Origin of the sequence: Bizionia gelidisalsuginis (genome assembly GCF_008086185.1) — a bacterium.
Classification (GTDB): Bacteria; Bacteroidota; Bacteroidia; order Flavobacteriales; family Flavobacteriaceae; genus Bizionia; species Bizionia saleffrena.
The window spans coordinates 1-57,671 of the sequence record NZ_VSKN01000004.1; the positions used below are offsets into that span (position 1 = coordinate 1).

At 35.9% G+C, this 57,671-nt stretch carries 52 protein-coding genes (1 of these 52 running past the window's edge); 36 read left to right on the plus strand and 16 right to left on the minus strand.

Annotated features, from left to right (window positions below):
• Nucleotides 1-239: 239 nt before the first annotated feature.
• Nucleotides 240-707, minus strand: coding sequence for a CYTH domain-containing protein (locus tag ES677_RS04060; RefSeq protein WP_148380499.1), 468 nt, complete (start codon nt 705-707; stop codon nt 240-242).
• 106 nt (nt 708-813) lie between these two features.
• Between ES677_RS04060 and dinB the strand changes: the two genes are divergently transcribed.
• On the plus strand, nt 814-1,914 hold the full coding sequence (gene dinB / locus ES677_RS04065; RefSeq protein ID WP_148380500.1) for a DNA polymerase IV: 1,101 nt from the start codon (nt 814-816) through the stop codon (nt 1,912-1,914).
• 107 nt (nt 1,915-2,021) lie between these two features.
• Here dinB and pyk read toward each other — a convergent pair whose 3' ends face one another.
• The 5 genes from pyk to ES677_RS04090 form a co-directional block, all read right to left on the minus strand.
• Nucleotides 2,022-3,449 (minus strand): pyruvate kinase, encoded by a 1,428-nt coding sequence (gene pyk / locus ES677_RS04070; RefSeq protein WP_148369762.1) that lies wholly within the window; start codon nt 3,447-3,449, stop codon nt 2,022-2,024.
• On the minus strand, nt 3,449-3,934 hold the full coding sequence (locus ES677_RS04075; protein WP_148380501.1) for an IPExxxVDY family protein: 486 nt from the start codon (nt 3,932-3,934) through the stop codon (nt 3,449-3,451). Before ES677_RS04075 ends, pyk begins: the two co-directional genes overlap by 1 nt.
• A gap of 138 nt (nt 3,935-4,072) precedes the next feature.
• Nucleotides 4,073-4,819, minus strand: a complete 747-nt coding sequence (rnc, locus tag ES677_RS04080) for a ribonuclease III (RefSeq protein ID WP_148369764.1) — start codon at nt 4,817-4,819, stop codon at nt 4,073-4,075.
• Nucleotides 4,820-4,826: 7 nt separating this feature from the next.
• Nucleotides 4,827-6,077, minus strand: a complete 1,251-nt coding sequence (fabF, locus tag ES677_RS04085; protein WP_148369765.1) for a beta-ketoacyl-ACP synthase II — start codon at nt 6,075-6,077, stop codon at nt 4,827-4,829.
• Nucleotides 6,078-6,090: 13 nt separating this feature from the next.
• Nucleotides 6,091-6,324 carry an acyl carrier protein gene (locus tag ES677_RS04090; protein WP_013869581.1) on the minus strand — a complete coding sequence of 78 codons (234 nt, stop codon included), beginning with the start codon at nt 6,322-6,324 and terminating at the stop codon, nt 6,091-6,093.
• A gap of 182 nt (nt 6,325-6,506) precedes the next feature.
• Between ES677_RS04090 and purN the strand changes: the two genes are divergently transcribed.
• The 4 genes from purN (at nt 6,507) to ES677_RS04110 (ending at nt 10,839) form a co-directional block, all read left to right on the plus strand.
• The gene (gene purN / locus ES677_RS04095; protein WP_148369766.1) at nt 6,507-7,079 is read left to right on the plus strand and encodes a phosphoribosylglycinamide formyltransferase; all 573 of its coding nucleotides are present in this window, start codon (nt 6,507-6,509) and stop codon (nt 7,077-7,079) included.
• A gap of 119 nt (nt 7,080-7,198) precedes the next feature.
• Nucleotides 7,199-7,840, plus strand: coding sequence for a ribonuclease H1 domain-containing protein (locus ES677_RS04100; protein ID WP_148380502.1), 642 nt, complete (start codon nt 7,199-7,201; stop codon nt 7,838-7,840).
• Between the two features lie 84 nt (nt 7,841-7,924).
• Nucleotides 7,925-8,851: a PfkB family carbohydrate kinase gene (locus ES677_RS04105; RefSeq protein WP_148369768.1), complete on the plus strand. Its 927-nt coding sequence runs from the start codon at nt 7,925-7,927 to the stop codon at nt 8,849-8,851.
• An 89-nt stretch (nt 8,852-8,940) separates the two neighbouring features.
• Nucleotides 8,941-10,839, plus strand: a complete 1,899-nt coding sequence (locus tag ES677_RS04110; RefSeq protein WP_148369769.1) for an amidophosphoribosyltransferase — start codon at nt 8,941-8,943, stop codon at nt 10,837-10,839.
• 281 nt (nt 10,840-11,120) lie between these two features.
• Here ES677_RS04110 and ES677_RS04115 read toward each other — a convergent pair whose 3' ends face one another.
• On the minus strand, nt 11,121-11,729 hold the full coding sequence (locus ES677_RS04115; RefSeq protein ID WP_148369770.1) for a superoxide dismutase: 609 nt from the start codon (nt 11,727-11,729) through the stop codon (nt 11,121-11,123).
• Between the two features lie 200 nt (nt 11,730-11,929).
• Between ES677_RS04115 and ES677_RS04120 the strand changes: the two genes are divergently transcribed.
• From ES677_RS04120 to ES677_RS04140, 5 genes are all read left to right on the plus strand, one after another.
• Nucleotides 11,930-15,082, plus strand: a complete 3,153-nt coding sequence (locus ES677_RS04120; RefSeq protein WP_148380503.1) for a UvrD-helicase domain-containing protein — start codon at nt 11,930-11,932, stop codon at nt 15,080-15,082.
• Between the two features lie 171 nt (nt 15,083-15,253).
• On the plus strand, nt 15,254-16,447 hold the full coding sequence (gene kbl / locus ES677_RS04125; protein WP_148380504.1) for a glycine C-acetyltransferase: 1,194 nt from the start codon (nt 15,254-15,256) through the stop codon (nt 16,445-16,447).
• 126 nt (nt 16,448-16,573) lie between these two features.
• The gene (locus tag ES677_RS04130; RefSeq protein WP_148369773.1) at nt 16,574-18,007 is read left to right on the plus strand and encodes an OmpA family protein; all 1,434 of its coding nucleotides are present in this window, start codon (nt 16,574-16,576) and stop codon (nt 18,005-18,007) included.
• A 72-nt stretch (nt 18,008-18,079) separates the two neighbouring features.
• Complete coding sequence (locus ES677_RS04135) at nt 18,080-20,830, plus strand: PD-(D/E)XK nuclease family protein (RefSeq protein WP_148380505.1); 2,751 nt, start codon at nt 18,080-18,082, stop codon at nt 20,828-20,830.
• A gap of 2 nt (nt 20,831-20,832) precedes the next feature.
• Entirely contained in the window at nt 20,833-21,675 is an 843-nt protein-coding gene (locus ES677_RS04140) for an alpha/beta hydrolase family protein (RefSeq protein ID WP_148380506.1), read from the plus strand.
• Nucleotides 21,676-21,678: 3 nt separating this feature from the next.
• On the opposite strand, the gene ES677_RS04145 is transcribed toward ES677_RS04140, so the two are convergent.
• Nucleotides 21,679-22,932 (minus strand): NAD(P)/FAD-dependent oxidoreductase, encoded by a 1,254-nt coding sequence (locus ES677_RS04145; protein ID WP_148369776.1) that lies wholly within the window; start codon nt 22,930-22,932, stop codon nt 21,679-21,681.
• 101 nt (nt 22,933-23,033) lie between these two features.
• On the opposite strand from ES677_RS04145, the gene ES677_RS04150 reads away from it, so the two are divergent.
• The 19 genes from ES677_RS04150 to ES677_RS04240 are packed head-to-tail and all read left to right on the plus strand — an operon-like array spanning nt 23,034 to nt 41,689.
• Entirely contained in the window at nt 23,034-24,557 is a 1,524-nt protein-coding gene (locus ES677_RS04150) for an HAL/PAL/TAL family ammonia-lyase (protein WP_148380507.1), read from the plus strand.
• A gap of 15 nt (nt 24,558-24,572) precedes the next feature.
• A complete protein-coding gene (gene fabG / locus ES677_RS04155) occupies nt 24,573-25,301 on the plus strand; it encodes a 3-oxoacyl-ACP reductase FabG (protein WP_148380508.1) in 729 nt (242 codons plus the stop codon).
• A gap of 24 nt (nt 25,302-25,325) precedes the next feature.
• The gene (locus tag ES677_RS04160) at nt 25,326-26,207 is read left to right on the plus strand and encodes an LpxL/LpxP family acyltransferase (protein ID WP_148380509.1); all 882 of its coding nucleotides are present in this window, start codon (nt 25,326-25,328) and stop codon (nt 26,205-26,207) included.
• A gap of 1 nt (nt 26,208) precedes the next feature.
• Entirely contained in the window at nt 26,209-26,652 is a 444-nt protein-coding gene (locus ES677_RS04165) for a hypothetical protein (RefSeq protein ID WP_148380510.1), read from the plus strand.
• An 8-nt stretch (nt 26,653-26,660) separates the two neighbouring features.
• Nucleotides 26,661-27,107 (plus strand): acyl-CoA thioesterase, encoded by a 447-nt coding sequence (locus tag ES677_RS04170; protein WP_148380511.1) that lies wholly within the window; start codon nt 26,661-26,663, stop codon nt 27,105-27,107.
• Nucleotides 27,100-28,263, plus strand: coding sequence for a beta-ketoacyl-[acyl-carrier-protein] synthase family protein (locus ES677_RS04175; protein ID WP_148380512.1), 1,164 nt, complete (start codon nt 27,100-27,102; stop codon nt 28,261-28,263). Before ES677_RS04170 ends, ES677_RS04175 begins: the two co-directional genes overlap by 8 nt.
• The gene (locus ES677_RS04180) at nt 28,256-29,317 is read left to right on the plus strand and encodes a methyltransferase (protein ID WP_148369783.1); all 1,062 of its coding nucleotides are present in this window, start codon (nt 28,256-28,258) and stop codon (nt 29,315-29,317) included. The genes ES677_RS04175 and ES677_RS04180 overlap by 8 nt, the downstream gene beginning before the upstream one ends.
• 3 nt (nt 29,318-29,320) lie before the next feature.
• Nucleotides 29,321-29,941, plus strand: coding sequence for a 3-oxoacyl-ACP synthase (locus tag ES677_RS04185; protein ID WP_148380513.1), 621 nt, complete (start codon nt 29,321-29,323; stop codon nt 29,939-29,941).
• The gene (locus ES677_RS04190; protein WP_148369785.1) at nt 29,938-30,195 is read left to right on the plus strand and encodes a phosphopantetheine-binding protein; all 258 of its coding nucleotides are present in this window, start codon (nt 29,938-29,940) and stop codon (nt 30,193-30,195) included. Before ES677_RS04185 ends, ES677_RS04190 begins: the two co-directional genes overlap by 4 nt.
• Nucleotides 30,196-30,199: 4 nt before the next feature.
• Nucleotides 30,200-31,393: a beta-ketoacyl-[acyl-carrier-protein] synthase family protein gene (locus tag ES677_RS04195; RefSeq protein WP_148369933.1), complete on the plus strand. Its 1,194-nt coding sequence runs from the start codon at nt 30,200-30,202 to the stop codon at nt 31,391-31,393.
• Entirely contained in the window at nt 31,393-32,412 is a 1,020-nt protein-coding gene (locus tag ES677_RS04200) for a beta-ketoacyl synthase chain length factor (protein ID WP_148380514.1), read from the plus strand. The genes ES677_RS04195 and ES677_RS04200 overlap by 1 nt, the downstream gene beginning before the upstream one ends.
• Complete coding sequence (locus tag ES677_RS04205; protein ID WP_148380515.1) at nt 32,409-33,173, plus strand: polysaccharide deacetylase family protein; 765 nt, start codon at nt 32,409-32,411, stop codon at nt 33,171-33,173. Before ES677_RS04200 ends, ES677_RS04205 begins: the two co-directional genes overlap by 4 nt.
• Nucleotides 33,163-33,792 carry a LolA family protein gene (locus ES677_RS04210; RefSeq protein ID WP_148369788.1) on the plus strand — a complete coding sequence of 210 codons (630 nt, stop codon included), beginning with the start codon at nt 33,163-33,165 and terminating at the stop codon, nt 33,790-33,792. Before ES677_RS04205 ends, ES677_RS04210 begins: the two co-directional genes overlap by 11 nt.
• Nucleotides 33,793-33,800: 8 nt before the next feature.
• Nucleotides 33,801-34,172 carry a hotdog family protein gene (locus tag ES677_RS04215; RefSeq protein ID WP_148369789.1) on the plus strand — a complete coding sequence of 124 codons (372 nt, stop codon included), beginning with the start codon at nt 33,801-33,803 and terminating at the stop codon, nt 34,170-34,172.
• A gap of 35 nt (nt 34,173-34,207) precedes the next feature.
• Nucleotides 34,208-35,407: a DUF2062 domain-containing protein gene (locus tag ES677_RS04220; RefSeq protein WP_148380516.1), complete on the plus strand. Its 1,200-nt coding sequence runs from the start codon at nt 34,208-34,210 to the stop codon at nt 35,405-35,407.
• Nucleotides 35,400-37,838 carry an MMPL family transporter gene (locus ES677_RS04225; protein ID WP_170235043.1) on the plus strand — a complete coding sequence of 813 codons (2,439 nt, stop codon included), beginning with the start codon at nt 35,400-35,402 and terminating at the stop codon, nt 37,836-37,838. The genes ES677_RS04220 and ES677_RS04225 overlap by 8 nt, the downstream gene beginning before the upstream one ends.
• 5 nt (nt 37,839-37,843) lie before the next feature.
• Nucleotides 37,844-38,728, plus strand: coding sequence for a cupin-like domain-containing protein (locus ES677_RS04230; RefSeq protein ID WP_148369792.1), 885 nt, complete (start codon nt 37,844-37,846; stop codon nt 38,726-38,728).
• Nucleotides 38,721-40,403, plus strand: coding sequence for a C45 family autoproteolytic acyltransferase/hydolase (locus tag ES677_RS04235; protein ID WP_148380518.1), 1,683 nt, complete (start codon nt 38,721-38,723; stop codon nt 40,401-40,403). The genes ES677_RS04230 and ES677_RS04235 overlap by 8 nt, the downstream gene beginning before the upstream one ends.
• Nucleotides 40,400-41,689 carry a phenylacetate--CoA ligase family protein gene (locus ES677_RS04240; RefSeq protein ID WP_148380519.1) on the plus strand — a complete coding sequence of 430 codons (1,290 nt, stop codon included), beginning with the start codon at nt 40,400-40,402 and terminating at the stop codon, nt 41,687-41,689. The genes ES677_RS04235 and ES677_RS04240 overlap by 4 nt, the downstream gene beginning before the upstream one ends.
• Before the next feature lie 2 nt (nt 41,690-41,691).
• On the opposite strand, the gene ES677_RS04245 is transcribed toward ES677_RS04240, so the two are convergent.
• Nucleotides 41,692-42,489, minus strand: a complete 798-nt coding sequence (locus ES677_RS04245; protein WP_148369795.1) for a universal stress protein — start codon at nt 42,487-42,489, stop codon at nt 41,692-41,694.
• Between the two features lie 89 nt (nt 42,490-42,578).
• On the opposite strand from ES677_RS04245, the gene ES677_RS04250 reads away from it, so the two are divergent.
• The 3 genes from ES677_RS04250 to ES677_RS04260 all read left to right on the plus strand — a co-directional run bounded on the left by ES677_RS04250 (nt 42,579) and on the right by ES677_RS04260 (nt 45,446).
• A complete protein-coding gene (locus ES677_RS04250; protein ID WP_148369796.1) occupies nt 42,579-43,901 on the plus strand; it encodes an MATE family efflux transporter in 1,323 nt (440 codons plus the stop codon).
• Between the two features lie 229 nt (nt 43,902-44,130).
• Nucleotides 44,131-44,580 carry a 6-pyruvoyl trahydropterin synthase family protein gene (locus tag ES677_RS04255; protein ID WP_148369797.1) on the plus strand — a complete coding sequence of 150 codons (450 nt, stop codon included), beginning with the start codon at nt 44,131-44,133 and terminating at the stop codon, nt 44,578-44,580.
• A 113-nt stretch (nt 44,581-44,693) separates the two neighbouring features.
• Nucleotides 44,694-45,446, plus strand: a complete 753-nt coding sequence (locus ES677_RS04260; protein ID WP_148369798.1) for a UDP-2,3-diacylglucosamine diphosphatase — start codon at nt 44,694-44,696, stop codon at nt 45,444-45,446.
• A 55-nt stretch (nt 45,447-45,501) separates the two neighbouring features.
• On the opposite strand, the gene ES677_RS04265 is transcribed toward ES677_RS04260, so the two are convergent.
• From ES677_RS04265 to rsmI, 6 genes are all read right to left on the minus strand, one after another.
• Nucleotides 45,502-45,855, minus strand: coding sequence for a DUF1622 domain-containing protein (locus ES677_RS04265; protein WP_148369799.1), 354 nt, complete (start codon nt 45,853-45,855; stop codon nt 45,502-45,504).
• Nucleotides 45,856-45,927: 72 nt separating this feature from the next.
• Nucleotides 45,928-47,619: a single-stranded-DNA-specific exonuclease RecJ gene (gene recJ, locus ES677_RS04270; protein WP_148380520.1), complete on the minus strand. Its 1,692-nt coding sequence runs from the start codon at nt 47,617-47,619 to the stop codon at nt 45,928-45,930.
• 61 nt (nt 47,620-47,680) lie between these two features.
• A complete protein-coding gene (locus tag ES677_RS04275; RefSeq protein WP_148369801.1) occupies nt 47,681-48,109 on the minus strand; it encodes an OsmC family protein in 429 nt (142 codons plus the stop codon).
• 174 nt (nt 48,110-48,283) lie between these two features.
• On the minus strand, nt 48,284-49,639 hold the full coding sequence (locus ES677_RS04280; RefSeq protein WP_148380521.1) for a dihydrolipoyl dehydrogenase family protein: 1,356 nt from the start codon (nt 49,637-49,639) through the stop codon (nt 48,284-48,286).
• Between the two features lie 300 nt (nt 49,640-49,939).
• The gene (locus ES677_RS04285) at nt 49,940-50,515 is read right to left on the minus strand and encodes a uracil-DNA glycosylase family protein (protein WP_148380522.1); all 576 of its coding nucleotides are present in this window, start codon (nt 50,513-50,515) and stop codon (nt 49,940-49,942) included.
• 8 nt (nt 50,516-50,523) lie between these two features.
• The gene (gene rsmI, locus ES677_RS04290) at nt 50,524-51,198 is read right to left on the minus strand and encodes a 16S rRNA (cytidine(1402)-2'-O)-methyltransferase (RefSeq protein WP_148369804.1); all 675 of its coding nucleotides are present in this window, start codon (nt 51,196-51,198) and stop codon (nt 50,524-50,526) included.
• A 105-nt stretch (nt 51,199-51,303) separates the two neighbouring features.
• Between rsmI and ES677_RS04295 the strand changes: the two genes are divergently transcribed.
• The gene (locus tag ES677_RS04295; protein ID WP_148380523.1) at nt 51,304-54,702 is read left to right on the plus strand and encodes a DUF7933 domain-containing protein; all 3,399 of its coding nucleotides are present in this window, start codon (nt 51,304-51,306) and stop codon (nt 54,700-54,702) included.
• Nucleotides 54,703-54,721: 19 nt separating this feature from the next.
• On the opposite strand, the gene ES677_RS04300 is transcribed toward ES677_RS04295, so the two are convergent.
• Nucleotides 54,722-55,459 (minus strand): hypothetical protein, encoded by a 738-nt coding sequence (locus tag ES677_RS04300; protein ID WP_148369806.1) that lies wholly within the window; start codon nt 55,457-55,459, stop codon nt 54,722-54,724.
• Nucleotides 55,460-55,576: 117 nt separating this feature from the next.
• Here ES677_RS04300 and ES677_RS04305 point away from each other — a divergent pair, with 117 nt between their 5' ends.
• The 3 genes from ES677_RS04305 to mscL all read left to right on the plus strand — a co-directional run.
• Nucleotides 55,577-56,218, plus strand: coding sequence for a thymidine kinase (locus tag ES677_RS04305; RefSeq protein WP_148369807.1), 642 nt, complete (start codon nt 55,577-55,579; stop codon nt 56,216-56,218).
• Entirely contained in the window at nt 56,211-57,317 is a 1,107-nt protein-coding gene (gene alr / locus ES677_RS04310) for an alanine racemase (protein WP_148369808.1), read from the plus strand. The genes ES677_RS04305 and alr overlap by 8 nt, the downstream gene beginning before the upstream one ends.
• 92 nt (nt 57,318-57,409) lie before the next feature.
• A protein-coding gene (gene mscL / locus ES677_RS04315) for a large conductance mechanosensitive channel protein MscL (protein WP_148369809.1) crosses the window boundary here: on the plus strand, nt 57,410-57,671 show its 5' portion. Its footprint extends 140 nt past the window's final position; only the first 262 of its 402 coding nucleotides appear in the window; it begins with the start codon at nt 57,410-57,412; its stop codon lies off the right edge, out of view.

Here is a 57,671-nt window from a genome sequence, read left to right on the forward strand (position 1 = left end):
AACAGGAGAAGGCAAAGGAGAAAGTGAGCCTGCAGTGCAGTGCGGTACAAACTGTACTGAAGCGCAACATCAACAAAACAGACGTTCTCAATTCACTATTAAAAGTGGTGGACCTAACAGTAATTAAGTACTACTTTAACCAACAATAAAATCAAAAAACCAAAAAGCCACATCTTAATTGATGTGGCTTTTTTATTATTAAGTACTGCAAAACCTATATAGTTATAAAAATCAAAACGCTACCAATTACAAAACGGATGATTACTTAATTGCGAATTGTAATATTTTATATCTCCTGTCACTTCCGCTCCTAACCACTCCGGTTTTGTAAAGGATTCTGTTTCTGAATCTAATTCAACTTCGGCAATTACCAATCCTGAATTAGCACCAGAAAACTCGTCAATTTCGTAGATATGGTTACCCACGTTTACCTCGTATCTTACTTTACTAATCACGCCGTCCTCACATAACTGTAAAAGAGACTCGGCATCCGATTTAGAAATTTCTTTCTCCCATTCAAAACGCGATAATCCATTGCTTGAAGACGTTCCTTTAACTGTAATAAAGCCGACATCGCCTTTTAACCTAACACGCACCGTTCGCTCTTTATGGGTGTTTAGAAACCCTTGAATAATTTGTGTTTCCTTAAACGCTTCGGCCTTATAAGCTAAAGAATTAACTAAAAATTTACGTTCTATTTCTATCATTATAATATCATTTTAGCCTTTAAAAGGTGATAAATACTCTTCTAAATAAGCGCACTTTTCGTATTTGAACCAAAGATATAGTATTTTTGAGTTTTAATATTTAATTATGGCCGAAGCCTTACCACTCAGAAAAATTATTCATGTCGATATGGACGCCTTTTATGCCTCTGTCGAGCAGATGGATAATCCTGAACTAAGCGGTAAACCATTGGCGGTTGGCGGTAGCGGTAATCGAGGTGTAGTAGCGGCAGCCAATTATGAAGCTAGAAAGTATGGCGTTCGAAGTGCGATGAGTGGTGTAATGGCTAAACGTAATTGTCCCCATCTCATATTTGTTCCACCACGCTTCGATCGCTATAAAGAGATCTCCTCTCAAGTACGCAAAATCTTTTATGAGTATACTGATTTAGTAGAGCCACTATCTTTAGATGAGGCCTATTTGGATGTTACCGAGAATAAAAAAGGAAATCCAAGCGCGTCTCTTATTGCTGAAGAGATTAGAGCCCGCATTTTAAATGACGTGGGCTTAACAGCATCGGCTGGGATTTCCATTAATAAATTTATTGCCAAAGTGGCTAGTGATTATAATAAACCTAACGGACAAAAAACGGTTAATCCAGAGGAAGTTTTAGACTTTTTGGAAACTTTAGATATCCGTAAATTTTATGGTATTGGAAAAGTTACTGCCGAAAAAATGTACCAAAAAGGCATTTTTACTGGCACGGATTTAAAAACAAAAAGCCTAGAGTTTTTACACTCTCATTTTGGTAAATCGGGACGCTATTACTACTATGTAGTTCGCGGTATTCATAATAGCGAAGTAAAGCCAAATAGAACACGAAAAAGTTTAGCTGCAGAACGCACTTTTAGCACTAATTTATCGTCAGAAATATTTATGCTTGAAAAATTAGAACATATTGCTGAGGAAGTTTCTAAGCGTTTAAAAGCGAATAAAGTGGCTGGAAAAACAATTACGCTTAAGATTAAATACAGTGATTTCTCTCTACATACGCGCAGTAAAACACTGCCTTATTTTATCAGCGATAAGCACTTACTTTTAGAAACCGCGAAGGAACTTTTATATCAAGAAAAATTAGATAATTCGGTGCGTTTATTAGGTATTTCATTATCTAATTTAAACACAGAAAAAACTAAAAAAGAACCCGAATCTAAAACGGTAAGTGTACAGCTTAAATTCGGGTTTTAATTGATTTGCGTTAGCGATAGTAACGGCATCCTTTTGCTTTTTCTGCAAAAGATATAGTGTATAGCGCGGTCCAGTTTAAGTATTAAAATGGAAACGCCCTAATACTCCTAAATTTCGGAAACACGCAACGTATTTACCATTCCCTTATCTTGAATTGGCATTGCCGCTAGACTTACCAACATATCGCCTTTGCTAACAAAGCCTTGGTCTAAGGCAAAATTATTAACGTCTTCGATTGTTTCGTCGGTGCTTACAAATTTTTCGTAATGGAACGCTTTAACACCCCAAAGCAAGCTTAATTGTGTTAAAATACGCTTGTTGGACGTAAACACCAATATGTGCGCACTTGGTCTCCATGCAGAAATTTGAAACGCCGTATACCCACTGTTTGTAAGGGTTGTAATCGCTTTTGCATTGATATCGTTCGCCATTAAAGCCGCGTGATAACAGATGGATTTTGTAATGAATCGCTTAGTACGTATGTGTGGTGGCGATTGCGGCACTTTAATTAAATCTGAGTCTTCGACACTGGTGATTATATTGGTCATTTGCTGAATAACCTCCACTGGGTATTGACCAACGCTGGTTTCGCCAGATAACATTACGGCATCGGCGCCATCCATTACAGAGTTGGCAACATCGTTAACTTCGGCACGGGTTGGCGTTAAGCTAGTAATCATTGTTTCCATCATTTGTGTGGCAATAATTACTGGAATTCTAGCACTTTTTGCCTTACGCACCAGTTTCTTTTGAATTAACGGGACTTCTTCCGCTGGAATTTCAACTCCTAAATCACCTCTTGCAACCATTAACCCGTCGCAATAGGCCACAATTTTATCTATATTTTCTACCGCTTCCGGTTTTTCGATTTTAGCTATAATAGGTATTTTATGAGCGCTGTGCTTTTTGATTAACTCTTGCAGTAACATTAAATCTTCGGCGTGACGCACGAAAGATAAGGCCATCCAATCGACTTCCAATTCGCACGCAAAAATGGCGTCTTCAATATCTTTTTCTGTTAATGCGGGCTGAGAAATATTTGTATTTGGCAAGTTTACACCTTTACGAGAACGCAATGGTCCTCCTTGAATTACTTTGGTTAGCACTTCGTCCACGCCGTTTGTAGACACGACCTCAAAAATGAGTTTACCGTCGTCTAAAAGAACACGTTCTCCTGGGTTTGCATCTTGGGGAAACTTATCGTAGGTCATATACACACGTTTTTTAGTGCCTACAAATTTCTTTCCTGTAGCAAAAACTATTTCGTCTCCCGGATTTACAAATACTTCACCTTTCATAATACCTACACGCAGTTTTGGGCCTTGTAGATCTCCCAAAATAGAAGCGTTATAGCCAAACTCATCGTTTAACTCCCGAATCATTTTAACGCGTTCTTTTACGTCTTCGTAATCTGCATGCGAAAAGTTTATTCTAAATACATTTGCTCCGGCATCTAACATTGCCTTTAGCACCGTTTTATTGCTTGTCGCTGGACCTAAAGTGGCAACAATTTTCGTCTTTTTTCTTTTCAACATTAGTTAAATATTAAATTTTCTTTTGATTTAAGTAGATCGGCATCAATAAAATGAGCCATCACGACTTGCTTGATATCTTGAATTGTGTTTAATATAAGCTTTTGTGCTTGTTCGGGCAGTTCGCTTTCTATTTTTAAGACATAATTAACACGCTTAAATTCGGGCAGTAAATGATACGTTTTGGTAGTTTTACTTGTGCCAAATAGAGAGTCTCTAGTATCAGGTTGTTGTTGTATTTCAACCTTACACGTGTTAGATACTAAATTCCACACCCTAAGTTGCTCTTGATCCTCCCATTCAAAAATGGAATAATGCGCCGCCAAATTATCACTTTTTATATCGTACGGCTTTCTATACAGGTGTGATTGAAGATGTTTATTGATTAGATAAGCCAACCGGAAGTCTTCTAAACTGGAATGAATACCTATAAGTGTAAATTCTTCGTCATCGAAAAAATCATCTAAAACTAATCTTTTATTGGCCATTTGTTTACACTATTTTGCAGCGTAAATATAATGTTATTAGCTTTTAGACCCTATTAATATATGTAATCTTATCGTTAAACTTAAACGGTAGTAAACAATATGTTTTTATAAATAGATACACCGGAATAGACTACAACATTACTCGTGTAATGCATTTGTAATGGCTTCCTGAAAAACAAAAAAGGCTCGTTTTGAAGCTTTTTCTTCGGCTTTCTTTTTCGACGTCGCGCGTGCTTTTGCTATGACTTTATCGTCTATAGATAATTTTACAGAAAAATGTTTAACCTCATCATTACCAGTATCTTCGTAGACATTGTAATTAAAGGTTTTCTTCTCTTTCTGACACCATTCTATAAGCAGACTTTTGTAACTAATTACTTTACCTTCGAGTTTTTCGATGTCTACAAAAGGATCGATCACTTTATCGTAAATAAACTTTTCACAATACAAATAACCACGATCCAATAAAATAGCGCCTACAATAGACTCAAATAAGTTACCGTGGATATTGTCACCGAATTGACCTTTAGGTATTTTACTTTCGACTAACTTTATCAGTTTTAATTCTTTTCCGATTTCGTTTAAGTGCTCCCGACTTACAATTTTAGAGCGCATCTTGGTTAAATAACCTTCGTCTCCACTTGGAACCTCTGTATACAGATGATGTGCAATTACAGACCCCAACATAGCGTCTCCTAAAAACTCTAAACGCTCGTAATTTACCGTATGCCCCTTATTGTTTTTAAGGTTCATAGAGCGGTGCGTAAATGCGGTTTGGTAATACTCTAGGGTTTTAGGTTTAAATCCTATTATTTTTGAAATTGTCGTAAAAAAAATCCCGTTGTCTTTAGAACGGGAATTGAATATGTTACGAATACTTTTCATTGAGAATTTAATCTAATTTTTTAAACAGTACGCAAGCATTGTGCCCACCAAACCCGAAGGTATTGCTCATTGCGACTTTAACGTCTCTTTTTTGAGGTGTGTTTAAGGTTAGGTTTAATTCTGGGTTTATATTCTCGTCTACCGTCGTGTGGTTAATTGTAGGAGGCACAATACCGTGCTTAATAGATAATATAGAGGCAATAGCTTCTATAGCTCCAGCGGCTCCTAACAAGTGCCCTGTCATAGACTTTGTAGAGTTAATATTTATGTTTTTAGCGTGCGCACCAAACACTTCGGTAATTGCTTTTAATTCTGCAACATCTCCCAATGGTGTAGATGTACCGTGCGTGTTAATGTGGTCTACTGCTTCAGGTTCTAAACCTGCGTTTTCTAGACAATTTTTCATCACAGCGATAACACCAATTCCTTCTGGGTGTGGTGCGGTCATGTGATAAGCGTCTGAAGACATACCACCACCTAAAACTTCGGCATAAATAGTAGCCCCTCTAGCTTTAGCATGTTCGTACTCTTCAAGAATTATTGCTCCTGCTCCTTCTCCCAAAACAAATCCATCTCGTGTCGCATCAAAAGGTCTCGATGCCGTTTCAGGACTGTCATTTCTAGTTGATAAAGCATGCATTGCATTAAATCCACCCATTCCAGCAATAGTTACTGCGGCTTCACTTCCTCCAGTTACTATAACGTCGCACTGTCCTAAACGAATATAGTTTAAGGCATCAATCATAGCATTTGCAGAAGAGGCACAGGCCGAAACTGTTGTGTAATTAGGCCCCATAAATCCATTTTTAATAGATATGTTACCCGGTGCAATGTCTGCAATCATTTTAGGAATAAAGAACGGATTAAATCTTGGTGTTCCATCGCCTTCAGAGAAGTTCAACATTTCGTTCTGAAACGTTTCTAAGCCTCCAATTCCTGCTCCCCAAATCACTCCAACTCGCAGTTTGTTTACGGTTTCTAAATCTAGTTTAGAGTCCGCAATAGCCTCATCAGATGCGACCATTGCGTACTGCGTAAACCTGTCCATTTTACGAGCCTCTTTTCTATCAAGAAAATCGGTCGCTTTGAAGTTTTTTAATTCACAAGCGAATTTCGTCTTGAACTTTTCAGTATCAAAATAGGTTATTGGTGCAGCACCACTTTTACCAGTTAATAAAGCGTCCCAAAATTCATCTTTGGTATTCCCTATCGGCGTTAATGCTCCTAACCCCGTTACTACAACTCGCTTTAATTCCATAAATTTCTAATGCTTATTTTGCAGCTTCAATATACGATACTGCTTGACCAACTGTTGCAATGTTTTCTGCTTGATCGTCTGGAATTTGAATATCAAATTCTTTTTCGAATTCCATTATTAGTTCTACAGTGTCTAATGAATCTGCTCCTAAATCGTTTGTGAAGCTCGCTTCAGTTACAACTTCGTTTTCATCAACACCTAATTTGTCTACGATGATCGCTTTTACTCTTGATGCAATGTCTGACATAATTTTAATTTTTTTAGTTTTAATTAAGAGGCAAAAATAAAAAACTTTATTTTAAAACACATCTTTCTTTCGAAAATGTGGTGGTAATTTAATAAATAAACTTTAACTATTTGATATTTACCCTATAATTGTTAATAATTATTCTTTTTTTTGTGGTCACAATTTAAACATTATATCTGTAAATGAAACGTATTGTAATTTTTGCTTCCGGGGGCGGAACTAATGCTGAAAATTTGATCACTTTTTTTCACAACAGCGATAATGCTTCTGTTATTCAAGTGCTTACGAACAATCCTTGTGCCAAAGTTTTAGAACGCTGTAAAAAATTGAAAATTAGCGCTTTATCTTTTAATAAAATTGCTTTTACTGAAACCGAAGACGTCCTTAATATTTTAAAAGCATCGCAACCAGACCTAATTGTACTCGCTGGTTTTTTATGGAAATTCCCAGAAAATATCATCGCAGAATTCCCCGATAAAGTGATTAATATCCACCCTGCTTTACTCCCAAAATATGGCGGAAAAGGGATGTTTGGAAAACACGTTCATGAGGCGGTTGTAAAGAACAAAGAAATTGAAACTGGCATCACAATTCATCACGTAAACGAGAATTATGACGATGGAGCGATCATTTTTCAGGCAAAATGCGAAGTAAAAACGACAGATTCGGCGAATGATGTTGCTGAAAAAATCCACAATTTAGAAATGAAACACTTTCCTTTAGTTGTAGAAAAACTTTTAACTTCAGAAAAATAACACGTCCTTTAAATATTTTAGTGCCCTGTATTTACTTTTATTGGCTCCAAAAAACTATAATTATTTTTTTTTAAACCAACTAACGCTTTCTCTCTTTTCTGAGAGGCTCTAAACTACAAATGAGTACAAAGAAAAAAAAATACTACACCATTTGGAAAGGTCACAAAACAGGTGTTTTTGACTCTTGGAATGTGTGTAAAAAACACATTAAAAATTTTGAAGGCGCTCAATATAGATCCTTCCCGACTCGTGCTGCTGCAGAAAAAGCATTAGAAGGTAATTATTTCGATTATATAGGAAAAAGTAAATCGTTTAAAAGTGAGTTGTCCGGACTTGATCTTAAAAAAATCGGCCTGCCCAATTACAACTCCATTGCTGTGGATGCGGCATCGAGTGGAAACCCAGGTATTATGGAATATCGTGGCGTCGACACCAAATCGAAAAAACAATTATTTATACAAGGGCCTTTTGCTCAAGGCACCAATAATATAGGGGAGTTTTTAGCACTTGTACACGGCTTAAGCTTTCTTAAAAAGCATAATAGTGATCGCATTCTATATACAGATTCGAAAACGGCTATGAGTTGGGTACGTAAAAAAACCTGCAATAGTAAGCTAGAACGTACCAGCAAAAACAAGCCTGTTTACGATTTAGTAGATCGTGCTGTAATTTGGTTAAAAAATAACGACTATAATACCACCATAGTAAAATGGGAAACAAAGGCCTGGGGTGAAATCCCTGCAGATTTTGGCAGAAAATAGTTTTGGCAAAATAGTCTTTTAAAATCCATTGTTTCAGTAAGAAAAAAAAAGACGTAACTTTGCAAAAAATATAGAATACAATTTATGAGTAAATTAGTTGTAGTAGGAACAGTCGCTTTTGATGCTATTGAAACTCCTTTTGGTAAAACAGACAAAATTCTTGGTGGTGCTGCCACTTACATTGGCTTATCGGCTTCCAATTTTAATATAGATGCCACTTTAGTTTCTGTTATTGGTGGCGATTTCCCTAAAGAGCACTTAGATTTGTTAGAGAGCAAAAACCTTGATCTTTCTGGAATTGAAACTGTAAAAGATGGTAAAACATTCTTTTGGAGTGGAAAATACCACAACGATATGAACTCTAGAGACACTTTAGTTACAGAGCTAAATGTTTTAGAGCACTTTAAACCTGTTGTACCCGAAGCGTATAAAGATGCTGAAATAGTGATGCTAGGTAACTTACATCCTTTAGTACAACAAGGTGTTTTAGACCAAATGAATAAAAAGCCCAAGCTTGCCATTTTAGATACTATGAATTTCTGGATGGATATTGCTTTAGAGGATTTATTGTCTGTCATTAAAAATGTAGATGTTATCACTATTAACGATGAAGAAGCACGACAACTAACAGGAGAATATTCTCTAGTTGTAGCCGCAAGAAAGATTCACGAAATGGGCCCTCAATACGTGGTTATTAAAAAAGGAGAACACGGCGCATTATTGTTTCATAAAGACGATGTGTTTTACGCCCCTGCGCTACCCTTAGAAGCTGTTTTCGACCCAACGGGCGCTGGAGACACTTTCGCTGGTGGTTTTGCTGGCTATTTAGCAAAAACCGAAGATATTTCTTTCGAAAACATGAAAAATGCGGTCATTTATGGCTCGACGTTAGCCTCCTTCTGCGTCGAAAAATTTGGTACAGAACGTATGGAAAATCTAACCGATAAAGAAATACACGAAAGACTGCTACAGTTTAAAGACTTAACACAATTTGAAATTAAATTAACTTAAACTAACGCGCTCTTAAATGGAGCGCGTTTTTTAATTTCCCGTAACACAGGAAGTAAAACTTAATAAACAACTACTACAACAACTACACAATGAGTGATGCTTTAAAACACGAATGCGGTATTGCAATGGTTAGACTTTTAAAACCATTAGAATTCTATAAAGAAAAATATGGGACTGCATTTTACGGCGTAAATAAAATGTATCTATTAATGGAAAAACAACACAATCGTGGTCAAGATGGTGCTGGTTTTGCAAGTATTAAATTAGATACTAAACCTGGAGAACGTTATATAAGTCGCGTGCGCTCTATAGAGCAGCAACCTATTCAGGATATTTTTGCTCAAATTAACGACCGTATTAATACAGAGCTTACAACACATCCAGAATATAATGACGATGTTGCGTTACAAAAAAGAAACATACCATACATTGGCGAGTTGTTTCTAGGGCACGTGCGTTACGGTACCTTTGGTAAAAATAGTGTAGAAAGTGTACATCCGTTTTTAAGACAAAACAACTGGATGCACAGAAACCTTATTCTTGCCGGAAACTTTAATATGACGAATGTTAAAGAATTGTTTCAAAACCTTATCGACTTAGGTCAGCATCCTAAAGAGTATACCGATACCATAACTATTATGGAAAAAATCGGACATTTCTTAGACGATTCTGTAGATAAAATTTATAAAAAACTAAAAAAAGAAGGCTACAAGAAAGTAGAATGTTCCCCTTTAATTGCGGACCGTTTAAATGTGGCTAAAATATTAAAACGAGCTGCTAAAAACTGGGATGGTGGTTATGCTATTGCAGGATTATTAGGACATGGTGACTCTTTTGTACTAAGAGATCCAGCAGGAATCCGACCAGTGTATTATTATAAAGACGACGAGGTTGTTGTAACCGCTTCAGAGCGTCCTGTAATTCAAACAGCATTTAATGTAGAGTTTGACGATGTTAAAGAATTACCCCCTGGGCACGCTATTATTACCGAGAAATCTGGTAAAGTATCTATTAAAAAAATATTAGAACCCTTAGAACGCAAATCGTGTTCTTTCGAGCGTATCTATTTCTCTAGAGGAAGTGATGCAGAAATATATCAAGAACGAAAAAAATTAGGAAAACTATTAATGCCGAAAGTTTTAGAGGCTATTGATGATGATACCAAAAACACAGTATTTTCGTTTATTCCAAACACGGCTGAAACCTCATTTTTTGGAATGATAGAATCGGTTGAAGAGCATTTAAACAAGAAAAAAACAAAAGCTATTTTAGCTGGAAATGGCGGTTTAAGCGCGCAAGCGGTAACCGATATCTTATCAGAAAGACCACGTATAGAAAAAATAGCCATAAAAGATGCTAAACTAAGAACGTTTATTACAGAAGACAGTAGTCGCGATGATTTAGTAGCACACGTTTACGATGTTACTTATGGCGTTATTAAACCCACCGACAATCTTGTAATTATAGACGATAGTATTGTACGCGGAACGACGCTTAAAAAAAGTATTATTAAAATGATGGACAGACTACATCCTAAAAAGATAGTTGTTGTGTCGTCTGCGCCACAAATACGTTATCCAGATTGCTACGGTATAGATATGGCTAACTTGGAGAGTTTAGTCGCCTTTAACGCTGCTTTAGAACTTTTAAAAGATAATAATAAATGGCATATTGTTAAAGACGTTTACGAAAAATGTTTACAACAAGTAGAGCTAAAAGATACAGAGATTAAAAACTTTGTTAAGGATATTTACGATTCTTTTACACCCGAAGAAATTTCAGCTAAAATATCTGTGCTCTTAAGCGATGATACTGTTAAAGCTGAAATTGATATTATTTTTCAACCCGTAGAAAATCTTCATATTGCTTGTCCAGATCATTTAGGTGATTGGTACTTTACAGGAGATTACCCTACACCAGGAGGAAACAGAGTAGTAAACAGAGCGTTTATTAATTTTTATGAAGGCAATAAGGAAAGAGCGTATTAAATATCTTACGCTATTTTTACAACACGATATAACTGATTTATAGCGCTTTGCATTTTATCGGATATATTAACCCTTAAACTAAAAAAAGATAAAAAAGATAAAACATTTATTATATTTGAACTTACCATAACATAAGTAGGTTAAGTTCATGGTAGATTTGGGGCAAAAAAGGTGAACTCTCGTTCACCTTTTTTATTTAAAAAAACGACATAAAAAAAGCAGACTTTAAATTTAAAGTCTGCTTTTTTTATGTCGCCTATTCAGGCTAGAATTCAAACTGCTTATTTAGCGTTTGCGAAGCGTTTCTCTACTTCATTCCAGTTAATTACATTAAAAAATGCTTCAATATAATCTGGTCTTCTATTTTGGTAGTTTAAATAGTAAGCGTGTTCCCATACATCCAATCCTAAAATAGGAGTTCCGCCACAGCTAACGTCTGGCATTAATGGATTGTCTTGATTTGGTGTTGAGCACACTTCAACTTTTCCGCCTTTATGTACACAAAGCCAAGCCCAACCAGAACCAAACTGAGTAGCAGCAGCTTTACTAAATTCATCTTTAAACGCATCAAAAGATCCAAAAGCAGCTTCAATAGCTTCTTTTAATTCTCCAGACAAACGTCCTCTACCTTCTGGATTCATAACCTCCCAAAATAAAGAGTGGTTATAAAAACCTCCACCATTATTTCGTACTGCTTTATTGTCCATATCTAAATTAGATAGAATATTTTCTATTGTTTTCCCTTCTAAATCTGTGCCTACAATTGCAGAATTTAATTTAGAAGTATATCCTCCATGGTGTTTAGAGTGGTGTATTTCCATTGTACGCGCGTCTATGTTTGGTTCTAAAGCGTCGTATGCGTATTTTAATTTCGGTAATTCGAAAGCCATAATTGTATGTTTTTTGGTTAATAATACTTAAAAGTAAATTTAACAATTTAACACTTCAATAAAAAATTTAAACACCCCTATCCCTTTGTTTTAATAATACTTTAACACCCGTAAATTAAAATCCTTTCATTTTACGGTAAAAACAGAAGGTCTTGAGCTTATAAAATGATTATTGTTTTTATCTTGTAACAAAAAACTGCATGAGTACTCTACAGCCTTTTACGGTATATAATGCTTCGGCCGGAAGCGGTAAAACCTTTACACTCGTAAAAGAATATCTTAAAATCCTTTTTGCGTCTGCGACTAAAGATCAGTTTAAACATATATTGGCCATTACGTTTACTAACAAAGCGGTTGCCGAAATGAAAGAACGTATTGTCGATACTCTAAAAGAGTTCTCTGATCCTTTAATTATCAGCGAACCTTCAACCATTTTTTCACTTATTTCTGAAGAATTAAATATAGAACCGGAGGTACTTCATCTTAAATCAAAAAAAATATTGAATACCATAATGCATAATTATGCGGCGTTTGATATTTCTACGATTGACGGATTTAATCATCGCTTGATTAGAACGTTTGCTCACGATTTAAAATTACCCTTAAATTTTGAAGTCGATTTAGACTCCGAAACCTTACTAAACGAAGCCGTAGACCGCTTAATCTCTAAAGCCGGAACCGATAAAGCCCTTACCAAAGTACTCATTGATTTTGCTCTTGAAAAAGCAGACGACGATAAAAGCTGGGATGTTGCTCGCGATTTTAATACCATTGCGAAGTTATTAATTAACGAAAACGATTTAAAATACGTAAAAACACTGGAAGGAAAAACCTTAGCAGATTTCAGCAAACTTAAAACCGATTTAATACACGCCATCGCCACCGCCGAAAACAACATACAAAGCAAAGCCGGCTCTGTTTTAGATAGCATTGCGCATAATAATTTAGACACTAAAGATTTTTCTCGTGGCACGTTGCCCAACCATTTTATAAAAGCGAAAGCTTTAAACTTAAACGGACTTTACGATAATCAATTACAGAGCAACATTGCTGAAGGTGTAAAAATTTACACTAAAACGTTAGCTGCCGATAAAAAAGATAGCATCGATAGTTTACTACCAAGAATTGGAGAATTATACGGCGAGATAAAAAAGGAAGTCTATAATTTAAAATTCCTAAACTCTTTTTATAAAAACAGCACACCGCTATCGGTTTTAAATGCCATTAATAACGAACTAAACGCGATAAAAACGGAGCAGAATAAAATGTTGATTTCAGAGTTCAATGCTATAATTAGTGACGAATTAAAAAATCAACCCACGCCCTTTATTTACGAACGCATGGGCGAAAAATTCCGCTATTATTTTATAGACGAGTTTCAAGACACTTCCGAAATGCAATGGAGCAATCTCGTGCCCTTAATAGATAATACGTTATCTGGCCAAAATTTAAAAGGCGAGCAAGGCACTGCAATGTTGGTTGGCGATGCGAAACAAGCCATTTACAGATGGCGCGGCGGAAAAGCCGAGCAGTTTATAGACTTGTTTAATGCCACGAGTAAACCTTTTCAAGTGGCCCAAAAACTAGAAAATCTACCGGCAAATTACCGCAGTTACCAAAATATTATTACGTTTAATAATGGTTTTTTTAAATACTTATCGGCGCACGCTTTTAGTCATTTAAACTACGCTAATCTCTACGAAATTGCCCACCAAGATAGCACCAAAAAAGAGAAAGGCTACGTTAATATTGACTTTATAGATTTTGAAGACGGCGATGATAAAAACGAGTTATACCCAGAGTACGTTTTAAATACAATTACCAGCTGTTTAGAAAACGGGTTTACCTTAAAAGAGATCTGTATCATTGTCAGAAAAAAAGACGAAGGCGTTGCTATTGCTCAATATTTAAGTGCTAACGGTATAAAAATAACCTCGTCACAAACGATGTTGATTAATAATTCGCCAGAAGTCCAAGTTGCTAATAGTGTTTTAACGCTGCTTACCAATCCCAATAACGACGAGGCGCGTATTACTATTCTCGATTTTATTGCTCATAAATATAATATTAACGATAAGCACGAATACTACAAACACCATATTAAATTACCTATAAACGAGTTCTTTAAGAGCTTTGAATATTTCGGTATTATTGCAGATCCCAAACAAATAATCCAGTTAGGGCTTTTTGATGTTGCAGAATCTATTGTGCGAACCTTTAAATTAGCTGCTGTTTCGAATGCTTACATTCAGTTTTATTTAGATATAGTTTTAGAATACACGCAAAAAAACATCTCGGATATCTCAGGCTTCTTAGACTATTTCGAAAACAAAAAAGACAAACTGAGTATTGTATCTCCAGAGAATCAAGATGCCGTACAGATTATGACCATTCACGTATCTAAAGGACTAGAGTTTCCGGTGGTTATTTTTCCTTATGCGCAACAAAACGTCTATGGTGAAGTCGACCCTAAAGAGTGGTTTAAATTAGAGCCGGAGCACTTCAATAATTTCGAGTACACTTTATTAAACTATAACAAAGATTTCGAGTTTTACGGGGACGAAGGTTTGCGAATTCACGAAAAACACCAAGCCGAATTAGAACTCGATAACATCAATCTATTATACGTTACACTTACCCGTGCCGTAGAACAACTGTATATTATTGCTAAAAAAGATATTAGTAAAAAGGGCGAAATTAACGAGAAATCGTATTCAGGATTACTCATCAACTATTTATTAAACATTAGCGAATGGCAAGACAACCAGCTCTCCTACAGTTTTGGGAGCCCCACGCGAGAACATATACCAAAGCTAAAAGAGAATAATACAATACAACAACCGGAGTTTATATCTACCGCCAAAGAAGACCACAACATTAACATTGTTACCAACGCGGGGTATATGTGGGACACCAAACAGCAAGACGCGATAGAAAAAGGGAATTTAGTGCACGATATAATGGCTCAAATTGACTCCGAAATCGATATAGAAAACGTAATGCACCAATTTTTAACCTCCGGCACTATTAACGCATTGCAATCGCAAGAATTAAAAAACACGATAGACAGCATTATAAACCATCCAGAATTAAAGTCTTACTTTAGCACAACGCACACCATTTATAACGAACGCGATATTATCACCAAAACGGGTAAACTCGTGCGTCCCGATCGTTTGGTTATTAATACAAATAACGAGGTTGTAATAATAGATTATAAAACAGGGTTGTTTAATCCAAAACATCAGCACCAGTTGCAAGACTACCAAGATGTTTTAGAAGAGATGCAGTTCACAGTAACAAAGAAAATATTAGTTTATATAAACGAAAGTATTTCAATTAAAACCTATTAAAATATCAGGTTTACAGTTAAAATTATGGCGTTCCTATAAATTACCAAAAAATAATTTATAGGCGTGTCATTCACTATATCTTTTTTTAACGCAAAAGGCGCTAAAAAAAAGGATGTCGTTACTACCACTAACGCAAAAACATTATTAAATTTGTAAAAATATCTAAAAGACATGTACGGTAAAATTCAACAACATTTGCAAAACGAAATTAAAGAGATTAAAGATAATGGTCTTTTTAAAACGGAACGTATTATTACATCTCCTCAAGGTGCAGAAATCACTTTAAATACAGGAGAAAACGTATTAAATTTTTGTGCTAACAATTATTTGGGCTTGTCCTCACATCCCGACGTTATCCAAGCCGCCAAAGATACTATGGATACGCACGGATTTGGTATGTCTTCAGTGCGTTTTATTTGTGGTACTCAAGACATTCATAAAACATTAGAACAAAAAATAGCCGATTTCTACGGTACCGAAGACACTATTTTGTACGCCGCTGCTTTCGATGCTAACGGAGGTGTTTTCGAACCGCTTTTAGGAAAAGAAGATGCTATTATTTCAGATTCTTTAAATCACGCTTCCATTATAGACGGTGTTCGTTTATGTAAAGCAGCACGATATCGCTACGAAAACAGCAATATGGAAGATTTAGAAAAGCAACTTATTGCAGCCAACGAAAACGGAGCACGGTTTAAAATCATCGTTACCGATGGTGTATTTTCTATGGACGGTATTGTAGCGCCATTAGATAAGATTTGCGATTTAGCAGATAAGTACGATGCTTTAGTAATGATCGACGAATGCCACGCCACAGGGTTTATTGGCGATACAGGTATTGGAACCCTTGAAGAAAAAGGTGTTTTAGGACGTATCGACATTATTACAGGAACACTTGGCAAAGCTATGGGTGGTGCTATGGGAGGTTATACAACCGCTAAAAAAGAAGTTATTGAATTATTAAGACAACGTTCTAGACCGTACTTATTTTCGAACTCCTTGGCCCCGGCAATTGTAGGCGCCTCTATAAAAGTATTCGATATGCTAGCTAACGACACTAGTTTATTAGAGCAACTTAAGTGGAATACGGCTTATTTAAAGAAAGGATTAAAAGACGCTGGTTTCGATATTATCGATGGCGACTCGGCAATTGTACCCGTTATGCTTTACGATGCTAAATTAGCTCAAACAATGGCAAACAAACTTTTAGAAGAAGGTATTTATGTTATTGGCTTTTTCTTCCCCGTTGTACCAAAAGATAAAGCAAGAATAAGAGTACAACTATCGGCTGCGCATACTAAAGAACATTTAGATAAAGCACTCACTGCCTTTATTAAAGTTGGAAAAACATTAGAACTTATTTAGAACCATTCATTATAAATCAATAAATAGTTGCTTTAAACAATATTTTTATATATTTGTCTTTGTTAATAATATATAACAACTTATTTTCGCTTCTTAATTAACACTTAAAATTAAAATTTTTTGAATATGAAAAATCTTAGCAGATTATTATTTACACTGATGCTTTTAGTAAGCTTTTCTAATGTAAATGCACAAGACGAAAACAATCCTTGGGCTATCAGTTTTGGTATAAACGCTGTAGACGTTTATCCAGTTGGAGAAGACGCTCCACAAGGAGATTACTTCGACGAATTCTTCAATGCATCAGGCCACTGGAGTATTTTACCTTCTTTATCAACAGTTTCTGTTTCTAATTATGTAGGTAATAACTTTACAGTTCAAGCTGGTGGATCTATCAACAAGATCACTAACTGGGGACAATTTGAAACTAACGCAGGTGATGTTGATGTTCATGTAAATGACTTATCTTACTACGCTGTGGACGGAAATGTAAAATATAACTTCGCTGACTTATTAAACAGCAAAAGATTGGAGCCAGCTATCGGAATCGGTGGTGGTTACACTTGGATCGAAGAAGGAAAATACAATGACAATAACGCAGGTGGTAAAGAAGCTATCGGTGCAGGAACATTAAATGGGTCTTTAGGTTTAACGTATTGGTTTACTGAAAATTTAGGTTTCTTTGTAGAGTCTAAATACAAACATTCTTTCGAAGATTACTTAACTAAACATTTCCAACACTCTGCAGGTTTTACTGTTAAGTTTGGTGGAACAGATAGTGATGGTGACGGAATCTACGACAAAGACGACGCTTGTCCAGAAGTTTTTGGATTAGAAGCTTTCAACGGTTGTCCTGATACTGATGGTGATGGAATTGAAGACAGTAAAGATGCGTGTCCTAACGAAGCTGGTTTAGCTGAGTTAAACGGCTGTCCTGATACTGACGGTGACGGTGTAATTGACAGTGAAGATGATTGTCCAGAAGTAAAAGGTCTTAAATCTTTAAACGGATGTCCTGATGCTGACGGTGATGGTGTTGCTGACAAAGATGACAAATGTCCTAACGAAGCAGGTGCTGTAGCAAACGACGGATGTCCTTGGCCAGATGCTGACGGTGACGGTGTTGCTGATAAAGATGACAAATGTCCTAACGAAGCTGGTACTGTTGCTAATAATGGTTGTCCTGAAGTAGTATTACCTACTCAAGAAGTTATGGATAAATTAAATAGCTACTCAAGAACTATTTTATTTAACACAGGAAAATCTAACTTCCAAAAACAATCTTTCGAAGTGTTACAAAACATCACAGCGATATTAAAAGAATATCCAGATGCTTCTTTCTCTTTAGAAGGTCACACTGATAGTGTTGGCGCTAAATCTTCAAACCAGATATTATCTGAAAGAAGAGCTAACTCAGTAAGAGATTACTTAATCGCTAACGGAATTGCTGCTAAAAGATTAACAGCAAAAGGTTTCGGTGAAGTTGCTCCTATAGATTCTAACGCTACAAGAAGTGGTAGAGCAAACAACAGACGTACAGATATTAAACTTGTAAAATAAGTTTATCTTACATTCTCAATAAGTTTTAAAAAAAACGCTTCGGTTATCCGAAGCGTTTTTTATTTTTATACAATGAAAAGTTTTATTTTTGATGTGTTAAATGACTTAAATAATAGAGATGCAGATTTCTCAAATCTCACCTTTATATTACCTAGCAAAAGAGCTGGTGTATTTTTAAGACAAGAACTTTCTACACTGGTAGAAAAAACTATATTTTCCCCTAAAATTATTAGTATCGAAGAGTTCGTAGAAGAACTTGCAGAACTAAAAACTATAACCAATACAGAGCTCTTATTCGAGTTCTATAATAGCTACTTAGAACTCACACCGAGAAGAGAGAGAGAAGCCTTTGAGTCCTTCTCTAAATGGGCGCAAATACTACTTCAAGATTTTAATGAAATTGATCGCTATCTTATTCCTCAAAAAGAGATATTCGATTATCTAAGCGCCATAAAGAAATTAGACCATTGGTCACTAGAACCAGAAAAAACAGAGTTTGTAAGTAACTATCTTAAGTTCTGGGATAAACTAAAAGTATATTACAACCACTTCAATACGTCCTTAATGGCAAGGAAATCGGGATACCAAGGTTTGGTATACAGAGAAGCTGCCAATAATATTGACGCGTACTGTGCCGCTAACCCAAACAAATCACATATATTTTTAGGATTTAACGCGCTGAACACTGCCGAGGAAACCATTATACAAAAGCTACTAGATAGTACAATGGCAGAAATTTTCTGGGATATCGATACTTCCTTCTTAGAAAACCCTATTCATGATGCTGCCTTATTCACCAGGAAACACAAAAAGAATTGGCCGTACTTTAAATCCCACCCTTTTAATTGGGTCACTGAAAACTATAAAAAAGAGAAAAACATAACGTTGTATGGCGTACCTAAAAACATAGGGCAGGCTAAAACAGTAGGGGCAATTTTAGATACGATTATAATTGAAAATCCCGAACTAAAAAGTACAGCCGTGGTTTTAGGAGATGAAAATTTACTTATCCCAATTCTTAATTCCATACCTAAAAAGATCGATGCTCTCAATATTACGATGGGATTTCCGTTACAATCCATTCCTTTGGCCTCACTATTCGAACTGCTTTTTACCATTCATAAAAAAGGGCAGCAAACCTTTTATTATAAAGATGTTATTAGCGTATTATCGCATCAGTTTATAAAACCACTTTTCGAAAACGATGACAATAACGAGGCTTCAAAAATTATTGAAGCTATTAAAATCAATAATCTTGTTTATCTCTCACTCGAAGATTTAAAAACATACAGTTCTAACCCACTAACTACACTTCTATTTTCTAATTGGCAAAACAATTCGCAACAAGCCATTTCTAATTGTTTTAATATTATTACGACAATAAAAGAACATCTTTCAGAAAATAAAAGTAATAATCTATTATCCTTAGAGCACCTATTCCGCTTTAACACCTTGTTTAACGAATTGTACCGCTTAAATGAAAGCTATAACCATATCAAAGATATTTCGGCGTTATATAGCATTTATAATGAATTACTAAGTTCTGAAACGCTAGATTTTAAAGGAGAACCGTTACAAGGTTTACAAGTTATGGGAATGTTAGAATCTCGTGTTTTAGATTTTGAAACCGTAATTTTAACGTCGGTAAACGAAGGGATACTACCCTCGGGAAAAAGCAATAATTCGTTTATTCCATTCGACGTAAAAATTGAGAACAACTTACCAACCTATAAAGAAAAGGATGCCGTTTACACGTATCACTTTTACAGATTATTACAACGAGCAAAAAATATTTATATACTCTATAATACAGAACCTGATGCTTTGACTGGTGGTGAAAAAAGCAGATTCATCAACCAGCTGCAACTAGAGAATATTCACCAGATTAAACATCATATAGTGGTACCGCAAGTGCCGACTTTAGATATTAGTCTAAAAGAGGTGTTAAAGACAGATAGCGCCATTGAAAAGCTTAAAGAGGTCGCTAAAAACGGGTTTTCGCCATCTTCTCTAACCAGTTATATGAGAAATCCCTTAGCCTTCTACTATCAAAAACTATTAGGTATTAAAGATCTTGAGGATGTCGAAGAAACAGTGGCAGCGAACACCTTAGGAACCGTTGTTCACGATACATTGGAGGCGCTCTACGAACCGTTTATAAATGTACTTTTAACGGTGGACAATATTAAAGAAATGAAGTCTAAAATTGAAGATTTAATTACACATTTCTTTAAAAAACAATACAAAGATGGCGATTTAACCAAAGGTAAAAACCTCATCATATTCGAAATTGCAAAACGTTATGTGCAAAATTTCTTAAACATCGAAATAAAAGATTTAAAACATGGTAATACCATAAAAATTATCGCCTTAGAGCAGAAAAGTGATATCCCAATCGATATTCCAGAACTGGGCTTTAAAGTAGCACTTCGCGGTACTGTAGATCGTGTGGACGAATATAATGGCGTAACGAGAATAATCGATTATAAAACAGGAAAAGTAACCCCTGGGGAAGTGAGTATTCTCGATTGGGAAGACATTACCACCGATTATAAAAAATACAGCAAAAGCTTTCAAATATTGACTTATGCGTATATGATGCACGCACAAAAACCCTTAAACTTTCCTGTTGAAGCCGGTATCATTTCATTTAAAAATTTGAGTTCAGGCGTTATGAAATTTGGAGTAAAAGAGTCTCCTTATGCCAAAACAAAAGACTCTTTAATTACACAAGACACGCTAAACCATTTCGAAAAAGAACTTAAGAAACTTATTATTGAGATTTGTAATCCAGAGATTCCATTTATTGAAAAAGAAGTGTAGTTATGATTAAAAGAAACCAGGTATTAGATAGAAACAATCAGAAACCTATTGTTTACGACACGTTTAACAAAACACCAAACACGAAAAAACCGTTAGTTATTTTCTGCCACGGCTACAAAGGCTTTAAAGATTGGGGTGCTTGGAATCGTGTTGCGGAACAATTTATGACTGCTAATTTATTTTTTGTTAAGTTCAATTTTTCTCATAATGGTGGCACGACAGAAAACCCTATTGACTTCCCCGATTTAAACGCGTTTGCAGAAAATAATTACACAAAGGAATTAGACGATTTAGAAGCGATTTTATCGTATTTCACTCAAACCGATACTCCGTATTCTAAAGAAATAGACTTAAATAATATCACTGTTATCGGTCATTCTCGTGGTGGTGGAATAGCCATTCTAAAAGCCGCAGAAAACACTAAAATTACCAAACTTATTACGTGGGCGAGTGTTAGCGATTTTAGCACGCGCAGTTCTACAATTGGCAATTTAGAACAATGGAAAAAAGACGGTGTGAAATATGTTCTAAACGGAAGAACACATCAGAACATGCCCCATAATATTCAGTTTTATAATGATTTTTTAGACAATAAAGAACGTTTAAATATAGAAACGGCCGAAAAAGCACTTAGTATCCCGCATCTTATTATCCATGCAGAAAACGATCCCTCAGTAGCCTTTAAAGAAGCCCGACAATTACACAAATGGAATACAAATAGTGAACTTGTACCCCTACACAATAGCGATCACGTATTTGGAGCAAAACACCCTTGGGAGCAACAAGCACTTCCTGAAGCTTTTCAAACTGTCGTGTCTAAAAGCATCGCATTTATAAAAAGCTAATCTCTATGTCGACTTAGAATCGTTCGATTTCTCCATATCAATTAAATAGGCTAAAGACTTTACCAAACGGTCGTGTTTACTTACGAAAGGATTACTTTTATCCCAAACATACCCAGCTAAAACAGCACAAATCTGCTCTTTATTCGCTTTATTTTCTGGCTGATGAAAAAATAAGGTTTGCAAATTACCAGTATACCATTCTTTCACATACGTTGAAAATACAGAAACACCATATTTAATATAATCCGAGTATTCAGTTTCCCAATTTACCGACTCATTATTTAATTCTTTTACAATAAGTTTTGAAGCCAACAACGCCGATTCTGTAGCGAAAGTCACGCCCGAAGAAAAAACAGGATCTAAAAACTCCGCGCTATTACCAGTTAGTGCATAACCCTTACCATATAATTGCTTTACGGCTTTAGAATAATTTTTAATTTCTTTGGGTTCGAAAAGTAATGGCACATCTTCAAATCTTTCAGAATAATGTTTTGATAATTTAAGCATCTCACGAATACGCTCCGTAGTACTTCCTTTAAAGGATTCTATAAAATCGATAGGGCCCACAAATCCAATACTCGTTACGCCATTAGAAAAAGGAATCACCCAAAACCAAGACTCGGTATTAATAATATCGAATGTAATTAAAGTGCCTTCCTTACCTTCCGGCCTATTACTATCGTTAACGTGGGTGAATATAGAGGCGTGTTTTGCTAAGCTTGATGGCTTCTCTAAATCTAATAATCGTGGCAATACACGACCATAACCACTAGAATCTATAATATACTTTGCATAAATAGAAGACTCTTCTCCATCTTTGCTTATTACTGTTGTTTTAGAGCTTCCGTCGGTATTAAAAATGACATCAATGACTTCATTTTCGAAAGCTATATTCACCCCTTTTCGCGTCAACTCATCGGTTAAAAGTTTATCGAAATCGGCTCTCGGTAATTGCCATGTCCAATTCCAACCTTCTGTAAACTTCTCTTTGAAATCGAACTCACATACAGCGTCACCTTTAATAAACCGCGCACCAGTTTTCACTTCAAAATCACCTTGTTTTATAACGTCTAGCAGGCCAACTTCATCAAAATGATCCATACAACGTGGAATTAAGCTTTCCCCAATTACAAATCTTGGAAACTTACTTTTTTCAATGACTTTTATAGATATCCCTTGGTTAAAAAGGTAAGCTGCCGCGACGCTACCCGAAGGTCCAGCTCCTATTATTAAAACATCGATATTAATATCGTCCATCGCTATTTAGTATAGAATAATTAATTATTATAAATTTACGTCCAAAAATAACTACTTTGCGATTGGTTATGACATTATAATTAACATTCTTAACAAAAGAAATGCTCACATTAAAGGGAAACTTAACTATTGAAGACTTTAAAGCCGTTATTTTTGATTGTAAAAACATTGAAATAGACGCATCGGTTTATACCACCGTAGAGCAAAGCTTCGACTTTCTTAAAGAGTTTTCAGAGAACAAAGTGATTTATGGCGTAAACACGGGTTTTGGGCCTATGGCTCAGTATAAAATTGCCGATTCTGATCGCATTGAACTTCAATATAATTTAATACGAAGTCACGCTTCGGGAACTGGAAATATCATTCCTGAAGCCTATGTAAAAGCAAGTATGCTAGCGCGTTTAAACACGTTATCGCTAGGGTATTCTGGCGTTCATAGATCGGCTATAGAATTAATGTCTAGTTTAATAAATAAAGACATCACGCCTCTTATTTTCGAACACGGCGGCGTTGGTGCTAGTGGGGATTTAGTGCAATTGGCACATTTAGCATTAGTTTTAATTGGGGAAGGAGAAGTGTTTTATAAAGGGATACGACAAGACACTGCAACCGTTTTTAAAGCTGAAGGTCTAAAACCAATGCAAATAGAATTGCGAGAAGGTTTAGCTTTAATGAATGGCACCTCGGTAATGACGGGCATCGGGATGCTAAATACAATTAACACTAAAACACTTTTACAATGGATGGTAGCCTGCTCATCGGCAATAAATGAAATTGTTGAAGCTTACGATGATCATTTATCATTAGAATTAAACCAGTCTAAAAGACATAAAGGACAGCGCGCTATTGCAGAATTGATGCGTTCACATTTATCCGACAGCAAATTAACACGTAAAAGAGAACATCATTTATATAAAGAACACCACACCGAAGACGATGTGTTTACCGATAAGGTTCAAGAATATTATTCGTTACGCTGCGTACCGCAAATTTTGGGACCTGTTTTAGACACTCTGAATACTGTAGAATCGGTATTAACGGAAGAGGTGAATTCGGCTAACGACAACCCCATTACAGACGTAAAAAGTAGAAGTGTATATCACGGCGGCAATTTCCACGGTGATTATGTCGCTTTAGAAATGGATAAGCTTAAAATTGTCGTGACAAAAATGAGTATGCTCGCAGAACGCCAATTAAACTACCTATTAAATCCGCAGTTAAACAATAAACTTCCAGCCTTTGTAAACCTTGGAAAATTAGGATTAAATTTCGGAATGCAAGGTGTACAATTTACAGCAACCTCAACAACTGCCGAAAATCAGATGCTTTCGAACCCTATGTACGTGCACAGTATTCCTAACAATAACGACAATCAAGATATTGTGAGTATGGGAACAAATGCCGCATTAACGACAAAAAAAGTTATAGAAAACGGTTTCGAAGTGGTCGCAATAGAGTTAATGACCATTGTACAAGCCATAGACTATTTAAATATACAAGACGATGTGTCTTCAAAAACAAAAACGATATATAGTCAAATACGTAAATTAGTACCTGCCTTTACAAAAGACCCTATTATGTATCCCTATGTAAATGCGGTCAAAAAATTTATAATGAAACCCTAAGATTACTTTAAAAAAATGAAATACGCTTTAGTAACAGGAGGATCCCGTGGTATAGGTAAAGCCATTTGCTTACAGTTGGCAAAAGATACAGAGTACCATATTTTAATAAATTACAAAACAAATAAAGAGGCCGCTTTAGAGACTTTAAATGCTATTGAAGCCTTAGGAGGAAAAGCGACTCTTTTACCATTTGATGTTACGAACTACGCTGCTGTAAAAACGGCATTAAACGGATGGAAAATCGTCAACGAAAACTCAGTTATTGAGGTGTTAGTCAACAACGCAGGTATTACAAAAGACAATTTATTTTTGTGGTTATCGCCTAACGATTGGTCTCAAGTCATAAACACCTCGGTTAACGGCTTCTACAACGTTACACACAATCTTATACAAGAGATGCTTCTTAATAAATTTGGACGTATTATTAATATGGTTTCCGTTTCTGGTTTAAAAGGCACACCGGGACAAACAAATTATTCAGCCGCGAAAGGGGCAATCATTGCTGCTACCAAAGCTTTGGCGCAAGAGGTTGCAAAGAAAAAAATAACAGTAAATGCAGTCGCACCGGGTTTTATTAGAACAGATATGACGAGCGCTTTAGACGAAAAAGAACTTAAAAAAAGTATTCCAGCGCATCGTTTTGGTGCTCCAGAGGAAGTTGCACATTTGGTTTCATTTTTAGCTTCCGAAAAAGCATCCTATATTACCGGCGAAACCATAAGCATTAACGGCGGTATTTACTAAAATAAGATTTTTAATTTTTAAATAATGGCAACAAAATGGGATGGTAAATCAAGAGGAACCGTTTTTGGTTTTAAAGTATTTATCTTTTTTATAAAAAACTTTGGTATTAATGCTGCTTATGTATTAATGCATTTACCGGTACCTTATTTTTGCTTATTTTCCAGAAAGAATGTTCGCGGTTTACAGTATTACTTCAATAAAAGATTACAGTATTCTTGGCTTAAAAGCTCGCTAAGTATTTACAAAACGTATTTTGTTTTCGGACAAACCTTAATAGATAAAGTAGCTATTTCTGCGGGACTACGAGAAAATTATACTTACGAGTTTGATGGCGAACATCGTATTGAAGAGGTTTTAGCGCAAAAAAAAGGAGGTATTCTTATTAGTGCGCATATTGGTAATTTCGAATTGGCGCAGTTTTTTTTTAGAGAGCGTTTAGCAGATCAATCCATAAGCATTGTTATTACCGATCAAGACCATCAGGAAATAAAAGATTATCTCGATCAATTCCTGAAAAAAAATGAGATAAAATTCATTATTGTAAAAGAAGATATGTCGCATGTTTTCGAAATTAATGCGGCTTTAGCTCAAAATAGAATTATTTGTATTTCAGGCGATCGTTATTTGCAAAACAACAAATATATGGAAGAGGAATTGCTTGGTAAAACAGCAAAATTCCCTATGGGCCCTTTTCATTTAGCGAGTCGTTTAAAAGTGCCTGTTTTATTTGTTTACGTTTTACGAGAACCTAAAAAGCATTACCATTTATATGCCAGCCATGTCGACGTTAAAGCACAAGACGCTAAAGATTTACTTAAAAAATACACGACTAATTTAGAAAAGGTTATTAAGAAATATCCGTTGCAATGGTTTAACTTTTACGATTTCTGGGATGACGTTAAATAAGATGAAAGACCACGATTTTATATTACCCATTTCGAATATAGACGTAATAAAACAACTTATTCCGCATCGTGAACCTATGATAATGGTGGATGGTTTACTGCATTTTGAAGACCGAATGGCACGTGCAACATTAACTATTTTAAAAGAGAATATTTTTATTGAAAACAATAGATTATCTGAAACCGGCCTACTAGAACATATGGCGCAAACAGCAGCTTTGCATACCGGTTACAAGTTTAAATCTAAAAATAAAAATGTAAAAGAAGGAATGATTGCCGCTATTAAATCGGCTTCCATTTTAAATGTACCACAAGTAAATGACACCATAATAAGTGAAGTTTATATAACTTACGAGGCTGAAATGCTATCAATGGTTTCTATAACTACTACTTTACACGACGACATTATTGCCTCGGCACAAATGAATACCGTTTTAAAAGATTAATTATAATAATGACGTACAAAACACAAGCCCCCTCTCATTTAACACATAAACACAGTATTCGCGTGCGTTTTAGCGAGGTTGATTCGTTACAAATTGTTTGGCACGGACATTATATAAACTATTTTGAAGATGGCAGAGAAGCATTTGGGCGTCAATTTGGCTTATCCTATTTAGAGATCAAAAAAGAAGGTTACGCCACGCCCATTGTAAACACAAATACGTCGCACAAACTACCGCTGCGTTATGGAGATATCGCATATATTGAAACGACATATATTAATACAGCTGCCGCAAAACTGCAGTTTTCTTATTGTATTAAAAATGAAGCGAACCAAATTATTTGCACAGGAGAAACCATCCAAGTATTTACCAAATTAGACAACGGAGAAATGGCATTATTACATCCTGAGTTTTATAAACAATGGAAAACTAAACACAACCTTTTAAATGTCTAAAGTATATCTCTCACATCATAATATTGTTTCTGCTTTAGGTTTTACTGCCGAAAGGGTAGTACTAAATATAAAAAATAAAGTTTCTGGAATTTTCTTAATAGATGATCCAGCGTATTTACACATCCCGTTTTATGGTTCGGTAATTCCTCAAAACGATTTAGAAGCAGCTTTCAAACCTCTAGAAACAACAAAAAAATACACAAAACTTGAAAAAATGATGTTGCTCTCGCTGCAGCGAACAATTGAAGCTTCAAATGTTTCTTTAGATAAAAATGTCGGACTTATTATTTCTTCAACAAAAGGAAATATCGACGTGTTAAACAACTCTTCATTTCCTGAAGACCGCGCCTATTTAAGCACTTTAGGCACTGAAATTAAAGACTATTTCGGATTTAAAAACGAAGCTATTGTATTGTCTAACGCTTGTGTTTCTGGGCTTTTGGCAACCGCCATTGCAAAACGCTACATTAAAGAAGGTGTTTACAATCACGTTTTTATTGTCGGTGGTGACACGGTAAACCCTTTTGTCTTATCTGGATTCAATTCGTTTCAAGCAATGGCCGATTCGCCATGTAAACCTTACGACAAAAATAGAACAGGAGTAAATTTAGGCGAAGCAGCTGCTAGTGTTTTGGTGACCTCGCAACGAGAATATTTATGCCCTGAAGCTGTAGAAATTTTAGGTGATGGATCATGTAACGATGCCAACCACATTTCTGGACCATCTCGTACAGGCGAAGGATTATTTAGATGTGTAAGCGCTGCCATTGCAGAAGCTAATATAGCAACTCAAGACATCGATTTTATTTCTGCTCACGGTACCGCAACTCTTTTTAATGACGAAATGGAAGCTATCGCTTTTAACCGATTAAGTTTATGTACCACTCCTATTCACAGTTTAAAAGGTTACTTTGGGCATACTTTAGGGGCTTCAGGCCTAATAGAAACACTTGTTGGGATGCATAGTTTACATCAAAACACCTTATTTAAATCTTTGGGATACGATACACTGGGTGTTTCAAAATCTTTAAATATTATAGAAAAAACCATCTCCAACACTAATACCATATTTTTAAAAACAGCATCAGGTTTTGGAGGGTCCAATACCGCTGTTTTATTTAAAAAAGCACAGACAGAAAAATTAACAAATGACTAAAAAAACAACTAGCGCAATCAATGCATTAGAGGAAGCTCATAAAATTGCTTTTGCACCCTTCGTATTTCAATCTTCGGTGTCATTAAAAAAGCTAGGCGTTTTAACACTAATTTTCGAACATCGAAAAAAAGGAGGTCTCTCGATAGAAGAAATTTCTGAGCAATTATCTATTAGCACGTATGGTCTTGGCGTTTTATTAGAAATTGCAGAAAGCGCAAACCTTGTAGAAAAAACAAAAGAGAAATACAGTCTCACAAAAACTGGATATTTTCTAAATTTTGATAAAACAGTTGCCGTTAACCTCAATTTTACAAACGATGTGTGTTACGAAGGTTTATACCATTTAAATGAGGCTATAAAAAACGAAAAACCTGAAGGTTTAAAAGTCTTTGGGGACTGGGATACTATTTACGAGGGGCTTTCGGAATTAGAGCCCGAAACACAAAAATCGTGGTTTGAATTCGATCATCATTATTCTGATGGTATTTTTGAAGAAGCCTTGGATTACGTTTTTAGAAATAACCCGAAAACTATTTTCGATATTGGAGGTAATACAGGAAAATTTGCTTTGCATTGTTTACGCACTAATCCTTCAGTCGCGATTAAAATATTCGATTTACCAGGACAATTAAATAAAGCATTAAAGACAATTGAAGCTGCAGGTTTTAAAAATCGCGTTTCAGGACAAAGTATTAATTGGCTACTTCCTACCCCCGAAATTAAGGGTTCTCCAGATGTTATTTGGATGAGCCAATTTCTAGATTGCTTTTCAGAATCTGAGATCATTACTATTTTATCGACGTGTGTAAAAGCAATGACTGCCAAAACAGAACTTATAATTGTTGAAACATTTACCGACAGACAAAAATTTGAAAAGGCTAAATTTGCTTTAGAAGCCACATCTCTTTACTTTACAGCCTTGGCCAACGGAACCAGTAAAATGTATCCTGCCAATGTGTTTAAAAAATTAATTGAGAAAGCAGGTTTAACCCTAACAGAAGACCATCCGCTTGGCGATTACCATACACTGCTCGTTTGTAAAAAAAGAGATTAACCTGTGACTAAAAATATTTACATAGAATCGTATTGCACCATAAAAAATAAAGTGGTGTCTTTAAACGGTACCCCTATTTTTTCTGACGATACACCAGAGTTTTCAGCATTTATAAAACAAGCCGCAAAGCAATTAAACACGAACTATCCTAAGTTTTTTAAAATGGATAATTTGAGTAAACTGGCTTTTTTGACTGCCGATATTCTATTAAAAAACGCCAATTTATCACCCACCAAAGAACACAATATTGCGTTGCTTTTATCTAATAAAGCGTCGAGTTTGGATACCGATAGAAAGCATCAAAATACCATTATAGATCCGGATAATTATTACCCAAGTCCGTCGCTATTTGTGTATACACTCCCAAATATTTGCCTTGGAGAAATAAGTATTAAGCACAAGTTACTTTCTGAAAATAGTTTTTTTATCTTTGAGCGCTTTAACGCAGACCATTTACACCTTAATTCAAGCTACTTATTAAACACTAACAAAGCAGAAAAAACACTTTGCGGTTGGGTAGATTTGGACGGAAACAACTATGATGCCTTTTTGTACATAGTAGGAAAAAATGGTACTATTAATCACAATACAGAAGAAATAACAAGACTATACAATACCCCATGAGCAACTTAATACAAGAACTGAAAGAAAATATTATAGAGCTTCTAAATTTAGAAGAGTTTTCTGTTGAAGATATAAATGATGACGATGCCCTTTTTGGAGACGGCTTAGGACTCGATTCTATTGATGCTTTAGAATTAATGGTAATGTTAGATAAAGACTACGGTATTAAATTAACAGACCCAAAAGAAGGAAAAGAGATTTTTCAATCTATTGCGGTTTTAGCTGATTACATTGAAAAAAACAGAGCAAAATAACGCCATAAACTCAAAAATCGCAATTACCGGAATGGGAATAATTTCGGCAATTGGCAATTCTGTATGTGAAAATCTAGAGGCTTTATTAGCTTCAAAATCTGGTATTTCGTCCCTTTCATCACTGCAAACGCATCACGCTAATTCTATAAAAGTTGGCGAGGTTAACTTAACGAACACCCAACTTAGCGACGTATTAAACCTTCCTAAAAACAATGCGTTCACACGAACCGCTTTATTAGGATTACACGCGGCTAAACAGGCGTTGTTAAATGCAAATATCACCGATGTAAACGCATATAAAACAGGTTTTATCTCTTCGACTTCGGTTGGCGGAATGGATAAAACAGAAATGCATATTAAAGAGTACTGCTCTAATAAAGAAGCTCAAAAATATATTAACAGTCATCATGCCGGCGATAGTACTCAGAAAATGGCAGATGCTATTGGCATCACCGGTTTTGTGACTACAATTAGCACCGCTTGCTCATCGGCAGCAAATGCAATTATGTTGGGTGCACGATTAATAAAAGCAGGCACTTTAGATCGTGTTATTGTTGGTGGTGTAGACCCACTTTCGAAGTTTACTATTAACGGCTTTAAAACCTTAATGATTCTTTCCGATTCTAATTGTCGTCCTTTTGATGCCAACCGCACTGGTTTAAATTTGGGTGAAGCCGCCGCTTATTTGGTCTTAGAATCTCAAGAAATTGTAGACAAAGAAAATAAAAAAGTGTTGGGCTATTTGGCAGGTTACGGCAACGCTAACGATGCTTTTCATCAAACGGCTTCGTCACAAAACGGCGAAGGGGCTTATTTAGCGATGCAAGACGCTTTAAAAAAAGGACATTTAGTGCCTTCAGATATTAGTTATATTAATGCACACGGCACAGCAACAGCAAACAATGATATAACGGAAAGCATTGCTATAAGACGTGTTTTTGGAAACACTGTTCCCGACTTCAGTTCTACTAAAGCATTTACGGGTCATACACTGGCAGCAGCAGGAGCAATTGAGGCTGTCTATGCCGTTTTAGCCCTTCAGGAAAACGTTATATTTCCTAATCTAAATTTTAAAACGCCAATTGCAACGACTCATTTACATCCAGTAACGACTGTAAAAAGAAAAGAGATTCATAACGTGCTGTCTAATTCTTTCGGATTTGGTGGCAATTGTTCAACTTTAATTTTTTCAAAATAATGAAAGCCTGTTACATTCATAGCGCAGTTTCTATTTCGGCTCAAAATACGTTTGAAACGGACTTAAATCTTTCAGAAAGCAACCCTATAACTTCAAAAAAAGCAAACGCTAATCACCCACAATACAAAACATATATTGCACCTGGAGCATTACGCCGTATGGCCACGGGAGTAAAAATGGGCGTGACCGCAGGTAAAAAAGCATTAGAAAAAGCAAACATTACAAATCCTGATGCCATTTTAACGGGTACTGGAATGGGCTGTATTGAAGACACAGAAAATTTCTTGAATGCCTTAATTGCAAACGACGAAGCGTATTTAACACCAACATCTTTTATACAATCCACTCACAATACGGTGGGTGCGCAAATTGCTTTGGCCTTACAATGCAACGCCTATAATAACACGTATGTACACGGCGCTTTATCCTTCGAATCGGCATTGTTAGACGGTCAATTATTAATTAAAAATGACGACTCCCGGTCTGTTTTAGTAGGAGGAATCGATGAATTAGGAAAGGAGTTTATAGATTACACCCTACTAGTAGAAGATAAAAAGCACGGCGTACAGGTCCCGTTTAGTGAAGGTGCCTCCTTTTTTGTATTATCTTCAGAAAAGCAAGAAAAAGCCATTCAGCTTAATGACATAAAAACATTTAGTAACATTACAGAACAAGAGGTGCCCACAGTTTTAAATGAGTTTTTAGCTGAAAACAATTACAAACCCAAAGACATTGACGCTGTAATTTGTGGTAATAATGGCTCTGTTTATGATTCTTATTATTCTAAAGCTCGTGCTATTTTTCCAATAACAACGTCTCAGTTACATTACAAACATCTTTTCGGCGAATATTTTACGGCATCGGCTATAGCGCTATATTTAGGTGTTTACATCTTAAAAAAACAACATATTTACGATGCGTTAATAATAGGAGATAATTCTAAAAATTCCATAAAAACCATTTTGCTATACAATCAATTTAACGGTCGAGATCATAGTTTTATCTTGCTTTCACTATGATAAATTTTAAACTATACGTCAGTTTTTTTTCACTATTTTGTTGCCTTATTATTGTTTTTATAACCTTAGAACTTATTTCTATTTGGTGGCTCGTTTTATATCTATTTTTTGGTTTTATAATACTAGGAATCGCCTCTCTTACAATGCGTTGGGATTGGTTTACAAAAGCATTTATCCATCTTAAAACCACAAAAAAAGTTATCGCTATCACCTTCGATGATGGTCCGAATCCGGAATTTACACCACAAGTATTAGCGCTTTTAAAACAATACAACGCCAAAGCTACTTTTTTCTGTATTGGGCGGCAAATAGAAAAACATCCAGACCTTTTAAAAGCCATTACAAACGATGGCCACGCTATCGGGAATCACTCGTATTCACATAGTAAAACGATTGGTTTTAGCACTAAAAAATCGTGGTTAAAAGAAATAGAACGTACCGATGCACTCATTAAACAAACTACCGGGAGACAAACCAAACTATTTAGACCGCCCTTTGGAGTTACAACACCGCATTTAGCATCGGCTTTAAAAACGACGAACCATACTTGTGTAGGATGGAGTAATCGCTCATTCGACACTTTTTTTAAATCTCCAAAAACCATTTCGAAACGTGTTTTAAAACGGATTAAACCCGGTGGAATTATATTATTACACGACAACCAAGTAACCTGTATTCCTGTTTTGGAACACATATTGCAAGTGTTACAGTCTGAGCATTACACTCTGGTCACAACTAACGATTTACTCCATGAAAAATAAAATTCTAGTCTTAGTATGTCTCGTATTCTATTTTACGCTGAACACCCTTTCGGCGCAAGAAAAACTATCAATTACTGAAGCCCTTGCGTTTAAAAAACAAGTGAAGCATACTGCTAAAAAAACGACAAGTATTGTAAGCGGTTTTATACAAGAAAAACACTTGAGTATTTTAGAGAACACGATTATTTCCGAAGGGATTTTAAAGTTTAAAGCTCCAAACAAAGTACTTTGGGAATACACGAAACCTTACGAAAACACCGCTATCTTTAAGGGAGATAAACTATTTGTTTCTAATGAAGGCAAGACCGCTGAAATTAATCTAAACTCGAATAGATTATTTAGAAGCTTAAACGCCTTAATAGTTAATAGTGTAAAAGGTGATATGTTTGATGATGAAGAGTTTGCCATTACTTATTTCAAACATCCCAACGGTTTTATGGTTACGTTTCAACCTAACAATAAAAGATTAAGTAAATTCATCAATACTTTCGAGCTTCAATTCTCTAAAAATGGGGAAGTGAATAGCGTAAAGTTAATTGAGCCTAATGCCGATTTTACGACCATTTCCTTTATTAATAAACAGATAAATGTTCCGGTTCTTAACGCTGCCTTTTTATAAAAACCCCTATGTTATTTTCAGATTTCTATACTATTTTAGACGCACATAAAACCAGCGCTTTTTCGTTTGGAAACTGTGTAGAATTAAATAAAAATCACAGTATTTTTAGCGGTCATTTTCCAGAAAACCCAATTACTCCTGGTGTGATAATGCTTCAAATTATTAAAAACAGTTTAGAACAAGCGCTGCAGTGTAATCTTAAATTACAAGCGCTTTCTAATCTTAAGTTTCTTCAAGTAGTAGACCCGAATAGAAATAATATCCTTCATTTTCAGATGGATATTAAAAAAGAAAATGATATCATTAAGATAAAAAGTAGTAGTTCTTTTCCAGACCACACCTTAGTGTTAAAATGTAATGCTACATTTGTAAAATATTAAATGGCACCGTGCCCGTCGCTAGCAAGAAATTATAAATGAACTTAGATACCGTAAAATCTCATTTTAAAAGTTACAATTGTTGTGTTATTATACCCACGTATAACAACCAGAACACGCTAAAGCGCGTTTTAGATAGTGTTTTAAATTTTACAGATTCTATTATTGTTGTTAACGACGGATCGACTCAAGAAACGTCGGATATTCTTAGTAAATATCCACAGATAGACCACATTAAAAAACCTAAAAACACAGGAAAAGGCACCGCCTTAAAAACAGGTTTTAAACACGCGGTAGACCAAGGTTTCGACTATGCGATTACTTTAGATAGTGACGGCCAACATTTCGCGAAAGATATTCCTGTTTTTATCGAGGCCTTAGCCGCTGCAGAAAATAAAAACCTGCTTTTAATTGGTGACAGGAATATGAATGAAGCCAATGTTTTTGCGGCTAGTGCAAAAGGAAATCGCATATCGAGTTATTGGGTTCGTGCTGTTACCGGCTTGGACTTACGCGACTCGCAATCTGGTTTTAGATTGTATCCTGTTAAGGCGATGGCCGCATTTAGATATTTAAAAAGCACCAAAAAATTTGAGTTTGAAGTCGAAGCTATTGTGAAATCGCATTGGGCAGGTATTTCCATTGGCCACGTACCTATTCACGTACTTTACGACGAAAATGAACGCGTCTCGCACTTTAGACCCTTTATGGATATTGCACGTATTGTCGTGCTTATTATTTGGTTTTTGTTAGTCCGTTTATTTTATATTACTCCGAGAGACTTTTTCAGGAAATTAAAAAAAAAAGGACTGAAACGATTTCTCATTGAGGACTTTTTACAACACGGCGATTCTCCAAAAAAGAAAGCGTTCTCCATTGCTTTAGGCGTTTTTATAGGCTTATCGCCACTTTGGGGATTTCATACCGTCATCGTTTTGTTTTTAGCCGTAGTTTTTAAATTAAATAAAGTGATTGTTTTTGCCTTTTCTAACATTAGTTTACCACCCTTAATTCCTTTTGTACTCTTAATTAGTCTGCAAACTGGAAATTGGATTTTAGGGAAGCGAACAGCTTATTCTCTGCAAGATTTTACAACGCAATTGGATCTTTTAGATCACTTAGAAACCTATATTATTGGCAGTATTACATTATCGCTTTTAGCAGCGATTTCTTGTGGACTTTTAGGCTATATCGTTTTGTCTTTTTTTAATCAGAAAAAAGAAAATGTTTATGGATAATATATTCATTTCTCTATGTCATTTTTTTTATAAGAAGAAAGTCCTCTTTGCGATTATTATTGCTGTTTTCAGTTTAGTGTTGATAGCAGTGGCATCTCAAATTACGTTTGAAGAAGACATTTCGAAACTAATTCCAGAAAACTCAGAGAACAAACAACTTCAAAAAGTATTACAAACTGCCCATTTTTCAGATAAAATTGTGGTAATCGTAAACCGAAAAGACAACGGCACACTTAATGATTTAACACAATATGCTGAAGCATTTATAGACAGTGTAAATCTGAATTTATCTGAATACACAAAAGCTATTCAAGGACAAGTAGGCGACGATACTATTTTTGAAACTTTAAACTTTGTTTACGAGAATGCGCCTTTATTTTTAACAGATTCCGATTATAAAATACTAGAAAACCGTCGCCAAAAAGACTCAATTTTAAAACGTACCGAAGCGAATTATAAAACCTTAATATCACCTTCGGGGCTTATTGCTAAACAAACTATTGTTAAGGACCCCTTAGGCATCTCACTGCTAGCCGTTAAGCATTTGCAAAAACTTGGCATACATAAAGACTTCCAGCTTAAGAACGGGTTTATAGTTAGCAAAAACGAATCGCACTTGTTACTATTTATCACTCCCCAATACGGATCGAGTGAAACCAATAAAAATGTTGCCTTTGCCAACGGACTTTATAACATTCAAGACGAATTAAATATCAGTTTTTCAGACACTGTTTCTAGCGAATATTTTGGCGGAACCCTTATTGCTGTGGCCAATGCACAACAAATAAAAAAAGATATTCAGCTTACCATTAGTATTGCACTTACTGTCTTAATGATTTTGTTTATCGTCTTTTATAAGAAACTTAGTATTCCGCTTATTTTATTTACGCCGACACTTTTTGGAGGGTTATTATCGGTGGCTATTCTCTTTTTAATTCGCGAGACTATTTCGGCCATTTCTTTAGGGATTGGAGCGATTTTACTTGGGGTAACTCTCGATTATTCGTTACATATTTTAACCCACATTAGAAATAAAGAAGACACGACGGCGCTCTATAAAAGCGTTACAAAACCTATTTTAATGAGCAGTTTAACAACAGCTCTAGCTTTTTTATGTTTGTTGTTTATAGACTCGCAAGCGCTACAAGATTTGGGGATATTTGCCGCCATTAGCGTACTAGGCGCTTCAGTATTTGCCTTAATATTTATTCCGCAAGTATACACCGTTAAAAACAATGCTTCAGCACATCGAAAAACATTTATCGATGCAGTTGCAAGCTATCCGTTTCATCGTAATACATTTATTATTGGCGCCGTTATTTTGTTGTGCATTACAAGCCTATTCACCTATAACAACGTACAATTCAATCAAGACATTTCGAAATTGAATTATATGCCCCCAGCTATTAAAAACGCCGAAAACCGACTTGAAAAACTAACTAATGCCGCTTCAAAATCCTTATATATTGTAACCTATAGCGACACGCTTCAAGTGGCTTTAGAAGCTAACGATAACATTGTAAAGAGATTAACCACTTTAGAACAGCAACAACAAATTAGCAGTTTTAATTCGGTGGGGGCTTTAGTCTATTCTGAAAAAAAACAACGAGAAAAAATTAACCAATGGCAGGCGTTCTGGTCTCCGGAACACGTAGGTTTTACTAAGCAGCAATTAATAACTAGCGGCACACAATTTGGCTTTAAACCCGAAACATTTAATGCGTTTTACCAATTATTAGAAAAATCTTTCACTCCACTAGAACTTAACGATTACAGGACATTAAACACGATTTCTATCGACGACTTTATAGCGAGTGAAAATGGTTTTAATGCCGTATCCTCTTTAGTAACTCTTGAAGACAATCAAGTAGCACGACTTAAAACATCGTTTAAAAACACACCAAACACATTGGTTATCGATCGTCAAGCGATAAATGAAACGCTACTCGGCAATTTAAAAAACGATTTTAACCAACTTATAATATATTCCTTCGCCGTTGTAGTCGTGTTGCTACTGTTGTTTTACAGAAACGTAAAACTGACCTTAGTAACGTGTATACCCATTATGCTAACATGGTGTATTACTATCGGTATAATGGGACTGTTTTCTATTGAATTCAATATTTTTAATATCATAATTTCAACATTTATTTTTGGTCTGGGCATAGATTATAGTATTTTTATAACGAATGGATTACTCCAACAGCAAAAAACTGGAATAAACACGTTACCTATGTATAAGACGTCAGTAATTCTATCGGTTATCACTACAATTTTTGGCGTGGGGGTTTTAGTTTTCGCCAAACATCCGGCATTATACTCTATTTCAATTGTTACAATAATCGGAATAACGTCGGCTTTAGTGGTGGCATTTACGATTCAACCAATATTATTTAATGTATTCATATTAAAGAAACGAAGTCTTAATTAAAACCAATGGGAACACTAAAAACCAAACCTATTACTAGAGTTAAGTCCTTGACAAAAGAAGAATTTATAACAGAGTATTATAAAAAACAACGTCCTGTTTTAATTGAGGACTTATCTAAAGATTGGCCGGCATACACTAAGTGGAACCTCGATTACATCCAGAGTTTGGCCGGTGACCAAATTGTACCATTGTATAATAACGAACCTACAAAAGGGAGACAAAACTCGGTGGCGCCCGCTAAAAAAATGAAGCTGTACGATTATATCGATATTTTAAAAACGCAGCCTACCGATTTGCGTATGTTCTTTTACAATGTGCTTCAAAAAATGCCAGAACTCCTTAAAGATTTCAGCTATCCCGACATCGGATTAAAATTCTTTAAAAAATTACCAGTTATGTTTTTTGGTGGGAAGGGATCGAAAGTTCTAGCACATTACGATATGGATTTGGCAGATTTGGTTCATTTTCATTTTCACGGCACAAAAAAAGTGACGCTTTTTGCTCCCGATCAAGCCAAGAATTTATACAAAGTTCCGTTTACGGTTCATAATTTGGAGACGATAGATATGGACAATCCAAATTTTGAAAAATATCCTGCTTTACAATTAGCGGAAGGCATTTCGGTTACAATGAAACATGGTGATGCCCTTTATATGCCAAGTGGCTATTGGCATTACATTACTTATGACAATGGCGGATTCTCTATAACACTACGCGCGTTTCCAAGACAATTTAAACAGTTTACAGAACTTGTAATTAATATCGTTTTTATGCGAACTTTCGAAAACGTGATGCGTAGAACCGTTGGGCAATCGTGGGTAGATTATAAAGAAGAAAAAATGGTGAAACGTGTTAATAAAAAGTATAACAAAACCTATAATCATGGGTAAGCTACAATCGTTTTATAGTCTATGTTTAATCTCTATTTCACTATGTGTTTTAAGCTCTTGTGGCATTAATAAATCGGTTAATAACCGACCAGAAATTATTAAATATAAAACCGTAATACCAGAAAAACAAATCATAAATGATTCTACTTTTTTTGCAGGAAATAATTTCTTAATAAAAAACAAACAAGGCCTTTGGGAATTATATATCGAAGGAAATCCGTTGGAAATAGGCTTAATCACAGGGCTTTTATCAGATAGCTTAATGTATAAACAAGAAGCCATTTTTTTTAATAAAATAAGAGAATTAGTACCTTCTGAAGGTAAACAGAAGTTTTTACGTAAGTTTTTATCGTGGTACAATCGTAAAATGTACAAACATGTTCTTGAAGAGTTTAAAACCGAGATTTATGGACTTTCAAATTATGCCTCTCCCGAATTTAATGGGATCGCACCGCCTTATTTAAGAACACTCTATTTACAAGGCGCACACGATATAGGCCACGCTTTACAAGATTTAGCTCTGGTTGGTTGCACCTCGTTTGCAGCTTGGGGAGAAAAAACAGAGGACAAAAAGCTACTTATTGGACGTAATTTCGATTTTTATGCTGGTGATGATTTTGCTGAAAATAAAATAATTGCCTTTATAAACCCAACTGCTGGTCACCCATTTGTATCGGTAACCTGGGGCGGAATGATAGGAGTGGTTTCCGGAATGAATACACAAGGTTTAACTGTAACTATTAACGCTGGAAAATCTAAAATTCCTTTGGTGGCCAAAACACCAATTTCTATAGTTACACGAGAAATTTTGCAATATGCTTCGACTATAGACGAAGCGATTGCAATTGCAAAATCGCGAGAAGTTTTCGTTTCAGAGTCTATAATGGTGGGAAGTGCCAAAGATAAACGCGCAGTCATAATTGAAGTCTCACCTAAAAAATTTGGTGTTTACGACGTTCAAAATAACAATCAATTGGTATGCTCTAATCATTTTCAAAGCAATACGTATGTTTCAGATAAACGGAATTTAAAAGCTATAGAAGAAAGCCATTCTGCTTACAGATTTAATAGAATGGAGACCCTTTTAAATCAAAATACGACTCTTAATCCAACTCGAGGTGTTTCGATTTTAAGAAACAAAAAGGGACACAATGACCAAGCCATCGGGTATGGCAATGAAAAAGCTTTGAATCAGTTATTGGCGCATCACGGTATCGTCTTTCAGCCTGAAGATTTAAAGGTTTGGATTTCTTCAAACCCGTATCAGTTGGGAGAATTTGTTGCTTACGATTTAAATACAGTGTTTAATAACCGCGATCAAAATCCTTCGGCGCAATCACTTCAAAATACATCTTTAAATATTGCTAAAGATCCTTTTTTAGACACCAAAGCCTATGCTAATTATGAAGCGTATAGAATTCTAGAACGTCAAATCGAGCACGCTATCAATAACAATGTATCTCTCGACAACGCTGTATTAAATAAGGCCATCGCATTAAACCCAAACTATTGGAAAGCATACGCTTTGGCGGGCAATTATTACTACAAACACAAAGAGTATAGTGCTGCAGCAGAAGCTTACGAAAGCGCTCTAACTAAAGAAATACCAACGCTTTTAGATACTGAACATATTACAAAATATTTAAAAAAAGCCACTCGAAAATCGAACAAATGATCCCCAAAATAGAAATAGCATCGTTAAGTGAAATCAAATCTCTTCAAGAAAAAAAACTAAGAGAATTAATGGTGTATTTAAACGAAAAATCTCCGTATTACCAAAACCTATTTAGAGCGAAAAATATTGCGATAGATAGCATACAGACACTGGAAGATTTAGCCACTTTACCGTTAACGACAAAAGAAGATTTACAACAGCATAACGACGATTTTTTGTGTGTTCCAAAACACGCTATTATCGATTATGTCACAACTTCAGGTACACTTGGTGATCCTGTAACGTTTGCATTAACAGATAACGATTTGGAGCGTTTAGCCTATAACGAATCTATTTCTTTTGCATGTGCAGGTGTAAAAAAAGAAGATATTTTACAACTTACCACCACTATAGATCGTCGTTTTATGGCAGGTTTAGCTTACTTTCTAGGTGCTCGTAAATTAGGAGCAGGAATTATTCGTGTAGGCGCCGGAAGCCTAGAATTGCAATGGGACTCCATTATAAAATTTAAACCGACCTATTTAATAGCTGTACCCTCGTTTTTATTAAAACTGATTGAATATGCCAATGTAAACGGAATTGATTTAAAAAAATCCGGCGTTAAAGGTGCTATTTGCATTGGCGAACCGCTGCGCAACCAAGACTTTTCAGAAAATGTTTTATCAGAAAAAATTAAGGCAAGTTGGGCTATTGACCTATTTTCAACCTACGCTTCAACCGAAATGAGCACGGCGTTTTCAGAATGTGAAATGCAAAATGGTGGTCATCATCATCCAGAACTTATTATCATTGAAATCTTAGATCATAATAACACCCCTGTAACAGAAGGAGAAGTTGGTGAATTAACCATTACCTCACTCGGTATTGAAGCAATGCCATTGTTACGTTTTAAAACAGGAGATATGGTTATTGCTCACACAGAACCGTGTAGTTGTGGCAGAAACACAATGCGTTTAGGTCCTGTTGTAGGCCGTAAAAAACAAATGATTAAATACAAAGGCACTACTTTATATCCACCAGCACTACAAAATGTTTTAAATGAATTTAGCGCCGTTGAGAATTTTGTAATTGAATTGTATCACAATAGTATTGGTACTGACGAAATTTCTATAAAAATAGGAACCAACACCCCAACTGAAGCGTTATTACAAAACATTAAAGATCACTTTAGAGCCAAATTAAGAGTCTTACCAAGTATTGAATATCTGGATATTGAAGATATCCGTGCCCTTCAGTTTCCGAAACTTAGCCGGAAACCCGTTATAATTATTGATAAAAGGCCGTGATTTTATTTTAATTCTTTAAGTACTAAAACCGGCAAGTTAGTAGAATGAAAATCTCTCTTCAAAATAACGTTCTTTTCCCAAAGCTTATTAAAAAAACCGCGTTTACGTCGTACCACACATAACATATCAGGATTGTTTTCTTTATAATGTTCTAAAACACCTTGAAATGTGGTTCCGTTCTCAGACTCGGTCACTGAATTCACTAACGCTTTTAAATCGGTCGTAATATCAAAATCGCCAGGCTTATAAAACGGTGTTTTTACTAGTAGTAAGCTTACGTTTGCTTTAAAATCGTCTTTAATTATCTTCAAAGGATCTAAAGCATCTCCTTTTTTTATAATGGCCGATTTAAGTGCCAATAAAATAGTCTGTATTGGCCTAAACTTATAATCTTCAGGGACTATTAAAGCAGGAATTTTAGTCTGTTTTATAATTTTTCCTGAGGTTTTCCCTAAAAACACTTCATTTTTAGTCGAACTAATTCTAGGCTCTAAAACTATTAAATCAATATCTAGAGAAGCACTAACCAATTCTAAGGTTTCAATTAGAGTCCCTTTAAATGTTTTAGCGACAATATCTACCCCTTTGGTGTCTACTTTAGAGATGTGCTCTTTTAAAAACAGTAAACTTTCACGCTCTAAAATGTCGTCAATTTTAATCATAGCCCCCGCTTTCGAGTAGATATTATAAATTTGAACCACGTAAAGTCTTGCTCCGGTTGCTCTCGCAAAATCTACAGCATATTGTAAGTGAGATATTGCATTTTTCGAGGATCCGACTGGAACTAAGATATTTTTCATAACTATTAATATAACGATTTCGAGAACAAAAATACAGATTATTATCCTAAAAATTTCACACCTTTGCCCTACTCTTAAAATATAAAATAGTGTCTGTAGATATTAGCATAAAAACAATTAACCGATTAGCGATTCCAGCTTTAATAGCGGGCGTTGCCGAGCCTATATTATCGCTAACCGATGCTGCAATTGTTGGCAATGTCGACCTCAACGCGACCGAATCTCTAGCTGCCGTTGGTATCGTAACCACGTTTTTATCTATGCTTATCTGGGTCTTTGGGCAAACCCGAAGTGCCATTTCTTCTATTGTCTCACAATATTTAGGCGCCAATAAATTAGACCAAGTAAAAAATTTACCAGCACAAGCCATCGTTATTATTACCTCTTTAAGCGTGTTAATTATTTTAGCAACTTTTCCTTTTGCTCGGTCTATTTTTAAACTCTATAATGCGACAGACTTAATTTTAGATTATACCGAAGTCTATTATAAAATCAGGGTCTTTGGTTTCCCGTTTACACTGTTTACTATTGCTGTTTTTGGTGCTTTTAGAGGTTTACAAAACACCTATTACCCCATGATTATAGCCATTATTGGGGCGACAACAAATATTATTTTAGACTTCGCTTTGGTGTACGGTATTCCGGGTTGCATACCGGCAATGCATATTGAGGGCGCAGCTTATGCCAGCGTCATTGCACAGGGAATAATGGCTGCTTTATCGGCTGTATTGTTACTAAAAAAAACACCTATTCCCTTACGATTTACCTTGCCTTTTAATCACGAAATCGGTAAATTTTTAACGATGATTGGTAATTTAGTCATTAGAACAATTGCGTTAAACGTTACCCTGTATTTCGCGACGACTTTTGCTACTGGCTATGGCCCCGAATATATTGCAGCTTACACTATCGCCATAAACTTATGGTTTTTTGGGGCTTTTGTTATCGATGGTTATGCCAGTGCCGGAAATATATTATCGGGTAAACTCTATGGCGCTAATGCCTTTAATAAATTAATTTCATTAAGTAATACACTTATAAAATACGGTATTGTTTTAGGAGTTATTTTAGCCATTTTAGGAACTCTTTTTTATTATAGAATTGGTGATATTTTTACCGATTCCCCCGAAGTTTTAACTCAGTTTTATTCTGTTTTCTGGATTGTTTTAGCAATGCAACCGCTATGCGCTTTGGCCTTCATTTTCGACGGTATGTTTAAAGGCCTCGGAAAAATGAAATCACTTAGAAATTTATTATTAATGTCTACAAGCCTTATTTTTATTCCAATTTTATTACTTTTAGACCATTATAATCTCAAACTTCAAGGTATTTTTATCGCCTTAACCTTTTGGATTATTGCACGCGGCGTTCCCTTAATTGTTCTCTTTAGAAAAGAATTTTTAAACCGCTAACCAAAACTCAATATTAACACCATAAAATAAACGCAATGGATTTTTTTAAATTTTTAGGAGGTAACGGTATTTTTCTACTCTTAGGCTTAGCATTAATTATTATTTACATCGTAAACAGAAATCGTAACAAGCGCTAAAACGCGACTACAACACCAAACCCACTTAATAGCATTTATAGGCTAATCGCTTTTGTAAAATTGGTATATTTGCAACGAAAAATAAGGACTTCATGAGTAATATTCGAATTACAAAGCTATTCTCTTTCGAAACCGGTCACGCCCTTTACGGTTACGACGGAAAATGCAAAAACGTACACGGCCACAGTTATAAGCTATCGGTAACCGTTATCGGTAAACCTATTAAAGACAACAGCAATGTAAAGTTTGGAATGGTTATAGATTTTGGCGATTTAAAAAAAATAGTAAAAGAAGAAATCGTAGATGTTTTCGACCACGCCACCGTTTTTAATAAAAACACGCCACACGTCGAGCTCGCCAGAGAGTTACAAAAAAGAGACCACAACGTTTTATTGGTAGATTACCAACCAACAAGCGAAATGATGGTGATTGACTTTGCCCAAAAAATAAAACAACGCTTACCAGAAAACATACAATTGTACGCGTTAAAATTACAAGAAACCGATTCGTCTTATGCCGAATGGTACGCCGCAGATAATTAATAATTTGGGCGTTACCCTGCAGGTCAGGCTTTCAGCAGTCGCTTCCCGATACCCATCGGGAGAGCTCCAACAAAGCTTCAATCCTTAACGCAAACCCATTACTCCATTTAAATATGCACATTCCCGAAGGAAAAAAAATATACTTCGCTTCCGATAATCATTTGGGAGCTCCAACCAAAGAAGCCTCTTTTGTGCGAGAAAAGAAGTTTGTGGCGTGGTTAGACGAAATTAAAGAAGATGCAGCCGCTATTTTTTTATTGGGTGATTTATTCGATTTCTGGGCCGAATACAAAACGGTAATCCCGAAAGGATTTACGCGAACATTGGGCAAACTTGCCGAAATTACCGATTCTGGAATTCCTGTCTATTTCTTTGTAGGAAATCACGATCTTTGGATGAACGGCTATTTCGAAGACGAATTAAACATTCCGGTTTACCACAAACCTAAAGAATTTGTATTTAACGACAAAACGTTTTTTATTGGCCACGGCGACGGGTTAGGACCTGGCGACAAAGGCTACAAACGAATGAAAAAGGTGTTTTCAAACCCTGTTTCAAAATGGTTGTTTCGCTGGTTACATCCAGATATTGGTGTGCGCGTTGCACAATATCTATCGGTAAAAAACAAACTGATCTCAGGAGATGACGATGCTATTTTTCTAGGAGAAGATAACGAATGGCTCGCGCAATATTGTAAGCGCAAATTAGAAACAAAACACAGGGATTATTTTGTGTTTGGCCATCGCCATTTACCTTTAGAAATAAACCTCAACGATAATTCTAAGTACGTTAATTTAGGCGATTGGATTATTTATTACACGTACGCCGTTTTTGACGGTAAAACATTGGAACTAAAAACGTATTAGCACCTCACAATGCTTAAGAGGTCGCTCTGTCTTTTCCGAATTAAAAACCAAGCTCTTATTCTTCTTTTTCAACCTCACGTTGCCATGGGAATCGACCTTCTAATTCCACTTGTAACGACAGACTTAAAACGGTTCTAATAAGTACAATTACACATAAAATTAAGACCGATCTTAAGGTGGGTTCCGTAACTATAGTCGCCATGATATCGGCAGCAATTAAAATTTCTAATCCTAATAAAATCGATTTACCTAGAGCTTGCCTCAAATCGATATATGTAAATATTTTTGGCTGTTTTAAATAGTACAAATACTTCAAAAGCGAATACACAATACCAATTAAAATAGTAAGTACTCCAATCATTTCAACAGCATTCGCGATATAATCAACATAAATTTTTAAGTACTCCATACCTGTTTATAATTTTAAAAGCGAAAGAGTGAGATTGTGTTTTTCAGTTTAAAACCCAAAAAATTAAACATATTATCCTTTAATATCTTGTAATTTCAGTTGTAGCGATATGTTTCCTTGCCAATGGTTTTCATCTATAGAATACGCGGCTTTAAAGGTTGTATTATTTTTAATCACGTCCAGTTTATCACCGAGACCAAAACCGATACAAACCAATTGCTGACTTTCATCTTGTTTAACCGTAAGGCGTAAATGCGATTTATCTTCTCCCACACATTTCCCGTAGCCCGTGTCTTTTAAATAATCAGACATAAAAACAGGAGCCATATTACTCGGTCCAAAAGGGGCAAACTGACTTAGTATACGGTAAAATTTAGGCGTGATATCGTTTAAATTAATTTCGGTATCTACAATAATTTCTGGTGTTAGTAACCGCTTATCTATAGTGGCTAAAACAACTTCCTCGAATTTTCGTTTAAACCCATCGTAATTTTTCTCCTCTAAAGTTAATCCCGCAGCATATTTATGCCCTCCAAACTGCTCGATAAATTCTGAGCATGCCTCGAGCGCATTATACACATCAAATCCTTTTACAGACCGTGCTGAAGCAGCTAATTTGTTTCCGCTTTTGGTAAACACCAACGTTGGGCGGTAATAGGTTTCTATTAATCGAGACGCGACAATACCAATAACGCCTTTGTGCCAACTTTCGCTGTAAACTACCGTCGTTATTCGATCTTGATCTTTTAAATCTTCAATTTGCTGTAACGCTTCTTGCGTTATCTGTTTATCGGTTTCTCGTCTGTCTAAGTTAAACGCTTCAATTTCTGCGGCATATTGCTCCGCTATAGCCACATCGCTTTCAGTTAATAAATTAACCGCATATTGCCCGTGTTTCATTCTTCCCGCAGCATTTATACGCGGTGCGATAATAAAAACAACATCGGTAATAGTTAATGTATCCTTCTTAATCTGATTTATTATGGCTTTAAACCCCGCTCTGGGTGCACTATTTATAACTTGCAATCCAAAATAAGCGAGAATCCGATTTTCGCCAATTATAGGAACAATATCCGCTCCAATAGCCGTCGCTACCAAATCTAAATACGGGATTAAATCGTCAATGGTTTGTCCTTTTTTTGAAGCCAACGCTTGTATTAATTTAAAACCAACGCCACACCCACAAAGCTCATCGAAAGGGTAATTACAATCGTCTTGCTTGGGGTCTAGAATAGCAACAGCATCGGGAATTTGAGCGCCTGGTCTGTGGTGATCGCAGATAATAAAATCAATGTTCTTTTCTTTAGCATACGCGACTTTATCGATGGCTTTTATACCACAATCGAGTGCAATAATTAGAGAGAAATCGTTATCGTTTGCAAAATCTATTCCTTTAAAAGACACGCCATAACCTTCGTCGTAACGGTCCGGAATATACGTCGCAACATTTGGGTAATCGGTAAGCAAATAAGAGGACATTAACGATACGGCGGTCGTACCGTCCACGTCATAATCGCCATAGACCAAAATATTTTCGTTATTTACAATCGCGTGCTCTATGCGCTGCACCGCCTTCTCCATATCTTTCATTAAATATGGATCGTGCAAATCGCTTAAAATTGGTCTGAAAAAGTATTTAGCTTGCTCGAATGTTTCAATTCCACGTTGCACCAAAAGTGAAGCGATAGCAGGCTCTACCTGCAAAGCATTTTGCAAAGTAGCTACGGTTTCACTGTTTGGGATAGGCTTTAATGTCCAACGCATTACACAATATAAGTTTTAATAATTTAAAAAAATGAAAAGAAGATTTTAACAGACTCTCTTCTTAAGAATTAACAGCGTGTAAGTGGATGTTTGTTTTTACGGTTGCAAACTTTCGAAACATCTCCATTACACCGCAATATTTATCTACAGACAAACTTACAGCTTTATTAATTTTTGACTCACTTAGATTAGCGCCATAAAAATGGTAATCGACCGTTACCTTATGGTAATACTTCGGGTGCTCGCTGGTTAACTCGCCTTCTACCTCCATTTTAAACGTATAGTCGTCAACCTTCATTTTTTCTAAAACAGAAACAACGTCCAAACCAGAGCAACCAGCTAGAGACGATAACATCATCGCTTTTGGAGACAGGCCAAAACGCTCTGTGCTGCCTTCAACATCTGTGTCCATTACGACTGTTTTACCGCTTGGGTTATCCGATTCAAACTGCATTCCACCAATCCAATTCGTTGTAATTTTATTTGTCATTTTTCTTGAGTTTTTTATTTTTTATTATTGTAAAAATACCATTTAAAATTGTAAAAAAAGAGTCGTCTCAAGGCTTTAATGGTTACTTTACATTAAAAAAGGGGTATTTTTCTTGTTTTTAGAGCGCTTTGTAAATTGAACAAAATTAAACCGGAATGTTAAGACCATTTGCCGTCAGTTTTTTAACATATATTTTAAATCGATGCTATAAGACGGATACGTAAAAATTAGTCTTTTGAATTCTGAAACTGTCATTTCTTGAGCCATTGCCATTACAAAAATATTTATGGTTTCATTAGCTTCAGCACTTAGCAAATGGGCACCCACAATAGTTTCGGTTCTTTTGTTTACCAAAATTTTATACGCGTATACCGCCGCGTTTTCCTTTTTCGCATTATAACCGTGCGATAAATTACCTTTATACACAATAATATCTTTGTAGCGTTTTTTGGCGTCATCTTCCGATAAACCTACCGACGCTATATTAGGTTGTGTAAAAACCGTTGAAGGCACAATAGGAAATTGAAATGCTTTGACATTGCCATAGGTAATATTCTTTCCTACAATACTGCCTTGCAAACCGGATAATGGTGTTAATGGCAATGAAGCATTAGACACATCGCCGCACGCATAAACACGCGCATTGGTTTTACTTTGAAGATGTGCATTCACTATAATTCCGGAGTCGTCATAATCTATATTAGCATTCTCAAGATTTAGCATTCCTATTGAAGGCACGCGACCAGCTGTATTAAATACGTTTCGACTTTTATGAGTGTGTTTTTTCCCACTTAACGTGTAATGGAGTCTTAGATTTTTATTCAATTTCTCTATGGCCGTTACCTCAGCATTGAATACGAATGTAACACCCAGCTCTTCCATTTTAAGCTGTAATTTTGCGACTAAAAAAGGATCGAAATGGCTTAATGCGCTACTATTATAGTCAAAAACAGTGATTTTACACCCCAAAATAGATAGCATAGTTGCAAATTCCATCCCAATATATCCCGACCCTATAAAACTTGCGGATTTTGGAATAGCTTCCAAATCTAAAATAGCATCGCTAGTTTCCAAATACTCATTACCCGGTATTGGCAATTCGCGGGGAATGTTTCCGGTAGCGATTACAAAATAATCGGCCGTGATGCTTTTACCTTCCACTAAGATTTCGTTTTCATTAACAAACTCTGGAGATTGATGGTATAAATCGATGTTTAAATCCTTCAAATTTGTTTCTGTGTTTTTAGGAATAGCATCTACGAATTGAGATTTAAAATTTTGAACAGCCTTCCAGTCTATTTCTGGCAATTTGGAAACCCCTAAACCTTTTAATCGCTGCGTTTGTTCTAGCAAATCTGAAAACTGAATTAATACTTTTTTTGGATCGCAACCACGATTTGCGCACGTACCACCAAACTCTCTATTATCGGAGATGGCGACAGACAAGCCTTTTTCGGCACAGGCTATTGCTGCAGTTTGCCCGGCAATTCCAGAGCCAATTACAAATACATTATAGTGTTTAGATTTCATCGTTTTCGGTTTAAAACCTTAAGTTAATAAACTAAAAACAGCTTTCTATTAATGAAACATTAAAGTTTAATCTGAAAGCACATATAACCGTTATTGTCTGATAAATGACACAAGACCGCCTAACTTCTAGAAGTAAGAAGCAAAACTTAATACTAACGAACTAACGCCCCGATAGATTTGAAAACAAGAAAAACCGTGACCTAGATAAAATTCTTTACTGGAAAGCCAGTGAACACTTTTATGTTGAAAAGATGCATAACATTAGTAAAAAACATTACTAAGTTATAAACATAAATACAATTATTTACCGATAATTTCTGCCACTCTTTCTTTTAAAACAGGTAACACATCGGTTGTAAACCACGGGTTTTTAGATAGCCAAAACCGGTTTCTTGGCGACGGATGCGGTAATGGTAAATAATGTGGCAGATAGTCGTTGAAATTAGCGACCGTTTCTGTGAGTGTTCTTTTAGCGTCTTTTTTTAAGTAATACTTTTGAGCATACAACCCTATTAGTAACACCAACTTTACATTGGGCATCCGCTCTAACAAAGTATCGTGCCATTGTGGTGCACATTCGGGACGAGGCGGCAAATCTCCAGACTTTCCTTTTCCCGGATAACAAAACCCCATAGGAACGATGGCAAAATTTTTGGTGTCGTAAAACGCTTCCTTAGTAACGTCCAACCATTTTCGCAATTGGTTTCCGCTAGGATCGCCCCAAGGAACTCCAGATCTGTGCACACGTATTCCCGGTGCTTGCCCAATAATAATAATTTTAGACGCTTTATGAGCCGTCACCACTGGACGCGGCCCAAGTGGCAAATGCGCTGAGCAAATGGTGCAATCTTTAATATGATGATGGAGCGTCTTCATTTATAGACTTATTTACTTTTTCCGCCCACTACAATTACAATTTCACCCTTTGGTGGCTTGTTCGTGTAATGTTCTAAAACCTCTTTTACTGTTCCGCGAATGGTTTCTTCATACATTTTTGTAAGTTCTCGAGACACTGAAACCGGTCTGTCTTCACCAAAATACTCACAAAAATGGCCTAAGGTTTTAATAAGTTTATGTGGTGATTCGTAAAATATAATGGTTCGCGTTTCTTCGGCTAAAGTTAGCAATCTAGTTTGGCGTCCTTTTTTAACTGGCAAAAAACCTTCGAAAACAAACTTATCATTTGGCAATCCGCTATTTACTAAAGCAGGAACAAAAGCGGTGGCACCTGGAAGACAATCGACTTCAATACCATTTTCTACACACGCTCTAGTAAGTAGAAAACCAGGGTCTGAAATAGCAGGAGTGCCTGCATCGCTAATTAACGCTATCGTTTCACCTCCTTTAATACGTTCTACAATACGCTCTGTCGTTTTATGCTCGTTATGCATATGGTGACTTTGCATGTGTGTTGTAATCTGGAAATGCTTTAATAGTTTTCCGGAGGTACGCGTATCTTCAGCCAAAATACAATCGGCAGCTTTTAAAACAGTTAATGCTCTCAGGGTAATGTCTTCTAAATTTCCAATGGGTGTAGGAACGATATATAATTTACTCATATAAAAAGGCTATATTGAACATCAAATTTACAATCTTTTAATTGAGTTTGACGCACCCTTTTAGATTTTAAGTATCTTTAAAGAACCAGCCTAACCACACACTTTATGTTTAAATTTACTTTTTGTTTTGTTTTCTTGTCGTTATTCGTCGTACAAACCAATGCCCAATCTGCCGACTTATCTATCGTTATCGCAGCACAAAACACTTCTGGAACACCTATTTCTCAAGCCTCTATTTATCAAGATTTTCAATATATAATTACCATTATAAATTCTGGTGCTGCTGTTAACAATGCCTCATTTTCGCAAACATTAAATGGAAATTTAACGTATATAAATGCCGAAAGTTTTAATAATAACGGGGGAGCATCGCTAGTAAGTAATTTAAATTATTTCTTTGGAACACTTACAGGTACAATCGCCTCTTTGCCTTCAAATTCTAGTGTTCAGATTAGAGTTTCGGTAAAAGCACCAACATCTCCCGGAGGGATAGCCTCGAATGCCGTTGTTTCTCCTCCCGATGGTACAACAGATAGTAACACCTCAAATAACACTTCTATAATTTCTATAGACATCACCGATTTACCTATAGACTTTTCAGTTACACAATCTCAAATAGCGCCACCTGAAAACACCGGAATTTCAGCTTGGAATGACACCGTTACCTACACCTTTACAATTACCAATAATAGTAGTATTGCTTTTCCGTTAGAAAGTTTTTCTAGCGCACTGCAATTAGCCTCGCCATTATCTTACGGCTTTCCAAACGTACAACTCCAATCGCTGATTTGTATTGATGCTACCAACGGAACACTTTGCCCAATTATTCCAAGTTTAGACCCATCAATAATTAATTTAATGGGGAGTCATACTTTTATAAATATGACTACACCGATAGAGTTTACCGTAGGCGGATCGTTAACTTTTGAGGTGATTTACAAATTTTTAGATCCTAATTGCGGTATGAATATGCAACCCTTAGCGGTAGAAAGCACTTCGACCATAGCTATAAATCATGCCAACGAATCTCCAAATACGTCCAATAGTGTTTTAACGCCATTATTAGAATCTACTTTATGTCCTGTTGCCGATGTTTGCATAGAAACCATCCAATTAAATCCAGCCCCAAACTCATCACTAGAATGGGGGGAGCTAATCACTTTAGAAACTACACTGTGTAATAACGGGCCTTTAGAAGCTCCTGTAAAAGCATTTCTTCAGAATATATCGTCAAACATTAATTGGTCTATTACTTCTGTCACCTGCGATAGCACCACAGGATCAGTTTTATGTTCCGATTTCACGATTAACCTTTCAAGCCAGCTTTGGGAAACTAGTGTTTTTAATTTGCCCGCAAATAGTACAGTAACCTTTACTACTATTGTGAGTTTCTTAGAGCCTAATTCGTGTGTTGTATCACCGCCAAATAATTCTGAAGGCCATATTAGAAGTGCTATAAATATAGTGTCGAATGAAATAACTGACAGTAACTTAGATAATAATTATGAAAGTGACTACGTCATTCTTCCCGGAATTGATGCTTGCGAGCCAGAAGATTTTATTGATTTAGCCATTACGAAAACACAAATAAGCCCAGCATTACCTCAAGGAGAAGATGCGCTAAACACCACAGGGTGGGGGCCTGTAACGTATACCATTACAGCCTTTAACACCAGTGCTGAAGATACTCCTGTAACTATAAGAGATTTTATGCCGCAAGGCGCAAACGCTTTAGCTTCAGCATCGTTACTTTCTGTAGACTGTATTGCAACCACTGGAAACGCCTCATGTATTACAGTTACTAATGCGAATATTAATGTACTTTTAGATGGCGAACCAGAAGAGGGAATTGAAGATGTGTTTTGGTCTATTGGTGCAGAAGACAATTATATATTACCAGCTCAAAGCTCGGTTACTTTTAGCGTGGTCGTTCACTGGGAACCTGAATGCTCAAATAACGCCATTGCTGTTACAAATGCCGCTTCTATTGCTAATGTAAATGCCGAACCCGACAATAATATGTCTAATAACCTCGCCATTGCAACCACCTATTTCGCGCCGTGTGTGGATTTAATAGTTCAAACTTATCCGCAATTTACTACCGTTGGTGTAAACCAAAACTTTAATTGGATTGTAGATATTACTACTAGCAGCACAAGTTCTAATGCTATCAATATTGATTTTACAAGTGTACTGGGTTCAGAATTCACAATAGCCGGCACACCAACGTGTACCGTTACAAACGGGAATGCTACTTGTACCCAAAATATGACTGTAAATGGCACGACGGTTAGCGGCCTCATAACAAGTATGGATACGGGGTCGACCATACAACTTATAATACCAACCCAAGCCCCTAATTTTGGAGGTGCCTTTACAAACATCGCAGAAGCCATCCCAAACCCTAGTGATAATGAAGAGTTGACACCAGAAACAAACATTTCTATTAGCAATATTCAAGTTATTGCACCAACAGTAACAAAAGTTTTTATACCAGATAGTATTATTGTTGGCGAACAAAGTGTTTTAGAATTTACTGTCACTAATATTTCTGGTAACCCTGCTCAAAGTGCTATTTCATTCACAGATAATCTACCAAATGGCATTGTAATTAACGGCACTGCAAATTGGATTGAAGATAATGGTTGTACGGCAACATTTTCTGTAAACCCAGAAGAAACAGCCTTTAGCGTAACAAACTTAACGTTTCCGGAAGGGGTATCGCATTGTACGTTTGCTATTCCGGTGACCTCACAGACGCCTGGTCTTTATTTAAATAATACTGCTAATTTCTCTAATCAAAACAACATTGATTCCTCGCAAGCTAGTGCAACTTTAACTGTTATTGAAGACCCTACAGATGTCGATATTGAGATCTCAAAATCGGTAACCCCAGCTGAAGCTTCTATTGGCGACACCGTAGAATTTACAATTACAGTGACTAATATAGGCACTACAGCAGCACATTCTATTTCCGTACTAGAAGAACTCCCTGAAGGCTATAGTTATAATTCGCATACGACAACTAATGGTACTTATAGTATAGAAAACTCCCTTTGGCTTATAGAGACTTTAAATGCCAATAGCACAGAAACATTAACAGTATATGCCACGGTAGTATCTTCTATGAACCTTTTAAATACAGCTATTTTAATAGATCTTAATGAAACAGATAATGATAGTGCCAATAATGAAGATTCGACAGCTGTTTTGGTAGATGATTGTTTAAGTATTTCGCAAGGGTTTTCTCCTAATGCTGACCAGCGAAACGATACCTTTACAATAAAGTGTATTGAAGATTACACCAACAATACACTTAAAATATATAACAGATATGGAACACTTGTTTATGAGGCGGTCAATTATAAAAATCAATGGAATGGTATTCCTAATAAAGGATTCCCAAAATCAAATAGTCTTTTACCTGTGGGCACCTATTATTACGTACTTCACATTAAATCTTTACAAAAGCCTTTAATTGGTTGGGTCTATCTTAATTACTAATTTTTAAACTGGAATTAACTTAATTAAATTTCGCTTCAACAATTTCCATAAAGCGCGTTTCGTACTCTTCTTTTCCTGTCCAATGATTATAATCTGGTTTAACCACGTCAATAATAAATGCTGAGGCTTCAGAGTAAGATCCAACGGTGTTTAATTGAGAAATGACGCGAAGATAATCGTCACTTTCACCCTCAAATAAGTGTTTGATAAAAGCGAGTTTATCATTCAATCCTATAGAAAAGGCCTTGTCTTTTAATTTATCATTTAGCGATTTTTTTTCATCACTAAGAGATGTTCCCGTTACTTTATCGAAAATAGGCATGGTATTAAAGTCGGCCGTAATATCATCAAAATCGGTTTCATGCTGTTTCATTTGCTTGTTTACGGAGTCCACAAGATCATCAACTTCTTGAGATTCTTCCGGCATTTGGGCTACCATATCTTTAATTTTCTCCATTACAGGCTCCATAATCCCATCATCTTCATTCTCATCTAAGTTAATATAGGTTCGGTTTTCAACTTCAATATTATCACTTACCTTATTATTAAACGCCACATCTAACATATCAAAAAACGACGAATCGTTACCAATGGTTGGCAGCGTGTCTTCAAAATTATGTTGTGCAAATTTTAAAACCGTTAGTTTTTCGTATAATTCTGCGACTTCTTTATGTAATCTATCTATGTCTTCTTTTCCTTTTAACTTTAGAATCCTGTGCGCAATGCTTATTAATTCTGATTCCAACTTCTTCTTCATAATTAAAAATTTTATAATTTTTGAATTTAATACAATTTAGGCTTTTGATTTTTAATAAATTTGAGCCACCTTTATAGAGAACGAAAATTCATTTCGTTCTTGAGTTAAAATTACAAAATGTTTCTCGAAAATACAGTAAATCAAAAAGAACAATTTGGTTGGATAGAAGTTATTTGTGGATCTATGTTTTCTGGTAAAACCGAAGAACTTATCCGCAGACTAAAACGCGCCCAATTTGCAAAACAACGTGTGGAAATTTTTAAACCTACCGTCGATGTTCGCTACGATGAAGATCTGGTCGTATCGCACGACGCTAACCAAATACGGTCTACACCTGTTCCTGCGGCCGCAAACATTCCTATTCTAGCCGATGGCTGTGATGTGGTTGGTATTGACGAGGCTCAGTTTTTTGATGACGAAATTGTACGTGTCTGTAACGATCTAGCCAATAAAGGCATTCGTGTTATTGTGGCTGGTTTAGATATGGATTTTAAAGGCAACCCCTTTGGGCCAATGCCTAACTTAATGGCGACTGCCGAATACGTTACTAAAGTGCATGCTGTTTGTACAAAAACAGGGAATTTAGCACAATTTAGCCATCGTAAAGCAAGCAGTGAAGCCTTAGTTTTAATAGGAGAAACCGAAGAGTATGAGCCTTTAAGTCGTGCCGCTTACTATAAAGCTATGGAACGTGAGAAATTAAAGGCCTTAAAAGTAACTGCTGTCGAAGAAATAAAACAAAACAAACTTGATGTCTAAAGCACAAGGAACCGTTTTAGAAATAGATTTAAAAGCTTTAAAACATAATGTTGCGTTTTTGAAATCGCGCTTACAACCCAATACTAAATTTCTTGCGGTAGTAAAAGCATTTGCTTATGGAAGCGATAGTGTTGAAATAGCTAAGTATCTTGAAGAATTACACGTTGACTACTTTGCTGTTGCTTATGTTAGCGAAGGTGTTGTATTGCGTGAAGCGGGTATAACTACCCCTATTTTGGTGTTGCACCCATTGCCAGAATCTTTCGAAACGATTATAGAACATTGCCTAGAACCGAGCCTGTATTCCACGCGTGTTTTACAAGCGTTTATAGCTGTTGCTGAAGACAAAAAACAATCTAATTATCCCATACATTTAAAGTTTAATACGGGATTAAATAGGCTGGGTTTTGCTGAAGCTGATATACCCAATGTACTTTCAATAATACAAGACAAAAGAGCCATTAACGTCACTTCCTTATTTTCTCATTTGGCAGCCAGTGAAGACTTAAAGGAAAGCGCATTCACATTACAACAAATTGAGCAGTTTATAAGCATCGCATCTACAATGGTTAACGGCTTAGGCTATACACCGTTGTTGCACCAGTGTAATACTTCGGGAATCTTAAATTACCCAAATGCCCATTTTGATATGGTAAGAAGTGGTATAGGCTTGTATGGTTATGGTAACGACCCAAAATTCAATAGTTATTTAAAGCCCATTGCGACATTAAAAACGATCATTTCGCAAATACACACCTTAAAAAGTGGCGATAGTTTAGGTTATAACCGGGCATTAAAAGCCACCGAAACGTTGCGAACGGCAACTTTACCTATTGGTCATGCCGATGGCATTGCGAGAGCTTATGGCAATAGAAAAGGCTACGTTATTATAAATAACCAAAAGGCACCTATTTTAGGCAATGTGTGTATGGATATGATAATGGTAGATGTTACTACTATTAAATGTAACGAAGGCGACGAAGTTATCGTTTTTGGAGCCCAACATACGGCCGAACAATTTTCGGAAACCATCTCATCTATTTCTTACGAAATATTAACAGCCATCTCTCAACGTGTAAAACGCGTGTTTTATAGATAAATTCAGTTTATAGGTTAATCTTTTCGTTTTTTCATCAAAAAATTAACTACTTTGTTAGTTGTTTATTCAATAACTAACTTAAAACACCACTTATGTTTAAAGAATTTAAGAAATTTATAATGACTGGAAATGTCATTGATTTGGCGGTTGCCGTTTTATTAGCTGGCGCAATGGGGCTCGTTGTGAAAGGTTTTGTTTCTGATATTATGATGCCAATAATTGGTCACTTTGCTAGTGGTTTAGATTTTGCAGATATGAAAATCGTTCTCGACCAAGCCATATTTGCTGCCGATGGAACGGTTATAAAAGCAGAAAATGCTATTATGTACGGACAATGGATTAACACCATTATTA

Bases quoted from the DNA above. Each gene is read 5' to 3' on its own strand.
- ES677_RS04060 (WP_148380499.1), bottom strand. From the start codon at position 707: ATGATAGAAATAGAACGTAAATTTTTAGTTAATTCTTTAGCTTATAAG.
- dinB (WP_148380500.1), top strand. From the start codon at position 814: ATGGCCGAAGCCTTACCACTCAGAAAAATTATTCATGTCGATATGGAC.
- pyk (WP_148369762.1), bottom strand. From the start codon at position 3,449: ATGTTGAAAAGAAAAAAGACGAAAATTGTTGCCACTTTAGGTCCAGCG.
- ES677_RS04075 (WP_148380501.1), bottom strand. From the start codon at position 3,934: ATGGCCAATAAAAGATTAGTTTTAGATGATTTTTTCGATGACGAAGAA.
- rnc (WP_148369764.1), bottom strand. From the start codon at position 4,819: ATGAAAAGTATTCGTAACATATTCAATTCCCGTTCTAAAGACAACGGG.
- fabF (WP_148369765.1), bottom strand. From the start codon at position 6,077: ATGGAATTAAAGCGAGTTGTAGTAACGGGGTTAGGAGCATTAACGCCG.
- ES677_RS04090 (WP_013869581.1), bottom strand. From the start codon at position 6,324: ATGTCAGACATTGCATCAAGAGTAAAAGCGATCATCGTAGACAAATTA.
- purN (WP_148369766.1), top strand. From the start codon at position 6,507: ATGAAACGTATTGTAATTTTTGCTTCCGGGGGCGGAACTAATGCTGAA.
- ES677_RS04100 (WP_148380502.1), top strand. From the start codon at position 7,199: ATGAGTACAAAGAAAAAAAAATACTACACCATTTGGAAAGGTCACAAA.
- ES677_RS04105 (WP_148369768.1), top strand. From the start codon at position 7,925: ATGAGTAAATTAGTTGTAGTAGGAACAGTCGCTTTTGATGCTATTGAA.
- ES677_RS04110 (WP_148369769.1), top strand. From the start codon at position 8,941: ATGAGTGATGCTTTAAAACACGAATGCGGTATTGCAATGGTTAGACTT.
- ES677_RS04115 (WP_148369770.1), bottom strand. From the start codon at position 11,729: ATGGCTTTCGAATTACCGAAATTAAAATACGCATACGACGCTTTAGAA.
- ES677_RS04120 (WP_148380503.1), top strand. From the start codon at position 11,930: ATGAGTACTCTACAGCCTTTTACGGTATATAATGCTTCGGCCGGAAGC.
- kbl (WP_148380504.1), top strand. From the start codon at position 15,254: ATGTACGGTAAAATTCAACAACATTTGCAAAACGAAATTAAAGAGATT.
- ES677_RS04130 (WP_148369773.1), top strand. From the start codon at position 16,574: ATGAAAAATCTTAGCAGATTATTATTTACACTGATGCTTTTAGTAAGC.
- ES677_RS04135 (WP_148380505.1), top strand. From the start codon at position 18,080: ATGAAAAGTTTTATTTTTGATGTGTTAAATGACTTAAATAATAGAGAT.
- ES677_RS04140 (WP_148380506.1), top strand. From the start codon at position 20,833: ATGATTAAAAGAAACCAGGTATTAGATAGAAACAATCAGAAACCTATT.
- ES677_RS04145 (WP_148369776.1), bottom strand. From the start codon at position 22,932: ATGGACGATATTAATATCGATGTTTTAATAATAGGAGCTGGACCTTCG.
- ES677_RS04150 (WP_148380507.1), top strand. From the start codon at position 23,034: ATGCTCACATTAAAGGGAAACTTAACTATTGAAGACTTTAAAGCCGTT.
- fabG (WP_148380508.1), top strand. From the start codon at position 24,573: ATGAAATACGCTTTAGTAACAGGAGGATCCCGTGGTATAGGTAAAGCC.
- ES677_RS04160 (WP_148380509.1), top strand. From the start codon at position 25,326: ATGGCAACAAAATGGGATGGTAAATCAAGAGGAACCGTTTTTGGTTTT.
- ES677_RS04165 (WP_148380510.1), top strand. From the start codon at position 26,209: ATGAAAGACCACGATTTTATATTACCCATTTCGAATATAGACGTAATA.
- ES677_RS04170 (WP_148380511.1), top strand. From the start codon at position 26,661: ATGACGTACAAAACACAAGCCCCCTCTCATTTAACACATAAACACAGT.
- ES677_RS04175 (WP_148380512.1), top strand. From the start codon at position 27,100: ATGTCTAAAGTATATCTCTCACATCATAATATTGTTTCTGCTTTAGGT.
- ES677_RS04180 (WP_148369783.1), top strand. From the start codon at position 28,256: ATGACTAAAAAAACAACTAGCGCAATCAATGCATTAGAGGAAGCTCAT.
- ES677_RS04190 (WP_148369785.1), top strand. From the start codon at position 29,938: ATGAGCAACTTAATACAAGAACTGAAAGAAAATATTATAGAGCTTCTA.
- ES677_RS04200 (WP_148380514.1), top strand. From the start codon at position 31,393: ATGAAAGCCTGTTACATTCATAGCGCAGTTTCTATTTCGGCTCAAAAT.
- ES677_RS04205 (WP_148380515.1), top strand. From the start codon at position 32,409: ATGATAAATTTTAAACTATACGTCAGTTTTTTTTCACTATTTTGTTGC.
- ES677_RS04210 (WP_148369788.1), top strand. From the start codon at position 33,163: ATGAAAAATAAAATTCTAGTCTTAGTATGTCTCGTATTCTATTTTACG.
- ES677_RS04215 (WP_148369789.1), top strand. From the start codon at position 33,801: ATGTTATTTTCAGATTTCTATACTATTTTAGACGCACATAAAACCAGC.
- ES677_RS04220 (WP_148380516.1), top strand. From the start codon at position 34,208: ATGAACTTAGATACCGTAAAATCTCATTTTAAAAGTTACAATTGTTGT.
- ES677_RS04225 (WP_170235043.1), top strand. From the start codon at position 35,400: ATGGATAATATATTCATTTCTCTATGTCATTTTTTTTATAAGAAGAAA.
- ES677_RS04230 (WP_148369792.1), top strand. From the start codon at position 37,844: ATGGGAACACTAAAAACCAAACCTATTACTAGAGTTAAGTCCTTGACA.
- ES677_RS04235 (WP_148380518.1), top strand. From the start codon at position 38,721: ATGGGTAAGCTACAATCGTTTTATAGTCTATGTTTAATCTCTATTTCA.
- ES677_RS04240 (WP_148380519.1), top strand. From the start codon at position 40,400: ATGATCCCCAAAATAGAAATAGCATCGTTAAGTGAAATCAAATCTCTT.
- ES677_RS04245 (WP_148369795.1), bottom strand. From the start codon at position 42,489: ATGAAAAATATCTTAGTTCCAGTCGGATCCTCGAAAAATGCAATATCT.
- ES677_RS04255 (WP_148369797.1), top strand. From the start codon at position 44,131: ATGAGTAATATTCGAATTACAAAGCTATTCTCTTTCGAAACCGGTCAC.
- ES677_RS04260 (WP_148369798.1), top strand. From the start codon at position 44,694: ATGCACATTCCCGAAGGAAAAAAAATATACTTCGCTTCCGATAATCAT.
- ES677_RS04265 (WP_148369799.1), bottom strand. From the start codon at position 45,855: ATGGAGTACTTAAAAATTTATGTTGATTATATCGCGAATGCTGTTGAA.
- recJ (WP_148380520.1), bottom strand. From the start codon at position 47,619: ATGCGTTGGACATTAAAGCCTATCCCAAACAGTGAAACCGTAGCTACT.
- ES677_RS04275 (WP_148369801.1), bottom strand. From the start codon at position 48,109: ATGACAAATAAAATTACAACGAATTGGATTGGTGGAATGCAGTTTGAA.
- ES677_RS04280 (WP_148380521.1), bottom strand. From the start codon at position 49,639: ATGAAATCTAAACACTATAATGTATTTGTAATTGGCTCTGGAATTGCC.
- ES677_RS04285 (WP_148380522.1), bottom strand. From the start codon at position 50,515: ATGAAGACGCTCCATCATCATATTAAAGATTGCACCATTTGCTCAGCG.
- rsmI (WP_148369804.1), bottom strand. From the start codon at position 51,198: ATGAGTAAATTATATATCGTTCCTACACCCATTGGAAATTTAGAAGAC.
- ES677_RS04295 (WP_148380523.1), top strand. From the start codon at position 51,304: ATGTTTAAATTTACTTTTTGTTTTGTTTTCTTGTCGTTATTCGTCGTA.
- ES677_RS04300 (WP_148369806.1), bottom strand. From the start codon at position 55,459: ATGAAGAAGAAGTTGGAATCAGAATTAATAAGCATTGCGCACAGGATT.
- ES677_RS04305 (WP_148369807.1), top strand. From the start codon at position 55,577: ATGTTTCTCGAAAATACAGTAAATCAAAAAGAACAATTTGGTTGGATA.
- alr (WP_148369808.1), top strand. From the start codon at position 56,211: ATGTCTAAAGCACAAGGAACCGTTTTAGAAATAGATTTAAAAGCTTTA.